Genomic DNA, 54,969 nt, shown 5'->3' with positions numbered 1-54,969 from the left:
TCCCCCCCCCGCCGGTGGCGGGCGGTCTGCCACGCCGTCCGCGACTGGGCGCTCGCGCACCCACACGAGTACGCGCTGATCTACGGCTCGCCGGTGCCGGGCTACCAGGCCCCGGTCGACACCGTCGAGCCGGCCGTGCGCGACACCGTCGTCTACGGGCGCATCCTCTCGTCGGCGTACGCGGCCGGCGTGCTGTCGCCGCCCGACGGGTTCCCCGCACCACCGCCGTCATTCGCCGGCGACGCCGAGGCCGTCCGCGCGTTGATGCCCGGCCTGCCCGACGACCTCATCGCCCGGGCCGTCACCGCGTGGACCGGGCTGTTCGGGTTCCTCAGTTTCGAGCTGTTCGGCCAGTTCGCGAATGTCGTCGAGGACCGCGCGACACTGTTCGACCACCAGGTCGCGACCCTCGGCCGGCTGGCGGGGTTGCCGGCGGCTTGACCTCGAGACCGGTTGAGGTCTTCCCCACGTCGGTCATCGCTGCGCCGTGACCGCGACCACCTCGCCCGCCGCAGCATCGACGAACGCCGCCAGCCCCGCGTTGACCAGCGCGCCGAACGACCCGCCCGGCATCGGCTCGACGAACGTGCCACCGGTCAGCGTGACGGACCCGCCGCCGCACCTGGCCCAGCAGCTTTCGCGGCAGCCCGGCCAGGAAATCCTCGTCGGCGGCCTCGACCAGATCGGCGGTCGGCGCATTCGCCGCGCAACACACCACACCGTCGAGGTCGGGCAGGTCGACGACCACCGGCCCTCGCCGGGACGCCCGCACCACCTCGTGCCCGCGCTCCGTCAGTTCCTCGGCCACCGCCGAGCCGACGATCCCACTGGCCCCGATGACCACGATCTTCACGTGTACATCCTCCATGTCGGTGCGGCCCCGAACGCGAAGATCCCGGCCAGGTGAGTACCTGACCGGGATCTTCGATGTGGTGCGCGAGGGGGGAGTTGAACCCCCACGTCCTTTCGGACACACGGACCTGAACCGTGCGCGTCTGCCTATTCCGCCACCCGCGCGTGCTGCGGCACCAAGGTTAACACGCCTCGACCGGTGGTCGATTCCACGATCCGGGGGTGCGGATGTCAGCATGGGGCGGGAAGACCGAGCGCCGCCGGAACCAGCCGCCAGCCGTCCTTCGTCACATAAGGTTGCGACGGCCGTTTCCGCACGGCCCCGATCCAGGGCGCATCCGCAGCATCACGCTACGCGCCGTTACGATCAGGGTCTTGCCCGCGGCCACCAGGTGCCAGACGTGGAGGGAGGTACCCGTGGGAGTGTTGCAACGCTTCGAGCGCCGGCTCGAGAGCATGGTCCAAGGTGCGTTCACCCGAGCGTTCCGCTCCGAGGTGCAGCCCGTCGAGATCGCCGCGGCGATCCAGCGCGAGCTGGACAACAACGCGCAGATCGTCAGCCGCGACCGGTCGCTCGTGCCGAACGACTTCGTGGTCGAGCTGGGGCCGGGCGACTACGACCGGTTGACGGCGTACATCGGCACGCTGGCGACCGAGCTGGTCGAGCTGGCCCGCGAGCACGCCGAACTGCAGCACTACGCCTTCACGGGACCGGTCGGGGTCGGGTTCGAGCGGCACGAAGATCTCGGCACCGGCGCCTTCCGCATCCGCAGCGCGGTGCGGGCCGGCGTCGACCGCGGGTCGTCGTTCGCGCCGACGCCCACCTCGGAGCGGCAGGCCGACGCGTCCCTCATCATCAACGGCACCCAGCATCCGGTGCTGCCGCCCGGCGTCGTCCTGGGACGCGGCAGCGAATGCGACCTTCGTATCGACGATCCCGGCGTCTCGCGCCGGCATCTGGAGATCCGCGTGTACCAGCAGGGATCGCAGTCCCAGCTGGTGGCCGTCGACCTCGGCTCCACCAACGGGACGATCGTCGACGGCGCCCGAGTGGGTCAGGCGCCCCTCACCGACGGCTCCCGCATCGTGATCGGCTCGACCACGATCGACGTCCGTCGGCGCGGTTCCGGGAGGTGAACGAGTGTCGGAGCTGACACTCACGGTCATCAAGCTCGGCTTCCTGGCCGTGCTGTGGCTGCTGATCCTCTCCGTCACGTCGGCCATGCGGGCCGACCTGTTCGGCGTGCGACCGCCCAAGCAGCCGAAGCCGCAGAAGGAAGCGCGCGACGCGGCCCGGCAGAACCGTCAGCCGCGTGGCGCCAAGGGCACGCCCACCAGGGCGTTCATCGTCGAAGGACCCGACACCGGTAAATCGGTGGCGCTCGACGGCACGCCCGTGACGTTCGGCCGCGGCGCCGACTGCACCATCCCGCTGGCCGACGAGTACGTGTCCACCCAGCACGCCCGGCTGCGGTTCCACGAGAGCCAGTGGTACGTCGAGGATCTCGGCTCCACCAACGGCACCTACGTCGGCAACCAGCGGCTCACCCGCAGCACGCCGGTCACCGCCCGCAGCCGGTTCCGGCTCGGCAAGACCGTCGTCGAGCTGCGGAAGTAGGTCTCGATGCCGTTGACGCTGCGCTACGTCGCGCGCTCCGACGTCGGCCTGGTCCGGGAGGGCAACGAGGACTCCGGCTACGCCGGCCCCTACCTGCTGGCCGTCGCCGACGGCATGGGCGGGCACGCGGCCGGCGAGGTGGCCAGCCAGGCGGCCATCGACGAGCTGGTGCTGACGGAGCGCGAGCCGCACGACAGCAACCCGCTGCAGACGCTGGCCACCGCCATCGAGTCGGCGAACAAGCGCATCCGCCAGCTCATCGTCGACGACTCCAGCCGCGAGGGCATGGGCACGACGGTCACGGCGCTGCTGTGGACGGGCACGATGCTCGGCCTCGGCCACGTCGGCGACTCCCGCGCCTACCTGGTGCGCGACGGCGCCATCCGGCAGCTCACCCACGACCACACGTTCGTGCAGTCGCTGGTCGACGAGGGCCGCATCACGCTCGAGGAAGCCGGGGTCCACCCGGCCCGCTCGCTGATCCTCAAGGCGCTGCAGGGCCAGGGCGACGTCGACCCCGACCTCCAGGTGCTCGACGTCCACCCGGGCGACCGCCTGCTGGTCTGCAGCGACGGCCTCACCGGCGTGGTGTCCGACGCCACGCTGGAAGAGACGCTCGGCACCGTCGAGGGCCTCGACGCCGCCGCCGACGAGCTGATCCGACTGGCGCTGGCCGGTGGCGCGCCCGACAACGTCACGCTGGTGCTGGCCGACATCGTCGAGACCGACACCCCGCGCCAGCCCGACGACACCGCCGAGGCGTTCCTCGTCGGCGCCGCGGCCAGCAACGACGCCCCGCCGCCGGAACGGCCGCACCGCCGCCGTCCGGGCGCGGCGTTACGGGCGCTGGTCGGCGCCGAGGAGCACCGGCCGACGGCCGAGGACCTCGAGGCCATGCGGTACGCGCCGCAGCCGCCGCGGCGCCGCCGCTGGCTGCGCACCGTCGTCATCGTGGCCGCGGTCGGCGCCATCGGCTGGCTCGGCCTCGACCTCACCAGCAACTGGGTGCGCGACCAGTACTACGTCGGCGACAGCAACGGCCAAGTGGCCATCTACCAGGGCGTCAGCCAGGAGATCGGGCCGATCCGGCTGTCCGAGCTGCACGACATCCCGGGCGGGCTGCCGGTCGACGCGTTGCCCACCATCTACCGCGAGCAGGTCGCCGACACCATCGCGGCCGACGACCTCGACGACGCCGACGCCGTCGTCGAGCGGCTTCGGCTGGAGGCCTGCCGGGCGCATCAGCGAGTGGGCGGCGGCGAGACTCCGGCCCCGACACCCACCCCGACACCTACCGCGACGCCGCCGACCGGCGCGGCGGCGACCCCGCCGGCCACCGCGCAGCCGACCGATCCCGCCGACGGCACCACCGAGGACGATGGCTGGCTCGGCGACGAGGTCGGCTACCCCGGTCTGCTCTGTGCGGGGTCATCATGAGTCTCGACCGCGCCCGCGCCCGCACCGAACCACCGGCGCCCGAGACGGTCACCCCGCGCCGCGGCCGGGGGACCGAGCTGGTGCTGCTGATCTTCGCCATCGGCATCGCGACCTTCGCCTACGTCAGCGTCGACCTCGGCGCGCTCGGCCGGGTCCCGCCGAACGCGCTGGCCTACCTCGGCGGGTTGTCGGCGGCCACGGCGGTGGCGCACGTCGTCATCCGCCTTCGGGCGCCGTACGCCGACCCCGTCATCCTGCCGATCGTCGTGACGCTGTGCGGGCTGGGCCTGGCGATGATCCACCGGCTCGACCTCGCTGACGGCACCACGCGGGCATCCACCCAGCTCACCTGGATGGCGATCGGGGTCACGCTGTTCGTCGGCGTGCTGCTGTTCGTGCGCGACCACCGGGTGCTGTCGCGGCTGCCGTACCTCGCCGGGCTGGCCGGGCTGTTGCTGCTGGTGCTGCCGCTGCTGCCGATCATCGGCCACTCGATCCGCGGCGCCCGCATCTGGATCAACGTCGGTGGCATGACGTTCCAGCCGGGCGAGGCGGCCAAGATCATCCTGATCATCGCGTTCGCCGCCTACCTGGTGCAGACCCGCGACGCGCTCGCGCTGGCCGGCCGCCGCTTCCTCGGCGTCGACCTGCCGCGGGCCCGCGACCTCGGCCCGATCCTGCTGGTCTGGCTCGGCGCCCTGGGCATCCTCGTCGTGCAGAACGACCTCGGCCCATCCGTGCTGCTGTTCGGCATCTTCGTGCTGATGATCTACGTCGCCACCGAGCGGATCTCGTGGATCATCCTCGGCCTGCTGCTGATCCTCGCCGGCGGCTTCGCCGCCAACGCCGTCGTCTCGCACGTCGCCGAGCGCATCGACTTCTGGATGGACCCGTTCATCGACCCGCAGGGCCAGGTCGCGCAGTCGCTGTACGGGCTGGCGTACGGCGGCCTGCTCGGCACCGGCCTCGGCCAGGGCCGCCCGGAGCTGACGCCGATCGCCGAGAGCGACTTCATCGGCTCGGCGCTCGGTGAAGAGCTGGGCCTGACCGGGCTGATCGCGATCATCCTGCTGTACGCCCTGCTCGCGTCGCGTGGCCTGCGGGCCGGCCTGCTGCTGCGCGACCCATTCGGCAAGCTGCTGGCCGCAGGGCTGGCCGCCGGCTTCTTCCTGCAGGTCTTCATCGTGCTCGGCGGCGTCACCCGGCTCATCCCGCTGACCGGCCTGACCACGCCGTTCCTGTCGCTCGGCGGTTCGTCACTGGTGATGAACTGGGTGCTGGTCGCGCTACTCATCCGGTTGTCCGACGCGGCCAGGCGACCGGCCCCGCCGTCCGCGACGTCGTCCTCGACGACGGACACCGCCGTCACCCAGGTCGTGAGAATCAGATGAACTCCCCGATCCGCCGTATCTCCGCCGGCTGCCTGCTGCTCTGCGTCGCGCTGCTGATCAACGCCACGTACGTGCAGGCGTTCTGGGCCGACGACCTCAACGCGCGCTCCGAGAACCGCCGGGTCCTGCTCGACGAGTACTCGCGCGAGCGCGGCCCGATCCTGCTCGCCGACGACACCCCCATCGCGCAGTCGGTGCCGGTCGACGACGAGTACCAGTTCCAGCGGCAGTACCCCGAGGGCCCCATGTACGCCCCGGTGACCGGCTACTACTCGTACTTCTTCGGCCGGACGGCCATGGAGCGGGCGCAGAACGACATCCTCTCCGGCGACGACGACCGGCTGTTCGTCCGCCGCCTCATCGACCTCGTCACCGGCGAGGAGCCGCGCGGCGGCGCCGTCCGGCTGACCATCGACCCCGCCGCCCAGCAGGCCGCGTGGGACGGCCTCACCGAGAGCGGCTACAAGGGCGCGGTCGTCGCCATCGATGTCCAGACCGGAGCGATCCTGGCCATGGTCAGCACGCCGTCGTACGACCCGAACCCGATGGCCAGCCACGCGACCGAGGTCCAGCAGGAGACCCGCGACGCGCTGGCCGCCGACCCGAACAAGCCCGACCTCAACCGCGCCATCGCCCAGCGGCTGCCACCGGGCTCGGTGTTCAAGCTGGTCACGGCCGCGGCGGCGCTCGAGTCCGGCGACTTCGAGCCCGGTACCGAGGTGCCCGGCCCGGCCGAGTACGACGTCCCGCTGTCGACGAACATGCTGCCCAACCAGAACGGCCGGGCCTGCGCCGACGGCACGCCGACGCTGACCGAGGCGCTGCGGGTCTCGTGCAACACCGCGTTCGCCTACCTCGGCAACCAGGTCGGCGAGGACGCGCTGCGCGAGCAGGCCGAGAAGTTCGGCTTCGGCACCCAGCCACTGACCAACGACGACATGAACGCCGCGACCAGCGTGTTCCCGGCCGAGCTCGACGACGCCCTGCTGGCCTACTCGGCGATCGGCCAGTACGACGTGTCCGCGACGCCGCTGCAGATGGCCATGGTCTCCGCGGCCATCGCCAACGACGGCGTGCTGATGGAGCCGTACCTCGTCCGCGAGGTCAGCGGTCCGGACCTCGTCAGCCCGATCGAGCGGACCGAGCCCGAGGAGCGCACCCGCGCCGTCTCGCCGGAGACCGCTCAGGAGCTGACCGAGATGATGGTCGACGTCGTCGAGAACGGCACCGGCGAGAACGCACAGATCGACGGCATCGAGGTCGCCGGCAAGACCGGCACCGCGCAGAGCTCCGCCGATCGGCCGCCGTACGCGTGGTTCACGTCGTTCGCGCCGGCCGACGAGCCCAGCGTCGCGGTCGCCGTCGTCATCGAGGACGCGCCCGACACCGCCCGCGACGACATCGGCGGCGGGCGGCTGGCGGCGCCCATCGCCAGGGACGTCATGGAGGCGGTGTTGGGATCGTGAACATCTTCACTGTTCGGTCAGGTACAGCGCCGGGTAGGCCGGAACGGGTAGCCTGCCCGGGGTCGAGTCGAGAAAGGGCCGCGCAATGAACGAGTTGCGACTCCTCGGAGATCGCTATGAGCTGGGCGAGGTGATCGGCCGTGGTGGCATGGCCGAGGTTCGCCGCGGCCGCGACTCCAGGCTGGGCCGCATCGTCGCTCTGAAGATGCTGCGGGTCGACCACGCGAGCGACGCGACGTTCCAGGCCCGGTTCCGCCGCGAGGCGCAGTCGGCGGCGTCGCTCAACCACCGCAACATCGTCGCCGTGTACGACACCGGCGAGGACTACGTCGACGGCAACCGCCTTCCGTACATCGTCATGGAGTACGTCGAGGGCCAGACGCTGCGCGAGATGGTGCAGGAGCACGACCGGTTCACGCCGGAACGGTCCATCGAGATCCTCGTCGCCACGCTCGACGCGCTGGAGTACAGCCACCGCGCCGGCATCGTGCACCGTGACATCAAGCCCGGCAACATCATGATCACGACCGGCGGCGAGGTCAAGGTCACCGACTTCGGCATCGCCCGGTCGCTGGCCGACACCGGCATGGCGCTCACCCAGACCGCCGCCGTCGTCGGGACCGCGCAGTACATCTCGCCCGAGCAGGCCCGCGGCGAGCAGGCCGACGCCCGCAGCGACCTCTACGCCAGCGGCTGCGTGCTCTACGAGCTGCTCACCGGCCGGCCGCCGTTCATCGGCGAGTCGCTGGTGTCGGTGGCGGTGTCGCACGTGCGCGAGCAGGCCACCCCGCCGTCGGCGCTGGACCCGAACATCACGCCCGAGCTCGACGCCATCGTGATGAAGTCGCTGGCCAAGGACCGCCTGCACCGGTACCAGAGCGCGTACGAGATGCGCACCGACCTCGAGCGTGCCGCCGCCGGGCTGCCGGTGGCGGCCGCCGCCGACACCTCCGCCGCGACGCAGCTGATCGCGAACGCCGGCCCGGCCACCGTCGCCGCCGGCGCCATGCCGCTCGACGACGACACGCCGTATCCCGACGAGTACGACGACGAAGAGGACGAGCAGCGCAAGGGCTTCAGCTGGTGGGCCGTCGTGCTCGGCGCGCTGGCCGTGCTGGCCATCGCCGGTCTCATCGGCTACCTGGTCTTCAACGGCGGCGGAACGGCGCAGGCCACCGTGCCGAACCTCGTCGGCATGACGCAGGAGGAGGCCGAGGCCAGGCTCACCGACGAGAACCTCGAATCGACGATCGAGACCGAACCAACGAGCGACGAAGCGCAGATCGGCGCGGTCATCCAGCAGGACCCGCGGCCCTCGACGCAGCTCGACGAGGGCTCGACGGTGACGCTGACCGTCGGCGTCGCGCCCGAGATGGTCTCCGTGCCCAACGTGGTCGGCCGGCCACAGGCAGAGGCCGAGGCGCTGATCGAGGAGGCCGGACTCAAGCCGGGCAATGTCACGCGCGAGGACAGCGAGGAAGAGGCCGGCACCGTCCTGGCCACCGACCCCGAGGGCGGCAGCTCCATCGCGCCGGGCACCTCGGTGAACCTGGTCCTCTCCAGCGGCGAGGTCGCCATTCTGGTGCCGAACGTCGTCGACATGAGCGAGGACGCCGCCGTCCAGGCCCTGGAGCGGGCCGGCCTGGAGGCCGACGTCCGGCGCGAGGAGACCGCCGACCAGCCCGAGGGCAACGTGTTCCGGCAGGAGCCCGGCGAGGGCGCGGAGCTGGAAGAGGGCGACACCGTCATCATCTACGTCGCCCAGGCGCCCGAGCCGACCGAGGAGCCGACGGAGACGGAAACCCCGCCCGATCCGACCGAGACGCCGGGCACCGAGACCGGTGGTGACGCCGGGACCGATGCCGGCACCGAGACCGGTGGCGACGTAGGCACCGAGACCGGCACCGACGCCGGGACCGAGACCGGCAACGAGACGGGCAACGAGACCGGCGGCGTTCTCGGGCCGTAGCCGGACCGTCGCACGAACGAGAGCCGCGCGGCTCGGGAGCTGATCCCGGGCCGCGCGGCTGTTTCGTGTGACGACGTCAGGCGGGGAGGTCGACGGCCGGGCCGTGCACCACGACCGGGGCCAGCCCCGCAGACCGTGCGACCGCGCCGTCGTCGCCGCAGACGGCCAGCCAGTTGGCCAGCATGCGGTGGCCGCCCTCGGTGAGCACCGACTCGGGGTGGAACTGGACCCCCTCGACCGCCAGCGTGCGGTGCCGCATGGCCATGACGACGCCGCCGGCGGTGCGCGCCGTGACCTCCAGCTCAGCCGGGACGGTGTCAGGCTCGACCGCCAGCGAGTGGTAGCGGGTGGCGGTGAACGGGCTGGGCAGGCCGGCCAGCACGCCGTCGCCGTCGTGGCGGACCTGGCTGGTCTTGCCGTGCAGTAGCTCGGGGGCGCGACCGACGGTGGCGCCGTACGCGACGCCGATGGCCTGCAGCCCGAGGCAGACCCCGAAGATCGGGGTGCGCCCGGCCAGGGTGTGGACGACGTCGATGCAGCCGCCGGCCTTCTCCGGCGTGCCGGGCCCGGGCGAGAGCAGAACGCCGTCGTAGCCGTCGGTCGAGCCGATCTCGTCGTTGCGGCGCACGTCGCACTCGGCTCCGAGCTGCGCGAGGTACTGGACCAGGTTGAAGACGAAGCTGTCGTAGTTGTCCACCACGAGAATGCGCCGGCTCACGGCCTCTTGCCTCCCTGAACGCTGCCCTCGAAGGCGGGCATCGCGATGTTGTCTTCGTCGGCGACGCCGTAGTACAGCCCGATGCGGTCGGCCCAGGCGCGGTACTCGCGCACCTTCGGCTCGTTGTCGAGCGCGCGGCGCATGGCGTCGGCGTCGCCGATGGCGCTGATGGTGTACGGCGGGTAGAAGGTGCGGCCGTTGAGCAACAGCACCGGGCCCTCGCACTGGACCGTGCTGGTCCAGATGAGGCGCTGGTCCATGACGGTCAGGGCCTCGGCTCCGCCTGCCCACAGCGCGTTGATGACGCCCTCGAGGTCCTGCTGGTGCACCAGGTAGTCCTCGGTGTTGAACGGCGAGTCCTCGCCCAGGTTGTTCGGCAGCTCCGCGTCGTCGAGCGTGACCGTGAGTCCCGGCCCCTGCACCGCGGTGAGACCGGCGGCCGGCATGAGCTCCTCGGTGTGGCGGTCGATCTCGGCGGACTGGCCGTTGCCCTGGCCCGCGGTGAGATCGTCGATGTCGGACGACAGGTCGTCGATGTGCGACTGCAGCTCCTGCACCCGCTGTTCCTCGGCCCGGACCAGGTCGGAGAACGCGATGACGTCGCTGCCGCGCAGGTCTTCGCCGTCGGCGGCCTTGGCGCTGGTGATGAGCAGGACACCACAGCCCGCGAGCACCAACGGCGCCAGAAAACGCCAGGCGCGAGGATAGTCGGACGATCGGCTGATGGTGTTCACCTCCAAGTGGGACGATCAGGACTGCACGCCGCGATGTGGGCGCTCGGCCCGCTGACGACTACGCTAGCCGAGCATCACCGCAACCAGCCAAGACCGAGAGGAACCGACCGTGCCCAAGTCTCGCAGCCGTCGCAAGGACGACGACTACACCCCGCCGGAGCGGAGCGAGCTCAAGGACCCGACGGTCTCCGGTCGCTGGGTCGTCCCCACCATGATCACCTTGCTCGTCGTCGGCCTGGTGTGGATCGTCGTCTACTACCTCGTCGGCGACGACATTCCGGTCGTCAAGGACCTCGGCGGCTGGAACCTGTTGATCGGCATGGGCCTGATCACCGGCGGCTTCATGACCGCAACCCGCTGGAAGTGACGGCAAACCGCCGTTGACCTGCACTGACGGGGTTGTCCACAGGTTATTGCACAGCTGTGATTACACGGGTGTAATTTTCCCCAGTGGGGATAACCCCTGTGGATAACTCCGCGCACCACAGTGAGGTGTGGACAGCAGGACGCACCTGATCGCTCCCGAGGGAACGATCAGGTGCGTGACCCGATGACGAGGTCGTGCCTCAGACGATGGCGAGCACGAGGCCGAGCGTGACCACCGCGGCGGCACTGGTGGAGCCGATGACCGCCCAGAGCCCGCGCTGCTCCTTCGGCGCGTAGGCGTACACCGCCGCGAGGGCCGAGCCGATGGCCAGGCCGCCCAGGTGGGCCCGCCAGTCGATGCCCGAAATGGTGAAGCTGAACGCCAGGTTGAGCGCCAGCACCACGAGGATGCTGCGGGTGTCGCCGCCGAGCCGGCGGGCGACCACGAAGAGCGCGCCGAACAGGCCGTAGACCGCACCCGACGCCCCGATGGAGATGGAGTATGGGTCAGAGACCATCAGCAGCGACGCCGCCGAACCCCCGAGGGCCGACAGCAGGTAGAGCGTGATGAACCGGGACCGGCCGAGCAGTGGTTCCAGCTGAGAGCCGAGCAGGTACAGCGCCAACATGTTCAGGGCGATGTGCAGCAGGCTGACGTGCATGAACGTCGCCGTGATGACCCGGTACCACTCGCCGTCGACGATGCCGAACCGGAACGCGTCGCCGGGATCGCCGAGGATCAGGCCCAGCCGGGCGGCCAGCTCGTTGGTGTGGCTCTGGCGGGCATAGATGGCGAGGATGGAGTCGCCGCGGGTGCCGATGACCAGGCCCATCACCCAGACGACGACGTTGATGCCGATGAGGCTGAGCGTGACGAGGTTGGTGTTGCCCTCTCGGCGCTGCCCGCCCAGCACCGTGCGGGCCTGACGGACGCCTTTGCGGCCCTCGGCGACGCATTCCGGGCACTGGTAACCGACCGGGGCGGAGATCATGCAATCGGGGCAGATCGGCCGCTCACACCGCGAGCACCGGATGTACGTCTCGCGGTCGGGGTGGCGATAACAGGTCGGCGGGGCGGCCGGGTCGCCGCTGGTGGGCGGCCCAGCCGGACCGCCGGCACTTCCGGTCATGGGGACGCCGGCTCTCGGTCTCAGCCGCCGGTGACGGTGACCGACTCGATGACGACGGGCTCGAGCGGCCGGTCGGCACGGTCGGTGGGGGTGGCGGCGATGGCGTCGACGACGTCGCGGCTGCTCTGGTCGGCCACCTCACCGAAGATGGTGTGACGGCGGTTCAGGTGCGGCGTCTGCCCGACGGTGATGAAGAACTGCGAGCCGTTGGTGTTGGGCCCCGCGTTGGCCATGGCCAGCAGGTACGGCTTGTTGAACGCCAATTCCGGGTGGAACTCGTCGGCGAAGTCGTAGCCGGGGCCGCCGGTGCCGTTGCCCAGAGGGTCGCCGCCCTGGATCATGAAGCCGCCGATGACGCGGTGGAAGACGGTGCCGTCGTACAGCTTGTCGCTGGTCTTCTCGCCGGTCTCGGGGTTGGCCCATTCGCGCTCGCCCTTGGCCAGCTCGACGAAGTTTCGCACCGTCTTCGGCGCGTGGTTCGGCAGCAGAGCCACGGTGATGTCGCCGCGGTTGGTGTGCAGGGTGGCATGAAGCTCGTCGGCCACGGGTAAGCCCTTCGCTGTCTGATGTCCTCGATTTGCTCCATCCTCGCACGCCGTGGCGTATGTCGGCATACGGTCGTCGGTAAGGCAAGATCGGGGGAGACTCCAGGTATAAGGGCCCTGGCACGCGATCCGACAAGGGAGGCCCAACGTGAGCAGGCTATTCAGCATCCGGCGAAACAGCCGCACCGACGACGCGAAGGTGCGCACGCAGGAGGCTGCGGAACAGGCCCGCCAGGCCGCACGCGAGGCCGGTCGGCGCGCACGTGAGGCCGCGACACCGGTGGTCGACTCCGCCCGCGAGAAGCTGACGCCGGTGGTCGAGTCGGCCGTCGACAAGGTGGGCCCGAAGGTCCAGGCGGCACGCGAGAAGGTGGGTCCGGCCGCCAACCAGGCCAAGGAGACGCTGCTGCACGACGTCGTCCCGAAGGTCGCCGACTCGCTGGCCGTCGCGGCCGACAAGTTCTCCGAGCGCGCACACGATCTGTCCGAGCGCACCGCCGTCCTCGCCGAGAAGACCGAGAAGCAGCGCAAGAAGAAGCGGCGCCGCAAGGTCGTCGCGGTGCTGGGCGGGTTCGCCGCCGCGGGCGCGGCGCTGGCCGCGGTGGTTCGCCGGCGCGGGCAGTCCGACCAGTGGACGACGTACGACCCGTCCACGGGTCCGTGGGCCCCGGCTCCGGCGGCCGACCCCGAGCCGGCCACCGAGGAAGAGCCCGCCCCGGTCGCCAAGAAGGCAACCGCCGGCAGCGACAAGCCGGCCGCCAAGAAGGCACCGGCGAAGAAGAGCGCCCCGGCCAAGAAGGCCACCGCGAAGAAGACGGCGGCGAAGAAGTCCACGCCCGCCCCGGCCTCCGGCAACAGCACTCAGGGCACGCTCGACGGCAGCCAGAACTAGGGCGTGTGACGAGACCGCCGCCCGGTCGATGGAGCGTGCGGAGGGTGCTGCGTCGGCTCCGCCGAGCCGGTGGGGAGGTGCGCAAACGGGGGAACCGTGGCCGGCGCGTCCCCCTTTTGCACGATCCCCACGCCACCGTGTGAGATCGCTGCGCCGGGTGGGGTGGATCACTGTTGCTCTGGCAACAGTGACGCCACCCAGCACACACAGTGATCCCACCCAGTGACGCGCCAGGGGCGCACAGTCGGAGCTAGGCGTTCTTCGTCACGTCGGCCAGTGTCGCCATCTCGGCGAGCACGCGCGCGGCGGCCTGCACCAGCGGCACCGCCAGCAGCGCGCCGGTGCCCTCACCGAGGCGTAGCGACAGGTCGAGCAGGGCCGGTTCGCCGAGTCGGTCCGGCAGCGTGCGCCCGCCCGGCTCGGCCGACGTGTGCCCGGCGACGAAATAGCCGGCGGCCTCCGGGCAGAGCGCGACGGCGGCCAGCGCGGCGGCCCCGGCCACGACGCCGTCGACGATGACGGGGACCCGGGCGGCCGCTCCAGCCAGCATGACGCCGGCCAGCGCGGCGTGCTCCAACCCGCCCAGCGACGCCAGGGTCCCCAGGGCTCCGTTGTCCGGTGCGGCGGCGTGCCGGGCCAGTGCCGTGCGCACCACGCCGACCTTGTGCGCCGTCCGGCCCTGGTCGAGGTTGGCGCCCTTCCCCGTGACGTCGGCCGGGTCGGCGCCGGTGTACGTCGCCATCAGGGCGGCCGACGCGGTCGTGTTGCCGATGCCGACCTCGCCGGTCACCAGCAGGTCGGTGCCGCCGTCGACCAGCTCCGCCGCGACCCGGGCACCGGCCAGGATCGCCGTCCGGCACTCGTCCAGGGTCATGGCCGGCTCGACGGCGAGGTCGCGGGTGCCGCTGCGCACCCGCTCGTCGCGGACGCCGTCGGGCACCGGGCCGAGCCGCAGCGTCCCGACGTCGGCCACCACGACCCGCGCGCCCACCGTCCGGGCGATCGCGTTGACGGCGGCGCCACCGGCGGCGATGGTCGCGACCATCGCCGCCGTGACCTCCTGCGGCCAGTCGGACACGCCCTCGGCATGCACGCCGTGGTCGGCCGCGGCCACGACCACCGCGGGCGACGACGGCACCGGCGGCGGGCAGTGCCCGCTCATCGCCGCCAGCCGCGCGCCGAGGTCCTCCAGCCGCCCCAGGCTGCCCGGCGGCTTGGCCAACCCGGCGTGCCGCTCGCGGGCCCGCTGGAAGGCCTCCTGGTCGACCGGCCGGACCGCCGCGATCAATTCTTCCACCGTCATGCCAGGCTCCCGTCCTCGATGCTGCGCAGCGCGGCGACCAGCCGCGCATTGGTCTCCCGGTCCCGGACGGCGACCCGCACGGCGCGGTCGTCCAGGCCCGGGAAGGTGTCGGCCCGCCGGGCGGCCAGGCCGTGCTCGAGCAACCGCTCGCGCAGGCCCGGCCGCTCGGCCTGGACCAGCACGAAGTTCGCGTGCGCGTCCCATACCCGCGGGCCGCCGATCGAGCGGATCGCGGCGGTCAGCTCGGCCCGCAGTTCGGCGACGGCGGCGGCCCGGGCGCGCCGCTCGTCCTCGGCGACGGGCGACGTCAGCGCCTCGATCGCGGTCAGGGCGAGGCTGTTGACGCTCCACGGCTGCCGGCGGGCGGCGAGCCGCGCGACGACGTCCGGCGGGCCGGCGACGTAGCCGACCCGGAGCCCGGCCAGGCCCCACAACTTCGTCAGGCTCCGCACCGCGACGACGCCCTGCAGATCGCGGCGTCCGGCCACGCCGTCGGCGTCGTCCAGGAACTCGGCGAACGCCTCGTCGACGACGACGGTGCGGCCGGGGCGGGCCAGCGCAGCGATCGTCTCGACCGGATCGAGCACGCCGGTCGGGTTGTCCGGCCGTCCGAGCACGACGAGGTCGGCGTCGGGCGGGACGGCGGACGGGTCCAGCCGCCAGCCCTGCTCGGGGGCCCGCCATACCCGGACGACCGGGGCGCCGGCCGCCCGCAGCGCCGCCTCCGGCTCGGTGAAGGACGGGTGCACGCAAGCCGCCAGCCGTGGCCGGAGCACGTCGGCCAGCAGCCAGAACGCCTCCGCAGCACCGTCGACGACCAGGCACTCCTCCGGGGGACGGCCGTGCCGGGCGGCCGCGGCGGCCCGGGCCGCACGGTCGTCCGGATAGGCCGCGAGGTCGCGCACGGCCGCCGCGAGCCGGTCGGCCAGCCAGGGCGGCGGGCCCGGTTGCACGTTGACGGCGAGGTCGGTCGCCCCCGGCGGGACCTGCGTGTCGCCGTGCTCGCGGAGCAGCGGGTCGACGGGGGCGGCCGGCGGGACGTCGGGCTCGAGGCGGACCGCGCGGCCGCCGATCACGAGCAGCGCCTCGTCGGCCGCCGCCGACAGCGTCTGCACCGCCCGCCCGTGCAGGTCGACGTAGAGGCGGGCGCCGGGTCCGCCGGCGTGCACGCCGAGCCCGACCTGCCCCGCGATGACCAGCACGTCCACGTCGAGCGCCGCGACCGCGGCGATGAACGCCCGCAGCGCCGCCACCACGCCGTCCTCGGCGCGCGCCCGCAACTCCGGATCGGGTACCTCGTCGCCGACGAACACGCCGGCCGACTCCAGCGTCTCGGCCAGCCAGGTGTCCAGCGCGTCGACCAGCACGAACGCTCCCTCGCCCGCCTCGGCGACGGCGGCGGCGAGGTCGAAGGTCTCCAGCGTGCGCCAGTGCTGCGGGCGGTCGGCGCGGTGCCGCTCGACCCGAGCCTTGAACTCCGCTTCCCGGACGATCGCCGGTGCGACGACCACGACCGGACGGCCGCTCGCCTCGGCCCGCCGCGCCGCCAGCCCCGACTTGCCCGACTTCTGCCCGCCCAGCACGAGCGTCAGCCGTCCCCGCGCTCGTTGATCTGCGAGGGTGGGGCGGCTGAGCGGCGACGGATTCACAGCAGGTCCTCCTGGACGAGGGCCGCGACGGCGATCGCGACCGCGAGGGTGGTCAGGGCCACGCCGGCGCCGAGCACGTCGCCGGTGACGCCGCCGATGCGGCGCCGGGCCGCGCGGCGCAGGCCGAGCACCGGCACGGCGGCCGCGGCGAGCAGCACCGGCGCCCACCAGCCGGCCGCCAGCACGGCCACGACCAGCACCGTCGCGGCCGCCACCAGCGAGTCCACCACACCGAGGCGGCCGAGGCGGCGGCCCTGGCCGTCGGTCCGGGCCGGCGGCAGCCACGCGGCCAGCACCAGCGGCGCCGCCCGCCCGATGACGTGGCCGGCGAGCAGGACCCGGGCGACGTCGGCGAACGCGTCCGAGCCGCCGTCGGCGAAGCCCTCGGCCGAGCCGATGCCCACGCTCGCCAGCACCGCGACCCGCAGCAACAGGTCCCCGGCCAGCGCCAGCGCGCCGTACGTGCCGAGCCGGCTGTCGCGCATGATCTCCAGCCGCCGCTCCCGGGTCGCGCCACCCCACAGGCCGTCGGCGGTGTCGGCGAGGCCGTCCTCGTGCAGCGCGCCGGTCACGATCACCGTCGCCAGCACCGCGGCCACCGCGCCGACCAGCGGACCGGCCAGCCCGTCCGCCACCCACCACACGCCCAGCCCGGCCGACCCGACCACCACGCCCACCAGCGGGAACCACGCGCCCGCCCGGTCCAGCGCGGACCCGGAGTACGGCGCCGCGCCGACCGGGACCCGGGTCAGGAAGCCGACCGCCGCCCGCAGCGCCCCGATCACGACAACCCCGCCAGCGACCGCAGCACCGCGGTGTCCACGTGCGCCTCCACCACGTCGGCCAGTCGCTCGAACGTCGCGTCCAGCGTCCGCGTCGGCCGGGCCCCGAACAGCGCCTCGAGCACCGCCGCGTCCTCGAACAACCCGTGCGGGTACCACCCGGCGACGTTCCCGTCGGCGACGACGACGGCATCCGTTCCCGAGGAGTCGACGGTGCGGCCCTGCCTGATCTCGTACCCCGTGACGGGCAGCCTGCTCAGCGCCGCCCACGGCGGACCGAGCTCGGGCAGCGTCAACGACCGCCGCCGGACCAGCTTGTCGCGATCGAACGTCGTGGTCAGCGGCAGCAGGCCGAGCCCGTCGCCGGAGCCGTCGACACCGTGCGGATCCTCCAGCCGCCGCCCGAGCAACTGCAAGCCGCCGCACACCCCCAGCACCCGCACCCCGGCCCGCGCCGCCGCCACGACGGCCGCCGACAGGCCGGACGCGTCCAGCCACCGCAGGTCCGACGCCACGTGCTTCGACCCGGGCAGCACCACCAGTCCGGCGCCGTCGAGGTGCCACGGCTGCGTCGCCCAGCGGACGTCCGCGACCTGTTCCAAGGCCGCGAACTCATCCAGGTTGGAGGCGGCCGGGTAGCGGACGATCGCCACCGGCGGCAGCCCGCCGCGCGCCGGCGCCCGCAGCGCCGCGCCGTCCTCGTCGGGGAGGTCGTGCCGGATCATCGGGACGACGCCGACGGTGGGCACTCCGGTCAGCCGCTCCAGCTGCTCCGGGCCGGGCGGCAGCAGCGAGGCGTCGCCACGGAACCGGTTGAGCACGAAGCCGCGGATCCGCCGCTGGTGGTGCGACGGCAGCAGCGCCCACGTGCCGTAGAGGTGCGCGAACGCCCCGCCGCGGTCGATGTCGACGGCCAGCAGCACGGGGGCGCCGGCCCGCTCGGCGACCCGCATGTTGACGATGTCGTTGGCGGCGAGGTTGATCTCGGCCGGGCTGCCGGCCCCCTCGATGACGACGACGTCGTACTCGTCCAGCAGTTCGGCCAGCGCGTTCTCGACGGTGGGCCAGAGCGCCTCGCTACGGTCGCGCCACGGCCGCCGGGACAGCTCGGCGTCGACCCGGCCGAGCCGCACGACCTGGCTGGTCCCGGACTCGGGCTTGAGCAGGACGGGGTTCATCCGCACCTCGGGCTCGACCCCGGCGGCGCGCGCCTGCAACCACTGCGCGACGCCTATCTCCCCGCTGGCGACCACGCGCGCGTTGTTCGACATGTTCTGCGCCTTGAACGGCGCCACCTTCAGTCCCTGACGGGCGTACCAGCGGCACAGCGCGGTGGTGAGCAGGCTCTTCCCGGCCCAGCTGGTGCAGCCCTGGATCATGACGGCGGTCATCGCGCCCGCACCCCCGCGACGACGGCGACAGCGGCGGCCAGCGCCCAGCCACGGCGCCGGGCCAGCCGCAGCGCGGCGGCGACGTCGGCCGCCGACACCGCCCGGCGACCCGCGCCCAGCTCGTAGACGCCGGGCTTGGCCAGCCGCACCCCGAGCCGCAGGGCCAGCGCCGCCATCGGCCAGCCCGCGTTCGGCGACGGCGTCAGCGCGGCCTCGGCGCGCAGCCGGCCCCAGGGCACCCGGCGGCCGGCCAGCAGGACGCCGGTGAGCCGCGCGGGCACGAGGTTGAGCAGGTCGTCGGCGCGGGCGGCGACCCGGCCGGCGTGATTCCAGCGTGGTGTGCGGTAGCCCCACACGGCGTCGGCGGTGTTGGCGAACCGGTACGCCGCGGCGGCGGGCAGCCCGCCCGCCGCGTACCAGAGCAACGGCGCGACGACGGAGTCGGACAGGTTCTCACTCAGCGACTCGACCGCCGCCTGCCGGACCTCGTCCGCCGTCAGTGCGGACACGTCGCGGCTGACGATGCGCGCCACGGCCGCCCGCCCGGCCACGACGCCGCCGGAGTCCAACGCGCGCTCCACGCCCGAGACCTCGTCGAGCAGCATCCGGTGCGCGAACAGCGGCCACAGCGCCGCGCCGACGACGACCGGACGCACCGGCCCGGGCAGCCGCCCCGCGACCCGCGACACGACGACGCCCGCGCCGTACGCCGTCGCCGCACCCGCGGCCCAGGCCAGCCCGCCGGTCAGCACCGCGCGAGCGGGCGGGCCCGGCGGCACCCGCCGCCCGGCCCACGTCAGGTAGCGGCCGGCCCAGCGCACCGGGTGCGCGGCCAGCGGCGGCTCCCGGACGGCCGCGTCCAGCCCCACCGCGACCGCCACGGCAGTCGCGGCAGTCGCGGCAGTCCGCCGGCTCATGCGACCCCGCCGACGTCGCGGCCGCCGCCGGCCGGGCGGGACCGCAGCGGCACCACGACGACGCCGCCCTCCGGATCGGTCACCACCCGAACGCGCGCCCCGTAGTGCTTGCGGATCAGCTCCTCGGTCAGCACCTCCTGCGCCGACCCCTGCGCGACCACCCGGCCGTCGACCAGCAGCACCAGATGGTCGGCGAACTGCCCGGCGGTGGTGAGGTCGTGCAGGGCGCTGACCACCGTCAGCCCGCGCGACCCCCGCAGCTCGTCGACCAGTTCGAGCACCTGCTGGGCGTGGCCGAGATCCAGCGAACTGGTCGGCTCGTCCAGCAGCAGCACCGGCGCCTGCTGGGCCAGCGCCCGGGCGAGGACGGCGCGCTGGAACTCGCCGCCGGACAGCTCGGTGACCATGCGATCGGACAACGACCGCAGCTCCAGCGTGTCCAGCAGCTCACCGGCCACCGCGAGGTCCTCCGCCGACTCCGTCCCCAGGTAGGGGACGTACGGCGTGCGCCCGAGCAGCACGTAGTCGAGGACCGTCATGCCGTCGGGCCGGGCCGGGTCCTGCGGGACGACGGCCACCAGCCGGGCCCGCTCGCGCGAGCGCAGCCGGGCGACCTCGACACCGTCGAACGCGATGACGCCGACGTGGTCGACCGCACCGGACACCGCCCGCAGCAGCGTCGACTTCCCGGCCCCGTTCGGCCCGACCAGCGTCACCCACGTCCCGGCCGGAACGCTCAGGCTGACGTCGTCGACCACCGGGCGCTCCAGCAGGGTGACGCCGACGCCGTCGACGGTCAGTGTCGTCACCACGGCCTCCGCGCGCTGCGCAGCACCAGCGTGAAGAACGGCGCGCCGACGAACGCCGTCACGACGCCCACTGGCAGTTCACCGGGCGACACGACGGTGCGTGCGACGAGGTCCGCGACCACCAGGAAGGTCGCGCCGACCACCACCGCCAGCGGCAGCACGATGCGGTAGGACGACCCGGCCAGCATGCGCACGATGTGCGGCACGACGATGCCGACGAACCCGATCAGCCCGCTGACCGACACCGCCGCCGCCGTGCCGAGCGTCGCCGCCAGCACCACCACCAGCCGCACCCGCGACGCCGGGACGCCGAGCGTGCCGGCCTCGTCCGGGCCGACGCTGAGGACGTCGAGCAGCCGCCGATGCCCCAGGATCACGATGGCCGACACCGCGATGTACGGCAGCACCGTCAGCACCTCGCCCCAGCCGGCGGTGAGCAGCCGGCCCAGGATCCAGCCGTACACCTCGCGCAGCGACTCGCTGTTGCGCTGGGTGACGAAGGTCTGCACCGCCGCGAGGAAGGCCGCGACCGCGACGCCGGCGAGGATCAGCGAGTTGGTGCTGCGTCCGCCGACGCTGCGGCCCAGCGCGTAGGTGGCAGCCACGCCGAGCAGACCACCGGTGAAGGCCGCCAGCGGCAGCAGCAGCCGGTTGCCACCGGAGACGATGGCGAACGTGGCGCCCAGCCCGGCGCCGGCGGCGACGCCCAGCAGGTATGGGTCGGCCAGCGGGTTGCGGAACACGCCCTGGTACCCGGCGCCGGCCAGCGCCAGCATCGCGCCGACCAGCAGGCCGAGCACCACCCGCGGCGCGCGCAGCTGCCAGAGCACCGCGGCCTGGCGGTCGTCCAGCCCGCCGGCGAGGTCGACGCCGGGGAGCAGGTTGACGATCTCGGTGACGACGCCGCGCAGCGGCAACCCGGCGGGCCCGACCGTCAGGCCGAGCAGGACCGCCGCCAGCAGGACCGCCAGCGAGCCGAACAGCCAGCGCCGGGGCAGCCGAACCGCCCGCAACGTCGCCGTCGCGGTGTCCTGTTCGGTGCCCCCGGCCCTGCTCACGACGTCAGTTGACCGGCACGAGCGCCGCCCGCTCCTCGACCACGACGCGCAGGAAGTCGACGATGCGCGGACCCCAGCGGCTGGCGATGTCGGGGTCGACCTCGACGATGCGGACCTGCTGGACGGCGGTGAGCTGGTCCCAGCCCGGCCGGGCGGCGATGTCCTCGGCCACGACGCCGCCGGCGCCGCCGTCGGCGAAGAAGATGACGTCCGGGTTCGCGGTGACGATCAACTCCGGCGAGACCTGCGGATAGCCGCCGGCGGCGTCGGGTGCCTCGTCGGCGATGCTGGTCATGCCGGCCAGCCCGTAGATCTCCCCGATGAACGTGCTGCTGGTGATGGTGAAGAAGTTGGGATCGAGCTCGTGGTAGTACGTCACCGGCGGCGCGTCGGCCGGCACCTGCGCGACCAGCTCGTCGATGTCGGACTGCATGGTCCCGACCACCTCGGCGGCGTCACCGACCTGGCCCGTGACCGCGCCCAGCTGCTCCAGCTGTGTGTAGGTGTCGTCCAGCGTGACAGCAGGAGCCAGGACGATCACCGGGATGTCGACGGCGGCGAGGCCGGAGACCAGGTCACCCGGGTCGCTGGACGCGACGACGAGGTCGGGGGCGTAGCCGACGATCGCCTCGATGTTCGGTTCGAACCCGGACAGATCCGTCGTCGGCGCCTCGGCCGGGTAGTTCGAGAACGAGTCGGCCGCGACGACCGACTCACCGGCACCGATGGCGAACAGCATCTCGGTGGCCGTGGCCGACAACGAGACGATCTGTTCCGGCTGCTCGGCGATCTCGACCGGCCCGTCCGCGGTGTCGACGGTGACGGGGAACGCGGCGTCGCCGGCGGCGGACGACGGCGCGGCGCTCGGCGCGGCCGAGTCGTCGTCGCCGTCGTCGCCGCAGGCCACGAGGACGAGTGGGAGCGCGGCCGCCAGCAGGGCGAGCCGGGCGGGATGGGTGGTTCGCAACGTACGCCTCCTTCACGACGGTAAAGGGGCGCGGATGACGGGGTGTCATCTGCGAACCGCCCTTCTACCGAGGACGAATCCGGGCCACGAGGCTGGCGACCTGACTTGTCCGTCCGCGGCAGGCGGGCGGCTTCACAGTTGCGGGACAGCGCCGGAATCGAACCGGACTTCGCAGACACTCGTCGCACCCCGGCCGGAGCCCGGGCATTCGCGATCCTATCGCCTCCGGCGGTCGCCGGTGCTCCTGCCGGTCAGAGGATCCGGTTGCAGGGGCCCGTCCAACTCCCGACACCCCCGATGTCGTCCAGCGTCCCGCCGCCGGGACGGGGGAACGGCTTCCAGGTGCCGACCCCGCCCGTGGCCAGGTACCAGTCGCCGATGTAGCCGTGGTGGCGCCGGCCGGACCGGTCCGCCCACCAGATCTGCCAGACGTACGGATCGCCGTTGATGCCGCACTGCCCGGACGAATCGACCCACCACCAGTTCAGGAAGACGCTGTTCCCGTTGTACAGCGTCACGTTCTGGCCCGTGGTGCGGTCGAGGACCCGCACGCCCGACGCCGGCGCACTCGTGATGCGGGTGCACACCTCGTCGGTGTAGTACGGCGGGTTGGCGTAGGGGATCCGGCAGTGCCACAGGCTCGCCGCCGCTGTCACCTTCGCGGCCGGCGCGGCGTTCGCCGGGGCGCCGGCCCCGGCGAACAGCGCGCCGATCAGCAGAACGAGCCCTGCGAGTGCAGTCGACTTCGTGCGCATGGTTCCTCCGGACTCGGCCCGCTCTGGACCGTCGTCCGGATCTTCACCGCCGGCAGCGTCGCCGTGGCGTCGCGCCGGCGTCGCCGGAGCTGGTGGCCGCGGCGGGAGCACGGCCACCAGCAGGGCGATCCAGGCTTCGTCCCGCAAGTCGGAGTCACTGGTTGCAGTAGCCGTGCCAGTTGCCGCCGTAACGGTCGTTGAGCGTTCCACCGCGCGGGTGCGGGTACGACGCCCAATAGCTGGCGCTGCCCGTCGACAGATACCAGTCACCGATGTACGCGTGATGTTGCCCGCCGGACCCGTCCATCCACCAGATCCTCCAGACGTACGGGTCACCGTTGACGCCGCACAGCCCGGCATTGTCGACGAACCAGGCGCCCAGGAAGACGCTGTTCCCGTTGTACAGCGTCACGTTCCGGCCTGTGCTCCGGTCGAGGACGCGCACGCCCGAGGCCGGCGCGCTGGTGATGGTCGTGCACACCTCCTCGAAGTAGAACGGCGGGGAGGTGCTGGGCAACCGGCAGGTCCACAGGTTCGCCGCGGCGACCGTCTGCTCCGTCGCACCGGCCGCCGCTTGAGCCGGAGCACCCGCCCCGCCGAACAGCCCGCCGATCAGCACCACCACTCCTACGAGTGTGGTCAGCTTCCTCCGCATGACTCCTCCAGACTCGGTCCGCCCTGGACCATGATCGGAGTGTTGTCCGGGCCGGCGTCGCGACGGCGTCGGTGTTGCGTCATGCCCGGAGCAGCGTGACGTCCCCGGTCACAGCGGGCGGTTGCAGTAGCCGGACCAGGAGCCGCGATAACGGTCGTTGAGCGTGCCCCCTTGCGGGTCCCGGTACGACGCCCAATAGCTGGCGCTGCCCGTCGACAGGTACCAGTCGCCGATATACGCGAAGTGGTACCGGCTGGACGAGTCCACCCACCAGACACTCCAGACGTACGGGTCACCGTTGACGCCGCACAGCCCGGAGGAGTCGACGAACCAGGCGCCCAGGAAGACGCTGTTCCCGTTGTACAGCGTCACCGTGCTGCCGGTGCTCCGGTCGAGGACCCGCACCCCCGACGCCGGTGCGCCGGTGATGGTCGTGCACACCTCGTCGATGTAGTACGGATAGGAGAGACTGGGTACCCGGCAGTTCCACAGGTTCGCCGCGGCGACCGTCTGCTCCGTCGCACCGGCCGCCGCCTGCGCCGGAGCACCCGCCCCGCCGAACAGCCCGCCGATCAGCACCACCACTCCTATGAGTGTGGTCAGCTTCCTCCGCATCAGGGTCACGTCCCCGGTCACAGCGGCCGGTTGCAGGCGCCGGACCAGGAGCCGCCGTAGCGTCCGTTGAGCGTTCCGCCTTGCGGGTGGGGGTAGGACGCCCAGCTGCTGGAACTGCCCGTCGACAGGTACCAGTCCCCGATGTAGGCGTGGTGGAACGCGCCGGACGAGGTCTGCCAGCCGATCCTCCAGACGTACGGGTCACCGTTGACGCCGCACAGCCCGGAGGAGTCGAGATACCAGTTGGTCACGAAGACGCTGGTCCCGTTGTACAGCGTCACGTTCTGGCCGGTGATCCGGTTGAGGACACGCACGCCCGACGCCGGTGCGCTGGTGATGGTCGTGCACACCTCGTCGATGTAGTACGGGTTGTAGTTGAGGTAGAAGCGGCAGTTCCACAGGTTCGCCGCGGCGACCGTCTGCTCCGTCGCACCGGCCGCCGCCTGCGCCGGAGCACCCGCCCCGCCGAACAACCCGCCGATCAGCACCACCACACCCGCGAGTGTCGTCAGCCTTTTCCGCATGACTCCTCCAGACTCGGTCCGCCCTGGACCACGATCGGAGTGTCGTCCGGGCCGGCGTCGCGACGACGTCGGCCCTGCTTCATGTCCGGAGCAGCGTGACGTCCCTGGTCAGAGCGGGCGGTTGCAGGCGCCGGACCAGGAGCCGGCGTAACGGTCGTTGAGCGTTCCGCCTTGCGGGTGGCGGTACGACGCCCAATAGCTGGCGCTGCCCGTCGACAGGTACCAGTCCCCGATGTAGGCACTGTGCCGGTTGCCGCCCGAATCCATCCACCCGACGGCCCAGACGTACGGGTCACCGTTGACGCCGCACAGCCCGGAGGAGTCGAGATACCAGTTCTGCAGGTAGACGCTGGTCCCGTTGTAGAACGTCACCGTGCTGCCGTTGCTCCGGTCGAGCACCCGCACCCCCGACGCCGGTGCGCTGGTGACGGTCGTGCACACATGGTCGATGTAGAACGGAAAGGCGGTGCTGGGGAAGCGGCAGTTCCACAGGTTCGCCGCGGCGACCGTCTGCGCCGTCTGCTCCGTCGCACCAGCCGCCGCCTGCGCCGGAGCACCCGCCCCAGCGAACAACCCGCCGATCAGCACCACCACACCCGCGAGTGTCGTCAGCCTTTTCCGCATGACTCCTCCAGACTCGATCCGCCCTGGACCACGATCGGAGTGTCGTCCGCGCCGGCGTCGCGACGGCGTCGGTGTTGCGTCATGCCCGGAGCAGCGTGACCTCCACCGCGTCGATCGACTCGGGGTCGCCGACCATGTCGATGGCGACGATGCGGTCGCTGTCGAAGGTGAACCGGAACAGCGCCTTCGGCCGCCCGCCCGGCGCGAACGCGGCCGCCGGGACGCCGTCGACGAGGACGGTCTCGGCGTGCGCCGCGCGGCCGGAGAAGACGCCCGCGACGGCGTCGGCGCCACGCAGCAGCCGGGCCAGCTCCGGCGCGCCCTGCGCCCGGCCGACCCGCGCGTTCTCGATCGCGACCTCGTCGGCGCGGAGCACGACATCGGGGTCGAGCAGGGCGAGCAGGTCGTGGAACTGGCCGTTGCGCGATGCCGCCAGGAACGCGTCGACGACGAGCCGCTGCCGGGCCGGGTCGGCCGACGACGACCGCGCGCCCTGGACGCGGCGACGGGCCCGGCTGGCCAGCTGGCGGGTGGCGGCCGGCGTGCGCTCGAGAATCGCGGCGATCTCGTCGAACGGCATCGCGAACAGGTCGTGCAGGACGAACGCCAGCCGCTCGGCCGGCGCGAGCGAGTCGAGCACGACGAGCAGCACCGGTCCGACGGTGTCGGCCAGCATCACCTCGCCCTCGGGGTCGGGCGCGGCGTCGTCGGCCGTGGCGGCGTCGCGCTCGCCGTCGTCGAACGGGTCCTCGCGCCGCGATGTCCGCGAACGCAGCATGTCCAGCGCCACCCGCGACACCACGGTCGTCAGCCAGCCGCCGAGGTTGCGGACGTCGTCGGTGTCGGTGCGGCTCAGCCGGAACCACGCCTCCTGGACGGCGTCGTCGGCCTCCGTGGCCGAGCCGAGCATGCGGTAGGCGACGGCATGCATCCGCGGCCGGTTCTCCTCGAACCGCTCGGCCAGCCAGTCGTCGTCGTGCATCGTGTCTCCCGTCGTCACTACGTTGACGCGCGGCGGGCACCGGATGTGACCGCGCCACGCACCAGCAGCTCGGCGAGGTGCAGGCCGTGCATCCCAGCCAGCTGGTCGGCCTGCGTGCGGCAGGACAACCCGTCGGCCAGCAGGACGGCGCCGGGCGGGGCCGCGCGCAGGGCCGGCAGCAACGCGGTCTCGGCCACCGCGACCGACACGTCGTAGTGGCCGCGCTCCATGCCGAAGTTGCCGGCCAGCCCGCAGCACCCGGCCAGCACGGTGATCGTCGCGCCCAACTCGCGAAGCAGCTCCTGGTCCGGCCCGTACCCCATGACGGAGTGGTGGTGGCAGTGCGGCTGCACCACGACCTCCAGGCCGCCGAGGTCGGGCCGCACCCACGCGTCGTTGCCGGTCAGCAGCTCGGCCAGCGTCACGGTCCCGGCGGCGACGGCGGCCGCGCGCGGGTCGTCCGGCAGCAACTCGACCAGGTCCGATCGCAGCACGGCGGTGCACGACGGCTCCAGCCCGACGATCGGCACGCCCTGCTCGGCGTACGGGGCGAGCGCGGCCGTCAGCGCCGTCAGCTTCGACCGTGCCGCCGTGAGCTGCCCGGTGGTGATCCAGGTGAGCCCGCAACAGACGCCCGGCGGCGGCGTCAGCACCTCGTAGCCGGCCGACTCCAGCAGCTCGACCGCGGCCACCCCGATGGACGGGGACAGCAGGTCGGTGAACGTGTCGACCCACAGCAGTACCCGTGGCCGCTGGTAGGTGGACCCCGCCCCGTGCGGGAGGGCCCCCACCCTACGGGCGGGCACTGACACTCGGCGCTTCGACCAACGGTGGAACGTCATCGGGGCGAACCGGGGGATCGACCGGCGCGGGTCCATGCCGCCCAGCCGCAGCGCGAGCCGCTCGATCGGGCGGACGGAGAGCAGCGCGTTCAGCGGGCGGGCGAACCGCGACGCCGGGCCGGCCCACTGGGGCAGCCGGCCGAGCGTGTAGTGCGTCCACGGCCGCCGGCGACCGGCGTAGGCGCGGTGCAGCACCTCCGACTTGTACGTGGCCATGTCGACACCGGCCGGGCAGTCCGTGCCGCACGCCTTGCAGGACAGGCAGAGGTCGAGCGCCTCGTGCACCTCGGGCGCGCGCCAGTCGCGGGGAACCAGCGAACCGTTCGCCAACTCCTGCAGCACCCGGGCGCGGCCGCGCGTCGACGTCGTCTCGTCGCCGACCGCCACGAACGACGGGCACATGAAGCCGCCGCTGGAGCCGAGGTCGGCCCGGCACTTGCCGACACCGACGCAGCGGTGCAGCGCGTTGGTCACGTCGCCGCCGTCGTGGGTGAACGCGAACCCGTCCGTCGCCGGCAGTGGTGCGGCGGCCGGACGGCGCAGGTCGCGGTCGAGCGGAGCGGGGCGGACGACGACCTCCGGGTTGAGCCGGTCGTCGGGGTCGAACAACGCCTTGAACCGCTCGAAGACGCCGATCATCCGGTCGGAGTACAGGTACGGCAGCAGCTCGCCGCGGGCCCGCCCGTCGCCGTGCTCGCCGGACAGTGAGCCGCCGTAGCCGCCGATCAGCCGTGCGGCGTCGGTCAGCAGCGAGCGCAACGCGGCGCCGCCGGTCTGCAGCGGCAGGTCGACCCGCACGTGCACGCAGCCGTCGCCGAAGTGGCCGTACGGCGAGCCGGCCAGGCCGTGCTCGGTCAGCAGCGCGTCGAGGTCGCGCAGGTACGCGCCGAGGTGCTCGGGCGGCACGGCGGCGTCCTCCAGCCCGGGCCACGCCTGCACGCCGTCGACCGTGCGGCCGGCCAGCCCGGCGCCGTCCTCGCGGATGCGCCAGATCGCGCGCGCCTCCGGCCCGTCCGGCAGCACCCGGACGGCGGTGGCGGCGGCCTCGCGGACGACGGCGTCGGCCCGATCCCGGGTGCCGACCTCGACCAGCAGCCAGCCGTCACCGTCGGGCAGGTCGGGGACGGTGCTCGGGCCGCGGCCGCGACGGACGGTGTCGACGATGCGTCGGTCCAGGCCCTCCATCGCCAGCGGCCGGTGCGTGAGCAGCGCCGGGACCGCGTCGGCGGCCGACGGCATGTCCGGGTAGCCGAGCACGACCAGCACCGGGCTCGGCGGCGTCTCGACCAGCCGCACCGTCGCTCGCAGGACGATGCCGCAGGTGCCCTCGGTGCCGACCAGCGCCTTGGCGAGGTCGTGGCCGTTCTCCGGGAGCAGGTGCTCCAGCGAGTAGCCGGAGATCTGCCGGCTGAACCGGCCCAGCTCAGTGCGGATGACGTCGAGATTGCCGTTGACCAGCGCGGACAGCCCGGGGACGGCGTCGAGGTCGCGGCCCGCGGTGAACCGGCGGCCGGCGCCGTCGAGGACGTCCAGCTCGAGCACGTTGTCGGCGGTGCGGCCGAACGCGAGCGCGCGGGAGCCGCAGGCGTTGTTGCCGATCATGCCGCCGACGGTGCACCGCGACCACGTCGACGGGTCCGGCCCGAACCGCAGCCCATGCGGCGCGGCCGCCCGTTGCAGCGACCCGAGCACGACGCCCGGCTCGACGACGGCGATCCGCGCGTCCGGGTCGACCACGTCGATGCGGTTCAGGTGCGCCGACAGGTCCATGACGATGCCCGGCCCGACGGCGTTGCCGGCCACCGACGTGCCGCCGCCGCGCGCCGTCACCGCGACGCCGTGTTCCCGGGCCACCGCCACGACGCCGGCCACTTCACCGGCGTCACGCGGGAACACCACGGCCTGCGGCACCACCCGGTAGTTCGACGCGTCGGTCGAGTACTCGGCCCGCCGCAGCGCCGAGCCGTCGACCTCGGCGATGCCGTGCGCCCGGAGCGCCGCGACGAGCTGGTTCACCCGGGGCCGACCACGGGGTTGACCAGCGGCTCCAGTCCGGACACCTCGCAGCGGGCCACGTCGCCGGCCGTGACGACCACGGCGCCCGGTGTGCCCGTCGAGATGATGTCGCCGGGGTAGAGCGGCATGACCTTGCTGTGGAAGCTGACCAGGAACGCGGGCGAGAACCGCATGCGCCCGACGACGTTGCTGCGGTGCCGTTCGCCGTTCACGACGGTGCTGACCTCGATGCCGGCGAGGTCGGGGCCGCCCGGCTGGGCGGCGAGCGCCTCGGCCAGCGGCACGATGTGCGGGCCGAAGGAGAAGAAGCCGGGGAAGTTCTTCGAGCGGGTCAGGAAACGCGGGTTGCGCTGCAGGATGTCCTCGGCGGTCTGGTCGAGGACGGCGCACACACCGAACACGTGCTCGAGCGCCGCGTCCTCCTCGACGTTGCGGCAGTAGCGGCCGATGACCAGGCCGACCTCCGCCTCGGCGGTGACGCGCTCGCTCTGCACGGGCAGCGGGATCGGCTCGCCCGGCCCGATGATCGTGTGGTTGCCCTTGAGGAACGACGCCGGCTCGTCCGGCACCACCTCGGCGAGGTCGGCGGCGTGGTCGACATAGTTCAGGCCGATGCCCCAGATCTTCGGCGGGTTCCGGTACGGCGCCGCGTACGTCACCTCGTCCGCGGGCCGGAACGCGCCGCCGTCCGCTGTGGCCGCCGCCTCCTCGACCTCGTCCATGCGCCGGTCCGCGATCAGCGACATGACGTCGCCGGTGAACTCCGGCAGCAGGTCCGCGACCACCGCCACGCCCTTCGTCGGATGCACGACGGCGGCCCGCGGCGCGTCGTCGACGAGGATGGACGCCAGGCGCATGGGGCTCCTTCGAGTCGCGGCCGAGGTGCTCACCCATCGTAGGCAGCGCGGCCGGACGATCGCCGGGGATCAGGCGCGGTGCGTCCGGACCCGCTCCCGCAGCTGCCGCTCGTGATCCTCCACGCCCCAGGCGACCAGCGGCTCGAGCGCGTGCATCAGGCTGCGCCCACGTTCCGTCGGCCGGTACTGCACCAGCACCGGCGTCGACGGCACGACGGTCCGCTCGATCAGGCCCTCCGCCTCGAGCTCCTTGAGCCGCTGGTTCAGCAACCGGTCGGAGATGCCGTGCACCGCCGCGCGGTACTCCACGAACCGCCGCGCCCCGCGGACCCCGGCCAGCATGATGCCGCCGCTCCACTTCTTACCGATGATCTCGAGTTGACCGGTGAAGAGACGGCACTTCTCGTCGTCGATGTGCTCGAACCCGGTCTCCGGCCGGTCCGGCCCGAATCTGGTGTCGATAGCCACTCACTCATAGTAAGTCGCTAACGGGCAGTTGGCCAACGCCCGGCCGATTCCGGAGACTGAGAAGCGTGAACTACGGCCACCGTCTCGAGTTCGGCACCTTCATCACGCCCTCCAACCAGTCACCGCAGGCGCCCGTTCAGCTCGCGCAGCTGAGCGAGCAGCTCGGCTACGACGTCGTGACGTTCCAGGACCACCCGTACCAGCCGGCGTTCCTCGACACGTGGACGCTGCTCACCTGGGTCGCGGCGCAGACGTCGCGGGTGCGGCTGTCGGCGAACGTCCACAGCATCCCGCTGCGCACCCCCGCCGTCCTCGCCCGGGCCGCGGCCAGCCTCGACCTGCTCTCCGACGGACGGGCCGAGCTCGGCCTCGGCGCGGGCGGCTTCTGGGACGCCATCGAGGCGATGGGCGGACGGCGGCTCGCTCCGGGCGAGGCCGTCCAGGCGCTCAGCGAGGCGATCGACGTCATCCGCGCGCTCTGGGACGTCGACGCGCGCGGCGGCGCCCGGGTCGGCGGCGAGTTCTACCGGCTCGACGGCGCCAAGCGCGGCCCGGCGCCGAAGCACCCGATCCCGCTGTGGATCGGCGCGCTGAAGCCGCGCATGCTCCGGCTGATCGGCGAGAAGGGCGACGGCTGGCTGCCCAGCCTGCCGTACCTCGAACCCGGCGACCTCAAGCGCGGCAACGCGATCATCGACGAGGCCGCGCGCGAGGCCGGCCGCGACCCGCGCGAGATCCGCCGGCTGGTGAACCTCGCCGGCCGGTTCGCCTCCTCGCGCACCGGCTTCCTCCAGGGCACCAGCCAGGACTGGGTCGACGACCTGCTGCCGATGGTGGTCGAGGACGGCGTCGGCACCTTCATCGTCATGGGCGACGACCCGCGCACCATGCAGCAGTTCGCCGAGGAGGTCATGCCGGCGCTGCGCGAGGCCGTCGACGACGCCCTGCCGGCCGGCTCGGCCGGGGAACGGATCCGCCCGGCGGCGGCGCTCGCGGCCCGCCGCGACGGCATCGACTACGACGGCGTGCCCGCGGCGCTGCGCGACACCGCCGTCGAGCCCGGCGACCCCGGCTACCGCACGGCCCGCGGCGGCTACCTGCGCGGCGGCGCGCCCGGCCTGGTGCTGCGCCCGTCGACGACGGACGGGGTGGTCGAGGCGCTGGCGTACGCGCGGCGCCACCCCGACCTGCCGCTCGGCGTCCGCAGCGGCGGCCACGGCATCAGCGGCCGGTCGACGAACGACGGCGGTCTGGTCATCGACGTCGGCGGACTGAACGGGATCGAGGTGCTGGACGAGTCGGCGCGGCTGGTGCGCGTCGGAGCCGGCGCACGGTGGGCGGACGTGGCGGCGGCACTGGCTCCGCACGGGTGGGCGTTGTCGTCCGGCGACTACGGCGGGGTCGGGGTGGGCGGGCTGGCGACGGCCGGAGGCATCGGGTACCTGTCCCGGTCGCACGGGCTGACCATCGACCACCTGCGGGCGGCCGAGGTCGTGCTCGCCGACGGGTCCGTCGTCCGGGCCAGCGAGACGGAGCACCCGGACCTGTTCTGGGCCGTCCGTGGCGCCGGCGGCAACGTCGGCATCGTCACGTCCTTCGACTTCGTCGCCGACGAGGTGGGCGACGTCGGCTGGGGCTTCCTCACCCAGGTCCCCGAGGACGTCGCCGACTACCTGGTCCGCTGGGGGTCCGTCGTCGAAAACGCGCCCCGCGACCTCACCAGCTTCCTCGTCATGGGTCCGCCCCGGAACGGCCAGCCGGCGGTCGCGCAGAGCCGCACCGTCGTCGAGTCCGACGACCCCGAGGTCGTGGTGGCGCGGCTGCAGGAGATCGCGTCGATCGCGCCGCTCTACGACCAGGAGGTGACCATCACCTCCTACGCCGGCATCATGCAGAACGCCGCCGCCACCAGCCACGTCGCCACCGGCGAGCCGCTGGCGCACAGCGGCCTCGTCGAGCACCTCACGCCCGAGTTCGCGGCGGCGGCCGCGGCGGCCCTGACCAGCGGCGCGATCTACTTCTTCCAGCTCCGCGCCGTGGGCGGCGCCGTCTCCGACGTCCCGGCCGACGCGACGGCGTATGCGCACCGGTCGGCGAACTTCTCGGTGACGGCGATGGGCGCCGACGTCCGCCGGCTGGGCGAGGCGTGGGCGACGCTGCAGCCGTTCTTCTCCGGCCTGTACCTCAGCTTCGAGACCGACCAGAGCCCCGAGGCGCTGGCCGCGGCCTTCCCGCCGGCGACGCTGGAGCGCCTGCGCGAGATCAAGGACCGCTACGACCCCACCAACGTGTTCCGGCACAACTTCAACGTCGCTCCCAGCGCCACCCCGGCGGCCGTGGCGGGCTGACCGTCAGGGCCGGTGCGCCCACAAGAAGTCGACGTAGCCGGGCGGGACGGCGGCGCCGGTCGCGAGCATCCAGTGCACGCGGCTGGCGCCGACCAGCACCAGCGTCGCCCGGCAGCCCGCCTCGACCTCGGCGCGCGAGACGCCGCCGGCGGCGCCGGCCAGGTAGTCGTCCAGCAGGCCGGTCCGCGCGGCCAGCATGAGGTGCGCGAGGTCGGCCCCGACCGGTGCGGCGCCCAGCGTGCCCCAGTCCAGCGCGACGGTGTCCGGCCCGTCGGCGCGCAGGTTGTCCGGATGGACGTCGCCGTGGGACAGCACGTGCGGCAGCGCGGCCAGCCGGTCCAGCAGCTCATGCAGTCGCGACCACAGCCGCTCGGCCCGCTCATCGGCGTCGACAGCCGACCAGTCGAGCTCGGACACCGCGACCCGCTGCGCCAGCTGGTGACCGCCCAGCCACTCGACGTCGGGCACAGCGGTGCCGGCCTGCCACGCGCCCAGCTGCCGCGCCGCCGTCCGCAGGTCGGCCGGCGTGGCGCCCACGTCCTCCAGGTACGCCGTCGCGCCGACGACGCCATGTCAGCGCGGCGCCCGCAGTCCCGGCCCCGCCGGTAGCAGTCCCGACGCGTACGCCAGCGGCTCGCGCCGCCAGTACGCCCAGTGCCGGGGGTCGGTCGCGCCGTGCCGGTGCCGTCCCGACGTCGGCGGGCGGCCGGCCGGTCAGGCTCAGCAGGACGGAGTCGGGCAGCACCGGGTCACGATAGACCAGTAGTCGCTACTGACGCCCGGTACATTGTCGCCGGATATTCTGCGGGCATGTCCCAGGCTCCAAGCCGGCTGCGCTACCGGGGGCGATGCGTCGACTGCGGCTGGATCGGGCGGCAGTTCATCCGCTACACGACGGCCGACGCCGCGGCGCACGACCACACGGGCGCCCACCAGCACACCACCTTCGTCGCCGACCAGTACGAGATGCGCATCGTCGGCTCGACGGTGCGGCCCGGCGAGACGCGGCGGCTGTAGCCGGCACGGTTGGTGGAGACGAGGGGAATCGAACCCCTAACCCCTGCCTTGCAAAGGCAGTGCTCTGCCAATTGAGCTACGTCCCCGATGGTGCGGAGCGGCCACCACGCCGAGGGCGTGGGGCCGGACCGCGCCGTCAACCCTAGCGTGTCACCGCGTTGTACAGCGAATTCATGCTCGAACCTTGGCGAGACGCGTGTCGGCGTAGGCCCTCATCGCGTCGCGGACGTACTCGGCCAGGGCATCGTCGCCCTGCCCGACGGTCTGGCGGAAGCGGTCGTCGTCGACGTAGAGGTCGGCGAGACCGCGGTAGGACTCGCGGTTCGGGGTCCAGAACAGGCACAGCCACCGGTAGTGCTCGTCGACGACCTCCTGCGCCCGCGGGTCGTCTCCAGGGACGCCGTCAGCACGCAGAGCGGCCAGGGCGGCCAGCACCGAGCCGAATCCCGAACGCGCCCGCTCGGCCTGCTCCGCCGACCAGCCACGCATCCGGACGGTCGCGTCGTCGACAGCGAGGTCGCCCCAGCGGGAGCGCGCCTCCTCTTCGTACGGGTTCTGCTCGAACCCCGCGAACATCGCGTTCGCCGCCATGATCCCTCCCTTCTCGAGGGTGGTCATGGTGGACTCCACGGTCGCGACCAGCTGGTCCAGCCGATCCCGCTCGGCCAGCAGCCAGGCGCGGTGCCGCCGCAACACGTCGACGGCGGCGGCGGCGTCCTGTGCGGCGAGCGCCGCGCCGATGGCCTCCAGCCCGAGACCGAGCTCGCGCAGCAGCAGAATGCGCTGCAACCGCAGCAGTTGCTCCTGCTCGTAGTGGCGCCGACCACCGTCGGCCGTCCACGCCGGCTCGAGCAGCCCGATCGCGTGGTAGTGCCGCAGCGTCCGCGACGTCACCCCGGACGCCCGCGCCACCTCGTTGATCGACCAGCTCATCGTCTGTTCCGTGTGTCCACCGGACCAGAATCTCCGACCCGTCCACGACGGTAACCGTTGACGCTACGTCAACTTCAAGTCGACGGGACAGCGAACGGCCACGGAGACCTCGCCGCGATCGGGCGGAGGGCTCACGTGGCCGTCAGTGTGGGTGGATCAGCGCGGGTCGGCGGGCGGGATCGGATCCGTGGCCTCGGCCCACAGGTCCTGCTCGGCCCGTCCGGACTGGTAACGGCGGTAACCGAGGTACCCCACCACGGCCACGACCGCTCCGAACAGGATCTTCTTGTTGAACACGATGGTCCGCCTCCAGACGGTTCGACTCTCGTGTGAGATTAACGCAGAGATCCCGGCGGCAGCAGGGCGACCTCGGAATCGCGTCACTCCAGCATCCGCTCCATCCGCATGATCTCGGCCTGCTGCGCGTCGACGATCTCCTCGGCCAGCTCGCGCGCCTCCGGATCGACGCCGTCGTCGAGCTGGGTCTCGGCCATGTCGATGGCGCCCTCGTGGTGATCGATCATCATGGTCAGCCACATCCGCTCGAACTCGGCGCCAGTGGCCGCGTCCAGCGCGGCGAGGTCCTCCTCGGTGAGCATGCCGGCCATCTCGTGGGCGTGACCGCCCTCCAGCGGCGGCGGCACGAAGCCCCAGCGGTCGAGCATCGCGGTCATCTGGTCGATCTCCGGCTGCTGGGCGCCGGCGATGGCGGCGGCCAGCTCGACCAGCTCCGGGCTGACGCCGTCGGCCGGAAGCATGGCGGCCATCTCGACGGCCTGGGCGTGGTGCGGGATCATCTGCCGCGCGAAGTCGACGTCCGCTGGGGTGAACTCGTCGCCGTCGCCGGACGAGCCGCAGCCGGCAAGGATGACGAGGGCGAGGGCGGGCAGCGCGAAGCGCCTGCGGTGCATGGGAGCGGTCCCTTCGAGGGTGCGTGGACGGGTGGCCTGGGGAGATGCCCCGGCCGTCAGGTCCGTAGGACGCACAGGGATGTCAGCAGCGCGGCACCGTGCGGGCGAGGCGGCGGACGCGTCCAGTGGGTCCACCCGGCCACGACGGCGTCGCGGGCGCGCCGCGCGACGTCGGGGAGCCGGGCCGGCCGCACCCGGCCGGCCAGCACCAGCACGGCTGCCGTCAGGACGGCCAGGCACAGGTGCGCGAGCCCATGCCCCGACGGCGACGGCTCGCCCTCATGCTCGGCGTGGGCGGCGGCCGCCACCTCATGCCCGTCGGCCTGACCGGCGCCGGCGACGTGGTGCATCAGCACGATGCCGAGCAGCAACGCGGCCAGCACCAGCAGCCGCGACACCGTCCTCACGCGCACCGAGCCTACCGGGATGCCGATGAGTTTTCCTGGCTCGCCCAGTCAGCACCTGAGCATGGACGATCCAGAGTGAGGACGAGGCATGTCTGAAGTATTCCTGACCATGGCAATGTCGCTCGACGGGTTCATCACCGGGCCGGACGACAACGCCGACAACCCCGCGGGCACCCATGGGATGCGGCTGATGAACTGGCTCGGCGGCGGAGCCGAGCCCGGCGCGGAAGGGCACGATGCCATCCGTCCCAAGCATCCCAACAGCCAACTCGTGTTCGACGAGAGCATGGCGACCGGCGCCGTGATCACCGGGAAGCGGACCGGGGACTTCGCCGGCTACTGGGGCGGCGATCACCACCACGGGGTGCCGATCTTCGTGCCGACGCACCAGCCGCCGGCAGAGAACCCGTACGAGCGGGTGCACTACGTCACCGATGGCATCGCCTCCTGTGTGGAACAGGCCAAGCAGGCCGCAGGGGACCGGAACGTGATGATGCACGGCGCCTACACCGGCCAAGAGGCACTGAAGGCCGGTGTCCTCGACATGATCGACATCCAGCTCCGGCCGGTGCTGCTCGGCCAGGGCCGGCGGCTGTTCGATGGGCTCCCAGCCGAGCACACGGAACTCGACCTGGTACGCGCGCTGGAGGACCCCGGCGTGCTGCACCTGCGCTACGTGGTGCGCAAGTAGCTCCGGCTGCCGCGTGTGCGTGCCGCATCCTGGTGCCGCACGCACACGCGAAAGGCCCTACCGATGGTATCGATAGGGCCGCTGAGCTGGGGTGGGCCTAACAGGACTTGAACCTGTGACCTCTTCCTTATCAGGGAAGCGCTCTAACCGTCTGAGCTATAGGCCCGGGGATCTCGCACCGAGTGCGCCGCGCCAGCGTACCTCACCGTCGGCGGCCAACCCAAACCGGCTGACCGCCGCCGCGAGGCCCGGATCAGTCGTCCTCGGCGAGGGTCAGCTCGAGGCCGCCGAGCAGGCTGGCGGAGAGGTTGTACAGGAACGCACCCAGCGTGGCCAGCGCCGTCAGCAGCACGACGTCGACCACCGCGATGAGGGTGGTGAAGCCGAGCACCCGGGACAGTTCGACGTACTGGTTGATGTCGATGCCGGAGTTGCTGTCGGAGGCCGTCATGTCGGTGACGATCTCGTCGATCGAGCTGAACACCCCGGCGGCGTCGAGAACCGACCAGAGCACGGCGACCGCGACGAACATCGTGATGCCGAGCGCCACCGACAGCAGGAACGCCGTCTTCATGACCGACCAGGGGTCGATCCGCAGCAACCGGAGGCGGGCCTTGCGGACCCGGCCGGGACGGCGCGAGCTGGTGGAGCGCGACGTTGCCGCGGCGGCAGCCGACTTGGCCGAGCCGGACGTGCGCGGCGTCGCCGGCGGGATCGCCTCGAGGCTGGTCTGGGTGTCGGCGGGGAGCTCGGACGGCGGCACGGGCGCGGCCGGGACGGGGCCGGGCGGCGTGCCGGGGGCGGCCGGGAACGCCGCCGGAGCGGCGGCGTTCTGCTTGGCCATCAGCGACGGCGGCGGCACCGGCCCGTTCGGCGTGGCGGCCTGGCCACCGTTGGGCGAGCCCGGCCCGGTGGAACGCTTGCCGTTGCCCTGCGGCTGCCCGCCGCGCTGGCCGTTGCCGTTCTGCGGGCCACCGTTCTGGGCCGGCTGCTCGGCCGGCCGGGACCACGGGTTCTGCGTGGCGTCGCCGCCGGAGCGTGGCGTGGTGTCCTCGCGCGAGCGGTTGCGCGTGGCGACGCGGGCGGCAGCCGCACCGCGCGGCTGTTGCCCGCCATCCTGCTGACGGCGGTTGTCGGCCGCGGGTTCGGCGTCGCGCTGCCCGTTGGGCGACCCGTTGTCACCGGGTGCCCCGGGCTTCGCGCCGTTGGCCTGCTGGTCCTGCCGGTCCGCAGGAGGCGCGCTCTTCTTGCGCGCGTCCTGGTTGGACCCCGGACGCCCGGTCGCGCCGCTGCTCGTCACGAGCCATCACCCTCCGCGTCGATCTCGGAGTCCGTCACGTCCTCGACGACCTCCTCCACCGAGTCATCCTCGGCACTGTGCGCGATGGCGACGACCACATCGTCGCCACCGAGCGCAACGTACTTGACTCCCATGGTGTCACGTCCCTTGGCGGGCACGTCCGCCACTGGACTACGCGTCACCCCTCCGGATGCCCGGATAGCGAGCACCTCGTCGCCGTCGCCGACGACCAGGGCACCCACGAGAGAGCCTCTGTCTTCGTTGATCTTCATCGCCTTGATACCCAAACCCCCGCGTCCCTGAACACGATATTCCTCGACAACGGTTCGTTTGGCGAATCCACCATCTGTGACGGTAAAGACGTACGAGTCGGTTCCATCACGCACAACGGACATCGAGAGCAGTTCGTCCCCGTCGCGGAACTTCATGCCGAACACGCCCCCGGTGGCCCGGCCCATGGGCCGCAGCTGCTCGTCGGTGGCGGTGAACCGGATGGCCTGCGCCTTCCGCGACACCAGCAGGATGTCGTCGTCCGCGGTGACCAGCTCGGCGCCGATCAGCTCGTCGTCCTCCTCGCGGAACAGCACCGCGATGACGCCGCCGGAGCGGTTGGAGTCGTACTCGGTGAGCTTGGTCTTCTTCACCATGCCGTGCTTCGTGGCCAGCACGAGGTACGGCGACTGCTCGTAGTCCTTCAGCGTGAGCACCCGGGCGATCTTCTCGTCGGGCTGGAACGCCAGCAGGTTGGCGACGTGCTGGCCCTTGGCGTCGCGCGCCAGCTCGGGCAGCTCGTACGCCTTGGCCCGGTAGACCCGGCCGCGGTTGGTGAAGAACAGCACCCAGTGGTGGGTGGTGGTCACGAAGAACTGGTCGACGATGTCGTCCTCGCGCAGCTGCGCACCCCGCACGCCCTTGCCGCCGCGCTTCTGCGAGCGGTAGAGGTCGGCCTTGGTGCGCTTGGCGTAGCCGCCGCGGGTGATCGTGACGACCACCGGCTCCTCGGGGATGAGGTCCTCGGCGGTCATGTCGCCCTCGGCGGGGATGATGCGGCTGCGCCGGCCGTCGCCGTACTTCTCGACGATCTCGCTCAGCTCCTCGCGGATGATGGTCCGCTTGCGCTGCTCCGAGCCGAGGATGTCCTCGAGGTCGACGATGTCGGCGACGAGGGTGTCATGCTCGTTCTGCAGTTCGTCGCGCGACAGCGCCGTCAGGCGGCGCAGCTGCATGTCGAGAATGGCGCGGGCCTGGAGCTCGTCGATGTCGAGCAGCTGCATCAGGCCGATCTGCGCCTCGTCGGCGTCGGACGAGCGGCGGATCAGCGCGATGACCTCGTCGATGGCGTCGATGGCCTTGAGCAGGCCCAGCACGATGTGCAGCCGCTCGCGCTTCTTGCGTAGCCGGAACTCGGTACGACGGCGGATGACCTCGATCTGGTGCGTGACCCAGTGCCGGACGAAGCCGTCGAGCGGCAGGGTGCGCGGAACGCCGTCGACCAGGGCGACCATGTTGCAGCCGAAGGTGTCCTGCAGCTGCGTGTGCTTGTAGAGGTTGTTGCGGACGACCGAGGCGACGGCGTCGCGCTTGAGCACGACCTCGATGCGCATGCCCGTGCGCGACGACGAGTTGTCCTTGAGGTCGGCGATGCCGGGCACCTTGCCGGTGTCGGCGAGCTCGGCGATCTTGCGCAGCAGGGCGTCGGGGTTGACCTGGTACGGCAGCTCGGTGATGGCCAGGATGGCGCGGCCGCGGCTGTCCTCTTCGACGTCGACGACCGCCCGCATGGTGACCGAGCCGCGGCCGGTGCGGTACGCCTGCTCGATGCCCGTGGTGCCGACGATGAGGGCGCTGGTGGGGAAGTCCGGGCCCTTGATCCGCTCGAGCAGCGCGGTCAGCAGCTGGTCGCTGTCGGCCTCGGGGTTGTCGAGATACCAGTCGACGCCCGCCGCGACCTCGCGCAGGTTGTGCGGCGGGATGTTGGTGGCCATGCCCACGGCGATGCCGCCGGAGCCGTTGACCAGCAGGTTGGGGAACCGCGCCGGCAGGACATTGGGCTCGTCGCTGCGACCGTCGTAGTTGGGCGAGAAGTCGACGGTCTCTTCTTCGATGTCGCGCACCATCTCCATGGCGAGCGGTTCCATGCGGCACTCGGTGTACCGCATGGCGGCCTGCTTGTCGTCGCCGCGCGAACCGAAGTTGCCCTGCCCCTTGACCAGCGGATACCGCATCGACCACCACTGCCCGAGCCGGACCAGGGTGTCGTAGATGGCGGTGTCGCCGTGCGGGTGGTAGTTGCTCATCACCTCGCCGACCACGCGCGAGCACTTGTAGAACCCGCGGTCGGGACGGAAGCCGCCGTCGAACATCGCGTAGAGGACGCGGCGGTGCACCGGCTTGAGGCCGTCGCGGACGTCGGGCAGCGCCCGGCCGACGATGACGGCCATCGCGTAGTCGAGATAACTGCGCTGCATCTCGACCTGCAGGTCGACCGGTTCGATGCGTCCACCGGGCCCGATCGCGTCGCCGGCCGTGGTGATGTCGTTCGTCACGAGTGGTTCCTCCAGGTGCGACCTGCCGGCCGCACATCAGGTATGACGCGCGAGACAGCCTTCCGGTTGTCTGCGACCCCGTTGTGTTTCATGTCCTGCTCGGGTGAGTTCGTCTCGCGCCGGGCTCAGATGTCCAGGAAGCGCACGTCGCGGGCGTTGCGCTGGATGAACTTGCGCCGGCTCTCGACGTCTTCGCCCATGAGAGTCGAGAAGACCTCGTCGGCGTGCGCGGCGTCGTCGAGCGTGGCCCGCAGCAGCAGCCGCTGCGAGGGATCCATGGTGGTCTCCCACAGCTCGTCGTCGTTCATCTCGCCGAGACCCTTGTACCGCTGGATGCCGTTCTCCTTGGGCAGCCGCTTGCCGGCGGCGGTACCGGCCGCGATGAGTGCGTCGCGCTCGCGGTCGGAGTACGCGTACTCGGCGACGCCGTCGCGGCCGGCCCACTTGAGCTTGTAGAGCGGCGGCTGAGCGAGGAACACGTGACCCTGCTCGATGACCGGACGCATGAAGCGGAACAGCAGGGTGAGCAGGAGCGTCACGATGTGCTGGCCGTCGACGTCGGCGTCGGCCATCAGGACCACCTTGTGGTAGCGCAGCCGGTTGAGGTCGAGTTCCTCCTGGACCCCGGTGCCGAGCGCGTTGATGATCGCCTGCACTTCCTGGTTCTGCAGGATGCGGTCGATACGCGCCTTCTCGACGTTGAGGATCTTGCCGCGGATCGGCAGGATCGCCTGCACCCGGGAGTCGCGGCCCTGCTTGGCCGGCCCGCCGGCGGAGTCGCCCTCGACGATGAAGAGCTCGCACTCCTCCGGGTTGGTCGACTGGCAGTCGGCCAGCTTTCCGGGCAGCCCGGCGCCGCCCATGAGCCCCTTGCGGCTGCGGGCGGCGTCGCGCGCCTTGCGGGCGGCGACGCGGGCGATGGCCGCGCTCTGCGCCTTGCGCGCGATCAGCTTGCCCTCGGTGGGGTTCTGCTCGAACCAGGCGCCGAGCTCGTTGTTGACGACCTTCTGGACGAAGCTCTTCGCCTCGGTGTTGCCGAGCTTGGTCTTCGTCTGGCCCTCGAACTGCGGCTCGGCCAGCTTGATGCTGATGATGGCGGTGAGGCCCTCGCGGACGTCCTCGCCGGACAGGTTCGCGTCCTTCTCCTTCAACACGCCCCACTCGCGGGCGAACCGGTTGACCAGTGTGGTCAACGCCGCCCGGAAGCCCTCTTCGTGAGTGCCGCCCTCGTGCGTGTTGATGGTGTTGGCGAACGTGTGCACCGACTCGGTGAACTGGTCGTTCCACTGCATCGCGACTTCGAGGCTCATGGCCTGGCCGTCGCCGTCCTCGGATTCCGCCTCGAAGTCGATGACGGTGCGGTGCACCGGCGACTTGGTGTTGTTCAGGTGCTGGACGTAGTCGACCAGGCCGAGCTCGTACTTGTAGTGGACCTCGCGAGGCGCGGAACTCTGCTCGCTGTCGACGTCTTCGTCGGCGCCGGCGTCGATGCCCTCGGGCCGCTCGTCGCGCAGGACGATGGTCAGGCCCTTGTTCAGGAACGCCATCTCGCGGAAGCGGGTCGACAGCGTCTCGAAGTCGTACTCGGTGGTCTCGAAGATGTCGGGGCTGGCCCAGAACGTCGTGCTGGTCCCGGTGCGGGCGGACTCCTCGTGCCGCTCGAGCGGGGCGTCGGGCACGCCCAGCGAGTACGACTGCGTCCACCGGTAGCCGTCGCGATGGATCTCGAGGTCGATCTTCCGCGAGAGCGCGTTGACGACGGAGACGCCGACGCCGTGCAAGCCGCCGGAGACCTTGTAGCCGCCGCCGCCGAACTTGCCGCCGGCGTGCAGGACCGTCATGACGACCTCGACCGCCGGCCTCTTCTCGACCGCGTGCATGTCGACCGGGATGCCGCGGCCGTTGTCGATGACGCGGACGCCGTCGCCGGGCAGCAGGGCGATCTCGATGAGGTCGCAGACCCCTGCCAGGGCCTCGTCGACGGAGTTGTCGACGACTTCGTAGACCAGGTGGTGCAGACCTCGCTCGCCGGTGGAGCCGATGTACATGCCAGGGCGTTTGCGAACCGCTTCGAGACCTTCGAGTACGGTGATGGCGCTGGCGTCGTAGGACGTAGTGTCCGTCACGAGCGGGGGACCTCCTGCCAAGGATCAGGCCGCACCGCGCCACCTGCAGGCCGCATAAGAGGCCCAGGAGACCGCGCGGCCTGGATGGACACCACTCATTCTACCTTGTGACGACACCAGAATGCGCGTTCTGCGGCCCTGAATGCCCGGTGGAGCCGCGTAGATCGCCTCGCATGTGTCCCCATACCGGCGCCGGGAGCCTCGGCCACGCTGACGGCCGTCTGGCGCCGCGGAGCGGATGGGCGGATTTCGGTCAGCCGTACGTGTCGCGCGGACCGCGTCCGGGCACGCTCCGGGGTCCGCGCCGCCAGCTCGGTGCCTGCGGTCCGCGTACATCGACCCTGGTGACCGAGCCGTCGCCGATGTCGGCGTTGAACCGGCGGACCAGCTCGGCCGCGAACAGCCGGACCTGCGTCGCCCACGCGGTGGAGTCGGCGCGGACCGTCAGCACGCCGTCCTCGTAGTGCTCCGGCTGGACGTGCGCCGCGACCTCCGGCCCGACGATCTGGTCCCAGCGGGCGACGGCGCCGTGTACGGCGATGTCCTCGGCCCAGCCGTGCTCGCCGATCAGCCGGTCGACGGCCGAGCCCACGGCCTGCGGGTCGCGGTCGTCGGAGCCGGGTCCGCTCCAGCCGGCTCCGGGCGCCCGGTAGCGGGACCTCCACTTGTTGCCGCCAGAACGGCCGCTCTTGGGCGACGGTGCCCGGCGGCCCTGGCGCCCGGCCACCTTCGCCCGCGCGAGCAGCGCCTGGGCCAGTTCCTCGCCGTCGGGGTTCCACGTGAAACCATCGGCGGGTCCGACCGGGTCCGTGGCCGGCGCCGGCAGATCGACGCCGGGCGCCGGAACGGTGACATCGTCGTCGTCACTCATGGACCACGGTCACCCCTCCCGCCAGAGCTCAACCCAGGGTGTGTCTCCCGGACACACCCTAGACCCGCCGGACCTCGCCGCCGAGCACATCGACCCTGGAGCCGGTGAGCCCGGCCGGCACGTCGGCCGGCACCGCGGCCGTGACCAGCACCTGCTCGGCGCCCGCCGTCAGCTCGGCCAGCCGGTCGCGCCGGCCGGTGTCGAGCTCGGCGAACACGTCGTCCAGGACCAGTACGGGGTCACTGCCGGCAGAACGCAACAGCTCGTACGAGGCGAGTCGCAGCGCCAGCGCGAACGACCACGACTCGCCGTGGCTCGCGTACCCCTTCGCCGGCATCGGGCCGAGCGACAGCACGAGGTCGTCGCGGTGCGGCCCGATCAGTGACACGCCGCGGTCCAGCTCGTCGCGGCGGACCCCGGCCAGCGCCTCGAGCAGCGCCGCCGCCAGCGTGTCGCGCGACGACGCCAGCTCGGCGTCGGGGCCGAGCGAGGACTTGTACGTGAGCCGCGCCTCGCGGTCGCCCGACGGGCCGGAACCACCGGCCACCGCGTCGTACGCCTTCGTGACCAGCGGCTGGAGCGCCTCGACGAGCTCGACGCGGGCGACCAGCAACTCAGCGCCGGCCTGCGCCAGGTGGGTGTCCCAGACATCCAGGGTGCTGAGGTCGGGCCCGCGCGACGACCCACCACCGCGGCTGGCCCGCATGGCCGCGCCAGCCGACTTCAGCAGGGCATTGCGCTGCTTCAGCACCCGGTCGTAGTCGGACCGGACGCCGGCGAACCGCGGCGCGCGAGCGACCAGCAGCTCGTCGAGGAACCGGCGCCGCTCGGACGGGTCGCCCTTGACCAGAGCGAGATCCTCGGGCGCGAACAGCACGGTGGTCAGCACGCCGAGCAGCTCACGCGGCCGGGGGACCGGCGACCGGTTCAGCCGGGCGCGGTTGGCCTTGCCCGGCGTGATCTCGATCTCCAGCAGCGTGCTGCGCGGCTCACCGCCGATGGTCTCGACGACGCTGCCGCGCACGACCGCCCGCTCGGCGCCGAGGCGGACCAGGGGAGCATCCTGCGCGACCCGGTGGCTACCCAGTGTGGCGAGATAGTTCAGCGCCTCGACCAGGTTGGTCTTGCCGTGACCGTTAGGGCCGACGAACGCCGTGACACCGGGCTCGAGCGGCAGCTCGACCGTGGCGTAGGAGCGGAAGTCGGCCAGCGACAGATGGGCGACGTGCATGCGCGAGCCGTCAGGCCCGGGTGTCGCCGGTCCCGGACGTCGGCCCGGCCTCAGCCGCCTTGACCGCGTGGCCGCCGAACTGGTTGCGCAGCGCGGCCACCGCCTTCATGGCCGGGGAGTCGTCCTGCCGGGACTCGAACCGGGCGAACAGCGCGGCCGTGATGACCGGCGCCGGCACGGAGTTGCGGATGGACTCCTCGACCGTCCAGCGGCCCTCGCCGGAGTCTTCGACGTAGCCCTCGATCTCGGCCAGCGCGGGATCCTGCTCGAGCGCCCGGACCAGGAGGTCGAGCAGCCAGGAGCGGACGACGGTGCCTCGCGACCACGCCTTGAGCGTGCCGTGGACGTCGTCGACGACGCCGGAGGCCGCGAGCAGCTCGTAGCCCTCGCCGTAGGCCTGCATGAGGCCGTACTCGATGCCGTTGTGCACCATCTTGGCGTAGTGACCAGCGCCGACGCCGCCGGCGTGGACGAAGCCCTCGTCGCGCGGGCCCTCAGGCCGCAGCGCGTCGAAGATCGGCATCAGCCGCTCGACGTCCTCCTTCGTGCCGCCGGCCATGAGGCCGTAACCGACGTCGAGGCCCCAGATGCCGCCGGACACGCCGCAGTCGACGTAGCCGACGCCGTGACCGGCCAGGATGTCGGCGTGTTCGCGGTCGTCGGTGAACCTGGAGTTGCCACCGTCGATGACGACGTCGCCGGCGTCGAGCAGCCCACCCAGCTCCTGGACCGTGGCCCGGGTCGGCTCGCCGGCCGGCACCATGACCCACACCGCACGTGGCGCGGACAGCCGCTCGACCAGCTCTTTCAGGCTGCCGACGTCGCTGACCTCGGGGTTGTTGTCGAAGCCCACCACCGTGTGGCCGGCGCGTCGCAGCCGCTCGCGCATGTTGCCGCCCATGCGACCGAGGCCGACCAGGCCCAGCTCCATGACGTTCCCTTCCGTGGCCACCAGTGTTCCTCCCCGTGACGTGCCGCCGTGCCGCGGCGCGAGTCCGATGTCACCATCCTCGCGCGCCGGACCCGCCGCGTGCGACCGGGTCGCCGCCCGACGGACCCGGCACGGGTCGTCAGCCCGACAGCCGGATGGGCATGGCGAGGTACCGGTAGCCGCCACCGGGCTCGGACTCGGCGCTGTCGACACCCTGGATGACCACCGGCTTCAGTGGGGTGTCGGTGAACGACAGGTGCGCGAACGGGGTGCCGAGCGCCTGCAGGCCGTCGAGGAGGTACGTCGGGTTGAAGCCGGTGGCGATGGCCGGGCCCTGGACATCGGCGGGCAGCGCCTCGGATGCCTGCGCGTCCTCGCCGCTGCCGGCCTCGAGCACGACCTGGCCTTCGTCGAAGGCGAGCCGCACCGGAGTGTTGCGCTCGGCCACCAGCGCGACGCGCTTCACCGACTCGACCAGCGCGGAGATCTCGACCCGGGCGACCGTGGCGGTCTCGGCCGGGAACAGCCGGCGGTAGTTGGGCACCCACTCGCCGTCGATGAGCCGGCTGGTGGTGTGCCGCCCGCCGGCGGCCAGGCCGAGGAGGCTGTCCTGCGAGCCGGTGCCGAGCGCCAGCGTGACCTCGCCGGCCGGGCCGAGCGTCTTGGCGGCGTCGACCAGCGTGCGGGCCGGCACCAGCGCCACCGCGGAGAGGTCGGGCGTGCCCGGGTGCCAGGTGAACTCCTTGACCGCCAGCCGGTACCGGTCGGTGGCACCCAGAGTGACGGTCTCGCCCTCGATCTCGATGCGGATGCCGGTGAGCGTCGGCAGCATGTCGTCGCGGCCCGCGGCGACTGCCACTTGGGTGACAGCCTCGGCCAGGACGGCGCCGTCGACGGTGCCTGAGGCCTCGGGCATGGACGGGAGGTCGGGGTACTCCTCGACCGGAAGCGTGAGCAGCGTGAACCGGGCGCTGCCGCAGGTGATGGTGACCTTGGTGCCGTCGGCGTTGAGGTCGACCGGCTTGTTCGGCAGCGACCGGGCGATGTCGGCCAGCAGCCGGCCGGAGACCAGGACGGTGCCACCGTCGGCGACATCGGCGTCGACGGACACACGCCCGGACACCTCGTAGTCGAACGACGAGAACGTCACCTGGGAATCGGACGCGTCGATGCGCAGACCGGCCAGGACCGGCACCGTCGGCCGGTTGGGCAGGGTGCGGGCCGTCCAGGCCACCGCCTCTGCCAGTACATCGCGATCGAGCCGGAACTTCACCGGTCCGTCCTCCCCTCGGGCACGCGCCCGGGTCGTTGTGGTTCGACGTCATCCTTCCACGGGCCACCGACAGTGGCGGCCAGAGGCGTCAATCGGCGGCCCTGAATCACACGATCCACAGGAACCGGCCCGCAAGGCTTGTGCGCTGCCAGTTGATCCATGGATAGGTCAGTCATCTTCATAGCGTTGGTGGAAAGTGTGGAAAACCATGAACGTCGCAGGTGAGCGCGGCTACCGTTGTCCACGGAGGCTGTGGGTACGGCCAGTGGGTGACGTGGACCGTTCGAGGTTGTCCACCGATGAGTGACACTTTCCCCCGGTCGGTCCACGGCGATGGCACTCATGTCCACAAACTTGTCCACAGCCTGTGAGAAGTCGATCACGCCGTGTGCGTGTGCTTCTCGGGTCGTCACGACTGCCGGGCCTGCTGCTTGATGCGGTTGGTGAGTTCGGTGACCTGATTGAAGACGCTGCGCCGCTCGGCCATCAGCGTGCGGATCTTCCGCTCGGCGTGCATGACCGTGGTGTGGTCGCGGCCGCCGAAGTGCTGGCCGATCTTCGGCAGCGACAACTCCGTGAGCTCGCGGCAGAGGTACATGGCGATCTGGCGGGCCGTGACGAGCACCCGGCTGCGGCTGGTGCCCTGCAGGTCCTCGATGGTCAGTCCGAAGTAGGCCGACGTCTGCGCCATGATCGTGGCCGCGGTGATCTCCGGGCCGGAGTCGGTCGGCACGAGGTCGCGCAGGACGATCTCGGCCAGCGAGAGGTCGACCGGCTGGCGGTTGAGGCTGGCGAACGCCGTGACCCGGATCAGGGCGCCCTCGAGCTCGCGGATGTTCGTGGCGATGCGGCTGGCGATGTACTCGAGGACGTCGGGCGAGACGTTGAGGTGGTCCTGGGTGGCCTTCTTCGACAGGATCGCGATGCGGGTCTCGAGGTCCGGCGGCTGCACGTCGCACGTCAGGCCCCACTCGAACCGGTTGCGCAGGCGGTCTTCCAGTGCGGACAGCTGCTTCGGCGGGCGATCGGAGGTGATGACGATCTGCTTGTTGGCGTTGTGCAGCGTGTTGAACGTGTGGAAGAACTCCTCCTGCGTCTGGATCTTGCCCTCGAGGAACTGGATGTCATCGATGAGCAGGACGTCGACGTCGCGGTACCGGCGCTGGAACGCCGACGCCTTGTCGTCGCGGATGGAGTTGATGAAGTCGTTGGTGAACTCTTCGGAGCTCACGTAGCGCACCCGGGTGCCGGGGTACATCGTCCGCGTGTAGTGCCCGATGGCATGCAGCAGGTGGGTCTTGCCCAGCCCGGATTCGCCGTAGACGTGCAGCGGGTTGTACGCCTTGCCCGGCGCCTCGGCGACGGCGACGGTGGCGGCGTGCGCGAACCGGTTGCTGGAGCCGATAACGAAGGTGTCGAACGTGTACCTCGGGTTCAGGTGCGGTTCGGTGTCACCGCGCCGGGGGCCGTCAGCCGGCGGGCGTGGCACGAATGCAGGCGCCTCGGCAGCGGCACTGACCAGCGGGATCTCCTCGGTGTCGACCGAAGACGAGGACGCCGCGTCGAGGAAGCCGCCGGGCATCGGCGGCGGTGGCGGCACGCCGTCGGGGGCGGTGCCGTCGGGCGGCGGGGCGACGCTGACGGCCAGGCCCACCGGCCGGCCGAGCACGTCGGACAGCGCGTCGATGATGAGCGACCGCAGCCGCTGCTCGACCTGGGCTCGCGCGAAATCGCTCGGAACGGAGATGACGGCGGTACCCTCGACGAGAGTGACGGGCCGGGCCTGCGACAGAAACGCACGTTGTTGGGGCCCGATCTCGATGGAATCAAGGTCGGCCAGGGCCTTGGCCCAAGCGGTTGCGAAGTCGGTTCCGGCCTCGTCTGCCACAGTTCACTCCAAACTGGCGGCAACTGGCTGGCCACCCCGTCGTGTTGTCCACACGGTCGTCCACAGGGTGTGGAGGGTGTCGACACATGCGGTTTTGTCTCCATCCGCTCCATTGTGACCTGCGTGAACGCGGTACCGATACCGCGGTGCGGTACTGGACGGACAGCGTGCTGGAGCACGTGACGCTAACAACATGCGGCCAGGGCTTCAACTGATGTCCACAGGTTGCCCCCAGATGCCGGCGTGTCGTTGCCTGCGTCGGCCCATCCCTCGGTGCCATGATGGCCGGTTGTCGCAGTGCGCGTGGCAGGCAGTCGCGAGTTTGACCTGAAGCGTCGCCACCGCGTACCGTAAATCGGTCCGACGAGGGCTCCTTTTGTCATGCCCGGGCGTGAACTTCCCGGGGATGATCGGATCCCGCACGGAATTCCGAAGCACGCACTCTCTCATCGATCGACACAGGAGCCCGGACGTGGTCAAGCGCACCTTCCAGCCGAACACCCGCCGTCGTGCGAAGACTCACGGCTTCCGGCTGCGCATGCGTACGCGTGCCGGCCGAGCCATCCTCGCCGCCCGCCGCAGCAAGGGCCGTGCCAAGCTGTCCGCCTGATCCGGCTGGCACGCTTGCGCTCGCTCGACGATCCGAGGTGCTGAAGGCCGAGCACCGCCTCCGGCGCTCGGCCGACTTCCGGGTGATCGTGCGCCGTGGTGTTCGTGTCGGACGGCCGACCATGGTCGTGCACCTGCTGCCCGCCGCCGACTCCGGCGACGTCGTGGGTGCCGGCTCGGTGTCGGTGGGTCTGGTGGTCGGACGCACGGTTGGGGGTGCGGTGGTGCGCAACACGGTACGGCGCCGGCTGCGCCATCTCCTCGCCGAGCGGATCGATCGTCTCCCCTCCGGTTCGAAGCTCGTGGTCCGAGCGCTGCCCGGCATCGCCGGCGCTCCCAGCTCCGCCCTCGCGCGTGAGCTCGACGCGGCCATCGACCGCGCCGTGACCCGAGCGGAGCACCGGCGATGAAGACCATCCTGATCGCCCTCCTCAAGGGCTACCGATTCGTCATCAGCCCGCTGTACGGGCAGACCTGCCGCTATTACCCGTCCTGCTCGGCGTACGCCTTGAGCTCGGTGGAGCGGCACGGTGCCCTACGCGGGAGTTGGCTGTCCCTGCGCCGGCTCGGCCGCTGCCACCCCTGGTGCGCCGGCGGCGTCGACCTCGTGCCCACCCGCGAGAACTACCGCTGGTGGGGCCGGGCCGCTGGGACCGACGGCGACGATGAGCCGCACGCGGCTCCGTCGCATGAAGCTTCCGTGCCGCGGGCGGACCTGCCGCCGGGCGCACCGACCTCTCTCCGAGGAGTCTGATACACCCGTGGATACCATCCTCGCGCCGTTGTACTACCTGGTCAGCTGGATCATGATCGGCTGGCACTGGCTCTTCTCAGAGCTCATCGGCATCAACCACGACGGCGTGAACTGGGCGCTGTCGATCATTGGCCTCGTGGTGGTCATCCGCATCCTGCTCATCCCGCTGTTCGTGCGGCAGATCAAGTCGCAGCGGAAGATGCAGATCCTGCAGCCGCAGCTGCGTGAGCTGCAGAAGAAGTACAAGGGCGATCGCGAGCGTCTCCAGCAGGAGATGATGAAGCTGTACAAGGACACGGGCACCAACCCGTTCGCGTCCTGTCTGCCCATCCTGCTCCAGGCGCCGTTCCTGTTCGCGCTGTTCAGGGTGCTCGACGGCATCGCGAAGGGGCACGAGCGGGGCGCGTTCACCAGCCAGCCGGACCTGTTCGAGTCCGCGGGGCGGGCGGAGATCTTCGGTGCCCGGCTGGCGGACTCGTTCCTCGGCTCCGACAGCATCAACACCAAGATCATCGCCGCCATCATGGTCGTGCTGATGGTGGTCACGCAGTTCATCACGCAGCGCCAGATCATGCGCAAGAACATGCCGAAGGAGGCCCTGGAGGGGCCGTTCGCGCAGCAGCAGAAGATCCTGCTGTACGTCCTTCCGCTGGTGTTCGCGTTCTCCGGCGTCTACTTCCCGCTGGGCACCGTCCTGTACTGGCTGACGTCGAACTTCTGGACCATGGGCCAGCAGCTGTACGTGATCCGCCGGATGCCGGCGCCCGGCACCGAGGCCGAGAAGGCACACCAGCGCCGTCTGGAGGAGAAGGCGCGGAAGAAGGGCATCGAGCTGCCCACGCCCGACAGCGAAGGGCCGGCGGAGCCGGAGGAGACCGAAGTGGTCCGGCGGCAGCCGAAGAAGACGTCGCGCTCGCAGCGCAAGAAGAAATAGCCGGCGGCGACGACCGCACGGCAGCAGGGCTCGGCGGGCAGCAGACCCGCCCCACAACGAACGTAGAAGGAGTCGACGGTGAGCGACGCTGGCACGGAACTCGATGCGGCGCAGGAACGAGAGAGCGAGGCCGGTGAGCCGCTGGCGAAGCGGCTCGAGCACGAGGGCGACATCGCGGCGGACTACCTGGAGGAACTGCTCGACATCGCCGATCTGGACGGCGACATCGACATGGACGTCGAGGGCGACCGTGCGGTCGTCTCGATCGTCGGTGACGGTCTCGACCCCCTGGTGGGCGACAACGGCAAGGTGCTCGAGGCGTTGCAGGAGCTGACGCGGCTGGCCGTGGTACGCGAGACCGGCGAGCGCAGCCGGCTGATGCTGGACGTCGGCGGCTTCCGGGCCAACCGGCGGGCCGAGGTGCTGGATCTCGCCAAGCGGGTCATCGAGGCGGTCCGCACGTCGGGCGAGCCCGAGTCGTTGGGCGCCATGTCGCCGTTCGAGCGGAAGGTCGTCCACGACGCGGTCGCCGAGGCGGGGCTGCGCAGCGAGTCCGAGGGTGAGGAGCCCCGGCGCTACGTCGTGGTGATGCCCGGTTAGTGGTCCACGTTTCACGTGAAACCACATCGCTGACATTCTCAGGAGGCCGAGTCTTGGACGACGTTCTCGCCGTGCCGGACTCGGCCTCCGTCGTGTTCGGGGACCGGCTGGAGCTGGCGGCGGCGTATGCCGCACGGCTCGCCGGCCCCGGCATCGAACGGGGCCTGCTGGGGCCGCGTGAGGTCCCGCGGATCTGGGACCGGCACATCATGAACTCGGCCGTCGTCGCGGACCTGGTCGACGACGGGCGGACCGTCGCGGACGTGGGTTCCGGCGCGGGCCTGCCGGGTATACCCCTGGCGATCGCCCGGCCCGATCTCGAGGTGGTCCTGATCGAGCCGCTGCTGCGGCGCAGCGAGTTCCTCGCCGAGACGGTCGAGGCGCTCGGGCTCGATGGTGTGACCGTCCTTCGGTCGCGGGCCGAGGACGTCCGGCCGGAGGCCCGGTTCGACGTGGTGACGGCCCGCGCGGTCGCGCCGATGGACCGGCTGGCGGGCTGGACGCTGCCGCTGCTGCGCCCCGGCGGGGTGCTCCTGGCGCTCAAGGGGCAGTCGGTTTCCGAAGAGTTGCGTGATTCCGCCGCGTCATTGGCGAGAATGGGCGCGGCATCGTGGAGAGTTGAAGAAGTCGGCGCAGGCGTGGTCGACCCGGCCACGCGGGTCGCGGTCGTGGTCGCCGGACGAACGGGGACGGCGCCGAAGCACGGTGCACGACAACGGAGGACGAAGAGATGACCGATGCCACCGTCGTGGCGGGCCTGGGATGGCCCGTAGCCGGTGGGGTCGTCGCAATCGAGAGCGCTACGGGGGAACGGCGGTCGCCCAACGGCTGGCCGCTCATCAGTGGGACCATTGATCCGACGGGCGGACCGTCGAACCTGGAGCGTGAGATTTCGGTGAATGCGGGCGACCGACCGGCCGAACCGGCCGCGAGCACCCACGTACGTTCGACGGCCGACCTCGCGGACTTCGCGATGTCCGGTTCGCTGGCCGACCTGGACACCCCTATCGCCCGTGAGGCCGCCGTCGCGCTGATGGCGGTGGGCCGGCGCACAGCGCCGATGCCGAAGCCCGACCAGACGCGCATCATGGTCGTCGCGAACCAGAAGGGCGGGGTCGGCAAGACCACCACCACGGTGAATCTCGCCGCGGCGCTCGCGGTCAGCGGCCTGCGCGTCCTGGTGATCGACCTCGACCCGCAGGGCAACGCGTCGACCGCCCTGGGCATCGACCACCACGCGGAGATCCCCAGCATCTACGACGTCATGATCGAGGAGACCCCGATCAGCGACGTCGTGCAGAAGGTCGAGGAGATCGACGGGCTGTGGTGCGTGCCGGCCACCATCGACCTCGCCGGCGCGGAGATCGAACTGGTGTCGATGGTGGCGCGCGAGTCGCGCATGCGGAAGTCGATCGACCAGCATCTGCAGACGCCGGGCGTCGAGTACGACTACGTCTTCATCGACTGCCCGCCGTCGCTGGGCCTGCTCACCGTCAACGCGCTCGTCGGTGGCGACGAGGTGCTGATCCCGATCCAGTGCGAGTACTACGCCCTCGAGGGTCTGAGCCAGCTGCTCAAGAACATCGACATGGTGCGGGCCCACCTCAACCGCGACCTCGCGGTCTCGACGATCCTGCTCACCATGTATGACGGCCGCACGCGACTGGCCGCGCAGGTGGCGGACGAGGTCCGCCGGCACTTCGGCGACACCGTGCTGAAGACGGCGATCCCGCGCTCGGTGCGCATCAGTGAGGCGCCGAGCTACGGCCAGACCGTGATGACGTACGACGCCGCCTCCAGTGGCGCGCTGTCGTATCTGGAAGCCGCGCGCGAGATCGCTGAGCGGGGAGCATCGGGCAGTACACATGGGGAGACGACACATGGCTGAGAAGAGGCGGGGGTTGGGGCGCGGTCTCGGCGCCCTCATCCCGACGGGGGAGCCGGCGAGCGGCGATGCGCTGCGCAAGTCACCGGTCGACGCCTTCGTCCTGGGCGGCAGCCCGGCGCCCAACGGCTCGGCGGCGCACGTTTCACGTGAAACGGCGACGGACGACAACGAGTTGCTGCCGGTCGACGGCGCCACCTTCGCCGAGATCCCGGTCGACGCGATCGTGCCGAACATCCGGCAGCCGCGGCAGGTCTTCGACGAGGACGCGCTGGCTGAGCTGGTGTCGTCCATCCAGGAGGTCGGCCTGCTGCAGCCGATCGTCGTCCGGCTGTTGGAGTCCGGCCGCTACGAGCTGGTGATGGGCGAGCGGCGGTGGCGGGCGACCAAGGAGGCCGGCTTCCCGACCATCCCGGCCATCGTCCGCACCACGCGCGACGACGACATGCTGCGCGACGCGCTGCTGGAGAACCTGCACCGCAGCCAGCTGAACCCGCTGGAGGAGGCGGCCGCCTACCAGCAGTTGCTCGACGACTTCGGCTGCACGCACGACGAGCTCGCGGTGCGGATCAAGCGCAGCCGGCCGCAGATCTCCAACACGTTGCGGCTGCTGAAGCTGCCGCCCCTGGTGCAGCGCCGGGTCGCCGCCGGCATCCTGTCCGCCGGCCACGCCCGGGCGCTGCTCGGCCTCGGTGACGGCGCCGCTCAGGAACGGCTGGCGCAGCGGATCGTCGCCGAGGGCCTCAGCGTCCGCTCCGTCGAGGAGATCGTGTCGCTGGACGATGCCGAGACGCCCAAAACGCGGGCTCGGCGCAATTCCCGTCCGGTGGCGCCGCGGCTGGGCGACATCGCGGCGGCACTCTCCGAGCGGCTGGATACTCGCGTGAAGGTCGACCTCGGCCGGTCCAAGGGCAAGGTCACCATCGAATTCGCCAGCATCGACGACCTCGAACGCATCGTGGGTACCATCGACCCGCGCATGGCCAAGCAGCTGCGCGAAGCCAACGAGCCCGAATAGCAGGCCGCAGGCCGACAGACCAGCCAGGTCGGTGGGTGGAGACGCCGTCAGGGGTCGGCTGCGGGCGTCCGAGCGAGGCGGGCGGAGACGGCGTCCCTACCCACCGGTCGGAACGCCAGAGCGTCAGCCAGCGTCGCGCAGATGCCGGTCGACCGCCACGGCCAGCAACTCTCGCGCCAGCACGCCGAGGTCGAGCCCGGCAGCCTGCACCGACTGCGGCAGCAGCGACGTCTCCGTCATGCCCGGCGCGACGTTGACGTCCAGCAGCCACGGCACGCCGTCGTGGTCGACGATGAGGTCGGTGCGGGACAGGTCGCTGAGCCCGAGCGTCTGGTGCGCCGCCACCGCCACCTCGGCCACGGCG

56 protein-coding genes, 3 tRNA genes and 1 riboswitch (1 of these 60 running past the window's edge) are annotated in these 54,969 nt (G+C 71.7%); of the genes, 20 read left to right on the top strand and 39 right to left on the bottom strand.

Annotated features, from left to right (window positions below):
• A partial coding sequence (locus tag ACW62_RS35140; RefSeq protein WP_205629232.1) for a TetR-like C-terminal domain-containing protein occupies nt 1-441 on the top strand: 441 nt, incomplete at its 5' end.
• Here the strand turns inward: ACW62_RS35140 and ACW62_RS36485 are convergent.
• Together ACW62_RS36485 and ACW62_RS08955 are read right to left on the bottom strand one after the other, a co-directional pair.
• Nucleotides 332-868, bottom strand: a complete 537-nt coding sequence (locus ACW62_RS36485) for an NAD-dependent epimerase/dehydratase family protein (protein ID WP_420843559.1) — start codon at nt 866-868, stop codon at nt 332-334. The two genes, ACW62_RS35140 and ACW62_RS36485, sit on opposite strands and share 110 nt — an antisense overlap.
• 62 nt (nt 869-930) lie before the next feature.
• Nucleotides 931-1,017, bottom strand: a tRNA-Leu gene (locus tag ACW62_RS08955).
• A 252-nt stretch (nt 1,018-1,269) separates the two neighbouring features.
• On the opposite strand from ACW62_RS08955, the gene ACW62_RS08950 reads away from it, so the two are divergent.
• From ACW62_RS08950 to pknB, 6 genes are all read left to right on the top strand, one after another.
• Nucleotides 1,270-1,989 (top strand): FhaA domain-containing protein, encoded by a 720-nt coding sequence (locus ACW62_RS08950; protein ID WP_053203760.1) that lies wholly within the window; start codon nt 1,270-1,272, stop codon nt 1,987-1,989.
• 4 nt (nt 1,990-1,993) lie between these two features.
• Complete coding sequence (locus ACW62_RS08945; RefSeq protein WP_053203759.1) at nt 1,994-2,470, top strand: FHA domain-containing protein FhaB/FipA; 477 nt, start codon at nt 1,994-1,996, stop codon at nt 2,468-2,470.
• A gap of 6 nt (nt 2,471-2,476) precedes the next feature.
• On the top strand, nt 2,477-3,907 hold the full coding sequence (locus ACW62_RS08940; protein WP_053203758.1) for a PP2C family protein-serine/threonine phosphatase: 1,431 nt from the start codon (nt 2,477-2,479) through the stop codon (nt 3,905-3,907).
• Entirely contained in the window at nt 3,904-5,298 is a 1,395-nt protein-coding gene (locus ACW62_RS08935) for an FtsW/RodA/SpoVE family cell cycle protein (RefSeq protein WP_053203757.1), read from the top strand. Before ACW62_RS08940 ends, ACW62_RS08935 begins: the two co-directional genes overlap by 4 nt.
• A complete protein-coding gene (locus tag ACW62_RS08930) occupies nt 5,295-6,764 on the top strand; it encodes a peptidoglycan D,D-transpeptidase FtsI family protein (protein WP_053203756.1) in 1,470 nt (489 codons plus the stop codon). Before ACW62_RS08935 ends, ACW62_RS08930 begins: the two co-directional genes overlap by 4 nt.
• Nucleotides 6,765-6,849: 85 nt before the next feature.
• Nucleotides 6,850-8,733 (top strand): Stk1 family PASTA domain-containing Ser/Thr kinase, encoded by a 1,884-nt coding sequence (gene pknB / locus ACW62_RS08925; protein ID WP_053203755.1) that lies wholly within the window; start codon nt 6,850-6,852, stop codon nt 8,731-8,733.
• Between the two features lie 76 nt (nt 8,734-8,809).
• Here pknB and ACW62_RS08920 read toward each other — a convergent pair whose 3' ends face one another.
• The gene (locus ACW62_RS08920) at nt 8,810-9,451 is read right to left on the bottom strand and encodes an aminodeoxychorismate/anthranilate synthase component II (RefSeq protein ID WP_053203754.1); all 642 of its coding nucleotides are present in this window, start codon (nt 9,449-9,451) and stop codon (nt 8,810-8,812) included.
• Nucleotides 9,448-10,125, bottom strand: coding sequence for a DUF881 domain-containing protein (locus ACW62_RS08915; RefSeq protein WP_240477285.1), 678 nt, complete (start codon nt 10,123-10,125; stop codon nt 9,448-9,450). Before ACW62_RS08915 ends, ACW62_RS08920 begins: the two co-directional genes overlap by 4 nt.
• Before the next feature lie 169 nt (nt 10,126-10,294).
• Here ACW62_RS08915 and ACW62_RS08910 point away from each other — a divergent pair, with 169 nt between their 5' ends.
• Nucleotides 10,295-10,552: a cell division protein CrgA gene (locus ACW62_RS08910; protein WP_053203752.1), complete on the top strand. Its 258-nt coding sequence runs from the start codon at nt 10,295-10,297 to the stop codon at nt 10,550-10,552.
• A 199-nt stretch (nt 10,553-10,751) separates the two neighbouring features.
• Here the strand turns inward: ACW62_RS08910 and ACW62_RS08905 are convergent, their stop codons facing one another.
• Together ACW62_RS08905 and ACW62_RS08900 are read right to left on the bottom strand one after the other, a co-directional pair.
• Entirely contained in the window at nt 10,752-11,543 is a 792-nt protein-coding gene (locus tag ACW62_RS08905) for a rhomboid family intramembrane serine protease (RefSeq protein WP_205629230.1), read from the bottom strand.
• A 158-nt stretch (nt 11,544-11,701) separates the two neighbouring features.
• Nucleotides 11,702-12,226 (bottom strand): peptidylprolyl isomerase, encoded by a 525-nt coding sequence (locus ACW62_RS08900; RefSeq protein ID WP_053203750.1) that lies wholly within the window; start codon nt 12,224-12,226, stop codon nt 11,702-11,704.
• Between the two features lie 148 nt (nt 12,227-12,374).
• Here ACW62_RS08900 and ACW62_RS08895 point away from each other — a divergent pair, with 148 nt between their 5' ends.
• A complete protein-coding gene (locus ACW62_RS08895) occupies nt 12,375-13,118 on the top strand; it encodes a hypothetical protein (RefSeq protein WP_157574557.1) in 744 nt (247 codons plus the stop codon).
• Between the two features lie 250 nt (nt 13,119-13,368).
• Here ACW62_RS08895 and cobT read toward each other — a convergent pair whose 3' ends face one another.
• The 17 genes from cobT to ACW62_RS08810 all read right to left on the bottom strand — a co-directional run bounded on the left by cobT (nt 13,369) and on the right by ACW62_RS08810 (nt 30,332).
• On the bottom strand, nt 13,369-14,421 hold the full coding sequence (gene cobT / locus ACW62_RS08890) for a nicotinate-nucleotide--dimethylbenzimidazole phosphoribosyltransferase (protein WP_053203748.1): 1,053 nt from the start codon (nt 14,419-14,421) through the stop codon (nt 13,369-13,371).
• Nucleotides 14,418-16,070, bottom strand: a complete 1,653-nt coding sequence (gene cobC, locus ACW62_RS08885; RefSeq protein ID WP_157574555.1) for an Rv2231c family histidinol phosphate aminotransferase CobC — start codon at nt 16,068-16,070, stop codon at nt 14,418-14,420. Before cobC ends, cobT begins: the two co-directional genes overlap by 4 nt.
• On the bottom strand, nt 16,067-16,855 hold the full coding sequence (locus ACW62_RS08880) for an adenosylcobinamide-GDP ribazoletransferase (RefSeq protein WP_053203747.1): 789 nt from the start codon (nt 16,853-16,855) through the stop codon (nt 16,067-16,069). The genes cobC and ACW62_RS08880 overlap by 4 nt, the downstream gene beginning before the upstream one ends.
• Nucleotides 16,852-18,243: a cobyric acid synthase gene (locus ACW62_RS08875; protein WP_053203746.1), complete on the bottom strand. Its 1,392-nt coding sequence runs from the start codon at nt 18,241-18,243 to the stop codon at nt 16,852-16,854. Before ACW62_RS08875 ends, ACW62_RS08880 begins: the two co-directional genes overlap by 4 nt.
• Nucleotides 18,240-19,160 (bottom strand): adenosylcobinamide-phosphate synthase CbiB, encoded by a 921-nt coding sequence (gene cbiB, locus ACW62_RS08870; RefSeq protein WP_053203745.1) that lies wholly within the window; start codon nt 19,158-19,160, stop codon nt 18,240-18,242. The genes ACW62_RS08875 and cbiB overlap by 4 nt, the downstream gene beginning before the upstream one ends.
• Nucleotides 19,157-19,960, bottom strand: coding sequence for an ABC transporter ATP-binding protein (locus ACW62_RS08865; RefSeq protein WP_053204019.1), 804 nt, complete (start codon nt 19,958-19,960; stop codon nt 19,157-19,159). Before ACW62_RS08865 ends, cbiB begins: the two co-directional genes overlap by 4 nt.
• A gap of 5 nt (nt 19,961-19,965) precedes the next feature.
• Nucleotides 19,966-20,982, bottom strand: a complete 1,017-nt coding sequence (locus ACW62_RS08860; RefSeq protein ID WP_053204018.1) for a FecCD family ABC transporter permease — start codon at nt 20,980-20,982, stop codon at nt 19,966-19,968.
• Between the two features lie 49 nt (nt 20,983-21,031).
• Complete coding sequence (locus ACW62_RS08855) at nt 21,032-21,994, bottom strand: ABC transporter substrate-binding protein (protein ID WP_053203744.1); 963 nt, start codon at nt 21,992-21,994, stop codon at nt 21,032-21,034.
• A gap of 73 nt (nt 21,995-22,067) precedes the next feature.
• A riboswitch (cobalamin riboswitch) is annotated at nt 22,068-22,213 on the bottom strand.
• 32 nt (nt 22,214-22,245) lie between these two features.
• A complete protein-coding gene (locus ACW62_RS08850; RefSeq protein WP_053203743.1) occupies nt 22,246-22,749 on the bottom strand; it encodes a hypothetical protein in 504 nt (167 codons plus the stop codon).
• A 154-nt stretch (nt 22,750-22,903) separates the two neighbouring features.
• The gene (locus ACW62_RS08845; RefSeq protein ID WP_157574553.1) at nt 22,904-23,404 is read right to left on the bottom strand and encodes a hypothetical protein; all 501 of its coding nucleotides are present in this window, start codon (nt 23,402-23,404) and stop codon (nt 22,904-22,906) included.
• Between the two features lie 108 nt (nt 23,405-23,512).
• Nucleotides 23,513-23,989: a hypothetical protein gene (locus tag ACW62_RS08840; RefSeq protein WP_053203741.1), complete on the bottom strand. Its 477-nt coding sequence runs from the start codon at nt 23,987-23,989 to the stop codon at nt 23,513-23,515.
• Between the two features lie 47 nt (nt 23,990-24,036).
• A complete protein-coding gene (locus tag ACW62_RS08835) occupies nt 24,037-24,543 on the bottom strand; it encodes a hypothetical protein (protein ID WP_157574551.1) in 507 nt (168 codons plus the stop codon).
• 108 nt (nt 24,544-24,651) lie between these two features.
• Entirely contained in the window at nt 24,652-25,167 is a 516-nt protein-coding gene (locus ACW62_RS08830) for a hypothetical protein (protein WP_157574549.1), read from the bottom strand.
• Between the two features lie 79 nt (nt 25,168-25,246).
• Entirely contained in the window at nt 25,247-26,149 is a 903-nt protein-coding gene (locus ACW62_RS08825; protein ID WP_053203738.1) for a sigma-70 family RNA polymerase sigma factor, read from the bottom strand.
• Between the two features lie 17 nt (nt 26,150-26,166).
• Nucleotides 26,167-29,007, bottom strand: coding sequence for an FAD-binding and (Fe-S)-binding domain-containing protein (locus ACW62_RS08820; RefSeq protein WP_053203737.1), 2,841 nt, complete (start codon nt 29,005-29,007; stop codon nt 26,167-26,169).
• Nucleotides 29,004-29,864: a fumarylacetoacetate hydrolase family protein gene (locus ACW62_RS33890; protein WP_053203736.1), complete on the bottom strand. Its 861-nt coding sequence runs from the start codon at nt 29,862-29,864 to the stop codon at nt 29,004-29,006. The genes ACW62_RS08820 and ACW62_RS33890 overlap by 4 nt, the downstream gene beginning before the upstream one ends.
• 69 nt (nt 29,865-29,933) lie before the next feature.
• A complete protein-coding gene (locus tag ACW62_RS08810) occupies nt 29,934-30,332 on the bottom strand; it encodes a winged helix-turn-helix transcriptional regulator (protein ID WP_083459522.1) in 399 nt (132 codons plus the stop codon).
• A 65-nt stretch (nt 30,333-30,397) separates the two neighbouring features.
• Here ACW62_RS08810 and ACW62_RS08805 point away from each other — a divergent pair, with 65 nt between their 5' ends.
• Nucleotides 30,398-32,680: an LLM class flavin-dependent oxidoreductase gene (locus ACW62_RS08805; RefSeq protein WP_053203735.1), complete on the top strand. Its 2,283-nt coding sequence runs from the start codon at nt 30,398-30,400 to the stop codon at nt 32,678-32,680.
• Nucleotides 32,681-32,683: 3 nt separating this feature from the next.
• On the opposite strand, the gene ACW62_RS08800 is transcribed toward ACW62_RS08805, so the two are convergent.
• A complete protein-coding gene (locus ACW62_RS08800) occupies nt 32,684-33,217 on the bottom strand; it encodes a phosphotransferase (RefSeq protein WP_053203734.1) in 534 nt (177 codons plus the stop codon).
• A gap of 273 nt (nt 33,218-33,490) precedes the next feature.
• On the opposite strand from ACW62_RS08800, the gene ACW62_RS08795 reads away from it, so the two are divergent.
• On the top strand, nt 33,491-33,697 hold the full coding sequence (locus ACW62_RS08795; protein ID WP_053203733.1) for a hypothetical protein: 207 nt from the start codon (nt 33,491-33,493) through the stop codon (nt 33,695-33,697).
• A 10-nt stretch (nt 33,698-33,707) separates the two neighbouring features.
• On the opposite strand, the gene ACW62_RS08790 is transcribed toward ACW62_RS08795, so the two are convergent.
• From ACW62_RS08790 to ACW62_RS08775, 5 genes are all read right to left on the bottom strand, one after another.
• Nucleotides 33,708-33,783: transfer RNA gene (locus tag ACW62_RS08790), tRNA-Ala, on the bottom strand.
• 85 nt (nt 33,784-33,868) lie between these two features.
• Nucleotides 33,869-34,630 (bottom strand): MerR family transcriptional regulator, encoded by a 762-nt coding sequence (locus ACW62_RS08785; protein WP_053203732.1) that lies wholly within the window; start codon nt 34,628-34,630, stop codon nt 33,869-33,871.
• Between the two features lie 156 nt (nt 34,631-34,786).
• On the bottom strand, nt 34,787-34,927 hold the full coding sequence (locus ACW62_RS34690; protein WP_169790490.1) for a DLW-39 family protein: 141 nt from the start codon (nt 34,925-34,927) through the stop codon (nt 34,787-34,789).
• 83 nt (nt 34,928-35,010) lie between these two features.
• Nucleotides 35,011-35,541, bottom strand: coding sequence for a DUF305 domain-containing protein (locus ACW62_RS08780; RefSeq protein ID WP_053203731.1), 531 nt, complete (start codon nt 35,539-35,541; stop codon nt 35,011-35,013).
• A 56-nt stretch (nt 35,542-35,597) separates the two neighbouring features.
• A complete protein-coding gene (locus ACW62_RS08775; RefSeq protein WP_205629226.1) occupies nt 35,598-35,948 on the bottom strand; it encodes a DUF6153 family protein in 351 nt (116 codons plus the stop codon).
• 88 nt (nt 35,949-36,036) lie between these two features.
• On the opposite strand from ACW62_RS08775, the gene ACW62_RS08770 reads away from it, so the two are divergent.
• Nucleotides 36,037-36,639: a dihydrofolate reductase family protein gene (locus ACW62_RS08770; RefSeq protein ID WP_053203729.1), complete on the top strand. Its 603-nt coding sequence runs from the start codon at nt 36,037-36,039 to the stop codon at nt 36,637-36,639.
• A 92-nt stretch (nt 36,640-36,731) separates the two neighbouring features.
• Here the strand turns inward: ACW62_RS08770 and ACW62_RS08765 are convergent.
• The 9 genes from ACW62_RS08765 to dnaA all read right to left on the bottom strand — a co-directional run bounded on the left by ACW62_RS08765 (nt 36,732) and on the right by dnaA (nt 48,805).
• Nucleotides 36,732-36,805, bottom strand: a tRNA-Ile gene (locus ACW62_RS08765).
• Nucleotides 36,806-36,892: 87 nt separating this feature from the next.
• Entirely contained in the window at nt 36,893-37,939 is a 1,047-nt protein-coding gene (locus ACW62_RS35745; protein WP_053203728.1) for a DUF3566 domain-containing protein, read from the bottom strand.
• Nucleotides 37,936-40,407 carry a DNA gyrase subunit A gene (gyrA, locus tag ACW62_RS08755; protein WP_083459580.1) on the bottom strand — a complete coding sequence of 824 codons (2,472 nt, stop codon included), beginning with the start codon at nt 40,405-40,407 and terminating at the stop codon, nt 37,936-37,938. The genes ACW62_RS35745 and gyrA overlap by 4 nt, the downstream gene beginning before the upstream one ends.
• Before the next feature lie 203 nt (nt 40,408-40,610).
• A complete protein-coding gene (gene gyrB, locus ACW62_RS08750) occupies nt 40,611-42,611 on the bottom strand; it encodes a DNA topoisomerase (ATP-hydrolyzing) subunit B (protein ID WP_053203726.1) in 2,001 nt (666 codons plus the stop codon).
• 253 nt (nt 42,612-42,864) lie between these two features.
• The gene (locus tag ACW62_RS08745) at nt 42,865-43,482 is read right to left on the bottom strand and encodes a DciA family protein (RefSeq protein ID WP_083459516.1); all 618 of its coding nucleotides are present in this window, start codon (nt 43,480-43,482) and stop codon (nt 42,865-42,867) included.
• Between the two features lie 58 nt (nt 43,483-43,540).
• On the bottom strand, nt 43,541-44,713 hold the full coding sequence (recF, locus tag ACW62_RS08740) for a DNA replication/repair protein RecF (RefSeq protein WP_053203725.1): 1,173 nt from the start codon (nt 44,711-44,713) through the stop codon (nt 43,541-43,543).
• A gap of 10 nt (nt 44,714-44,723) precedes the next feature.
• On the bottom strand, nt 44,724-45,644 hold the full coding sequence (gnd, locus tag ACW62_RS08735) for a phosphogluconate dehydrogenase (NAD(+)-dependent, decarboxylating) (protein WP_053203724.1): 921 nt from the start codon (nt 45,642-45,644) through the stop codon (nt 44,724-44,726).
• A 139-nt stretch (nt 45,645-45,783) separates the two neighbouring features.
• On the bottom strand, nt 45,784-46,917 hold the full coding sequence (gene dnaN, locus ACW62_RS08730; protein ID WP_053203723.1) for a DNA polymerase III subunit beta: 1,134 nt from the start codon (nt 46,915-46,917) through the stop codon (nt 45,784-45,786).
• 409 nt (nt 46,918-47,326) lie between these two features.
• The gene (dnaA, locus tag ACW62_RS08725; protein ID WP_053203722.1) at nt 47,327-48,805 is read right to left on the bottom strand and encodes a chromosomal replication initiator protein DnaA; all 1,479 of its coding nucleotides are present in this window, start codon (nt 48,803-48,805) and stop codon (nt 47,327-47,329) included.
• 472 nt (nt 48,806-49,277) lie between these two features.
• Here dnaA and rpmH point away from each other — a divergent pair, with 472 nt between their 5' ends.
• The 8 genes from rpmH to ACW62_RS08685 all read left to right on the top strand — a co-directional run bounded on the left by rpmH (nt 49,278) and on the right by ACW62_RS08685 (nt 54,605).
• Nucleotides 49,278-49,415, top strand: coding sequence for a 50S ribosomal protein L34 (rpmH, locus tag ACW62_RS08720; protein ID WP_053203721.1), 138 nt, complete (start codon nt 49,278-49,280; stop codon nt 49,413-49,415).
• A 37-nt stretch (nt 49,416-49,452) separates the two neighbouring features.
• A complete protein-coding gene (gene rnpA, locus ACW62_RS08715) occupies nt 49,453-49,824 on the top strand; it encodes a ribonuclease P protein component (RefSeq protein WP_053203720.1) in 372 nt (123 codons plus the stop codon).
• Nucleotides 49,821-50,168, top strand: coding sequence for a membrane protein insertion efficiency factor YidD (gene yidD / locus ACW62_RS33060; protein WP_083459514.1), 348 nt, complete (start codon nt 49,821-49,823; stop codon nt 50,166-50,168). Before rnpA ends, yidD begins: the two co-directional genes overlap by 4 nt.
• 7 nt (nt 50,169-50,175) lie before the next feature.
• Nucleotides 50,176-51,102: a membrane protein insertase YidC gene (gene yidC / locus ACW62_RS08705; protein WP_053203719.1), complete on the top strand. Its 927-nt coding sequence runs from the start codon at nt 50,176-50,178 to the stop codon at nt 51,100-51,102.
• Between the two features lie 78 nt (nt 51,103-51,180).
• Nucleotides 51,181-51,702 carry a Jag family protein gene (locus ACW62_RS08700; RefSeq protein ID WP_053203718.1) on the top strand — a complete coding sequence of 174 codons (522 nt, stop codon included), beginning with the start codon at nt 51,181-51,183 and terminating at the stop codon, nt 51,700-51,702.
• Nucleotides 51,703-51,755: 53 nt separating this feature from the next.
• A complete protein-coding gene (gene rsmG, locus ACW62_RS08695) occupies nt 51,756-52,436 on the top strand; it encodes a 16S rRNA (guanine(527)-N(7))-methyltransferase RsmG (RefSeq protein ID WP_053203717.1) in 681 nt (226 codons plus the stop codon).
• A gap of 239 nt (nt 52,437-52,675) precedes the next feature.
• Nucleotides 52,676-53,590 carry a ParA family protein gene (locus tag ACW62_RS08690; RefSeq protein WP_053204015.1) on the top strand — a complete coding sequence of 305 codons (915 nt, stop codon included), beginning with the start codon at nt 52,676-52,678 and terminating at the stop codon, nt 53,588-53,590.
• A complete protein-coding gene (locus ACW62_RS08685; RefSeq protein WP_053203716.1) occupies nt 53,583-54,605 on the top strand; it encodes a ParB/RepB/Spo0J family partition protein in 1,023 nt (340 codons plus the stop codon). The genes ACW62_RS08690 and ACW62_RS08685 overlap by 8 nt, the downstream gene beginning before the upstream one ends.
• A gap of 123 nt (nt 54,606-54,728) precedes the next feature.
• Here ACW62_RS08685 and ACW62_RS08680 read toward each other — a convergent pair whose 3' ends face one another.
• Nucleotides 54,729-54,969, bottom strand: the end of a protein-coding gene (locus tag ACW62_RS08680) for a D-alanine--D-alanine ligase family protein (protein ID WP_053203715.1). The gene runs 725 nt beyond the window's last position; only the last 241 of its 966 coding nucleotides appear in the window; the start codon falls outside the window, past its right edge — the gene reads right to left on this strand; it ends in the stop codon at nt 54,729-54,731.

The sequence above is a fragment of the Jiangella muralis genome (genome assembly GCF_001270745.1).
Taxonomy (GTDB): domain Bacteria; phylum Actinomycetota; class Actinomycetes; order Jiangellales; family Jiangellaceae; genus Jiangella; species Jiangella muralis.
The sequence above is the reverse complement of the archived record's forward strand: the minus strand, read 5'-3'. Positions and strand labels throughout refer to the sequence as shown.

What these genes read in the sequence shown, in the direction of transcription:
- ACW62_RS36485 (WP_420843559.1), bottom strand. Translation starts at nt 868, where the DNA reads ATGGAGGATGTACACGTGAAGATCGTGGTCATCGGGGCCAGTGGGATC.
- ACW62_RS08940 (WP_053203758.1), top strand. Translation starts at nt 2,477, where the DNA reads ATGCCGTTGACGCTGCGCTACGTCGCGCGCTCCGACGTCGGCCTGGTC.
- ACW62_RS08935 (WP_053203757.1), top strand. Translation starts at nt 3,904, where the DNA reads ATGAGTCTCGACCGCGCCCGCGCCCGCACCGAACCACCGGCGCCCGAG.
- ACW62_RS08930 (WP_053203756.1), top strand. Translation starts at nt 5,295, where the DNA reads ATGAACTCCCCGATCCGCCGTATCTCCGCCGGCTGCCTGCTGCTCTGC.
- pknB (WP_053203755.1), top strand. Translation starts at nt 6,850, where the DNA reads ATGAACGAGTTGCGACTCCTCGGAGATCGCTATGAGCTGGGCGAGGTG.
- ACW62_RS08905 (WP_205629230.1), bottom strand. Translation starts at nt 11,543, where the DNA reads ATGATCTCCGCCCCGGTCGGTTACCAGTGCCCGGAATGCGTCGCCGAG.
- cobT (WP_053203748.1), bottom strand. Translation starts at nt 14,421, where the DNA reads ATGACGGTGGAAGAATTGATCGCGGCGGTCCGGCCGGTCGACCAGGAG.
- ACW62_RS08875 (WP_053203746.1), bottom strand. Translation starts at nt 18,243, where the DNA reads ATGACCGCCGTCATGATCCAGGGCTGCACCAGCTGGGCCGGGAAGAGC.
- cbiB (WP_053203745.1), bottom strand. Translation starts at nt 19,160, where the DNA reads ATGAGCCGGCGGACTGCCGCGACTGCCGCGACTGCCGTGGCGGTCGCG.
- ACW62_RS08850 (WP_053203743.1), bottom strand. Translation starts at nt 22,749, where the DNA reads ATGCGCACGAAGTCGACTGCACTCGCAGGGCTCGTTCTGCTGATCGGC.
- ACW62_RS08845 (WP_157574553.1), bottom strand. Translation starts at nt 23,404, where the DNA reads ATGCGGAGGAAGCTGACCACACTCGTAGGAGTGGTGGTGCTGATCGGC.
- ACW62_RS08835 (WP_157574551.1), bottom strand. Translation starts at nt 24,543, where the DNA reads ATGCGGAAAAGGCTGACGACACTCGCGGGTGTGGTGGTGCTGATCGGC.
- ACW62_RS08830 (WP_157574549.1), bottom strand. Translation starts at nt 25,167, where the DNA reads ATGCGGAAAAGGCTGACGACACTCGCGGGTGTGGTGGTGCTGATCGGC.
- ACW62_RS08825 (WP_053203738.1), bottom strand. Translation starts at nt 26,149, where the DNA reads ATGCACGACGACGACTGGCTGGCCGAGCGGTTCGAGGAGAACCGGCCG.
- ACW62_RS33890 (WP_053203736.1), bottom strand. Translation starts at nt 29,864, where the DNA reads ATGCGCCTGGCGTCCATCCTCGTCGACGACGCGCCGCGGGCCGCCGTC.
- ACW62_RS08795 (WP_053203733.1), top strand. Translation starts at nt 33,491, where the DNA reads ATGTCCCAGGCTCCAAGCCGGCTGCGCTACCGGGGGCGATGCGTCGAC.
- ACW62_RS08785 (WP_053203732.1), bottom strand. Translation starts at nt 34,630, where the DNA reads ATGAGCTGGTCGATCAACGAGGTGGCGCGGGCGTCCGGGGTGACGTCG.
- ACW62_RS08780 (WP_053203731.1), bottom strand. Translation starts at nt 35,541, where the DNA reads ATGCACCGCAGGCGCTTCGCGCTGCCCGCCCTCGCCCTCGTCATCCTT.
- ACW62_RS08770 (WP_053203729.1), top strand. Translation starts at nt 36,037, where the DNA reads ATGTCTGAAGTATTCCTGACCATGGCAATGTCGCTCGACGGGTTCATC.
- gyrA (WP_083459580.1), bottom strand. Translation starts at nt 40,407, where the DNA reads ATGCAGCGCAGTTATCTCGACTACGCGATGGCCGTCATCGTCGGCCGG.
- ACW62_RS08745 (WP_083459516.1), bottom strand. Translation starts at nt 43,482, where the DNA reads ATGAGTGACGACGACGATGTCACCGTTCCGGCGCCCGGCGTCGATCTG.
- recF (WP_053203725.1), bottom strand. Translation starts at nt 44,713, where the DNA reads ATGCACGTCGCCCATCTGTCGCTGGCCGACTTCCGCTCCTACGCCACG.
- gnd (WP_053203724.1), bottom strand. Translation starts at nt 45,644, where the DNA reads ATGGAGCTGGGCCTGGTCGGCCTCGGTCGCATGGGCGGCAACATGCGC.
- yidD (WP_083459514.1), top strand. Translation starts at nt 49,821, where the DNA reads ATGAAGACCATCCTGATCGCCCTCCTCAAGGGCTACCGATTCGTCATC.
- ACW62_RS08690 (WP_053204015.1), top strand. Translation starts at nt 52,676, where the DNA reads ATGTCCGGTTCGCTGGCCGACCTGGACACCCCTATCGCCCGTGAGGCC.
- ACW62_RS08685 (WP_053203716.1), top strand. Translation starts at nt 53,583, where the DNA reads ATGGCTGAGAAGAGGCGGGGGTTGGGGCGCGGTCTCGGCGCCCTCATC.